45 protein-coding genes and 1 pseudogene are annotated in these 57,671 nt (G+C 46.0%); 11 read left to right on the top strand and 35 right to left on the bottom strand.

Annotated elements, in window-relative coordinates:
- Nucleotides 1-1,309, top strand: a 1,309-nt coding sequence (locus tag D829_RS0118405; RefSeq protein ID WP_036661412.1) for an IS4 family transposase, incomplete at its 5' end; no start/stop codon positions are given.
- 377 nt (nt 1,310-1,686) lie between these two features.
- On the opposite strand, the gene D829_RS0118410 is transcribed toward D829_RS0118405, so the two are convergent.
- From D829_RS0118410 to D829_RS0118445, 8 genes are all read right to left on the bottom strand, one after another.
- The gene (locus D829_RS0118410) at nt 1,687-2,580 is read right to left on the bottom strand and encodes a hypothetical protein (protein WP_017690393.1); all 894 of its coding nucleotides are present in this window, start codon (nt 2,578-2,580) and stop codon (nt 1,687-1,689) included.
- 266 nt (nt 2,581-2,846) lie between these two features.
- Nucleotides 2,847-3,578: a nuclease-related domain-containing protein gene (locus D829_RS31440; protein ID WP_017690394.1), complete on the bottom strand. Its 732-nt coding sequence runs from the start codon at nt 3,576-3,578 to the stop codon at nt 2,847-2,849.
- Between the two features lie 277 nt (nt 3,579-3,855).
- Complete coding sequence (locus tag D829_RS0118420) at nt 3,856-4,749, bottom strand: NAD(P)-dependent oxidoreductase (protein WP_017690395.1); 894 nt, start codon at nt 4,747-4,749, stop codon at nt 3,856-3,858.
- Between the two features lie 337 nt (nt 4,750-5,086).
- Nucleotides 5,087-5,491, bottom strand: coding sequence for a RidA family protein (locus D829_RS0118425; protein ID WP_017690396.1), 405 nt, complete (start codon nt 5,489-5,491; stop codon nt 5,087-5,089).
- Entirely contained in the window at nt 5,478-6,707 is a 1,230-nt protein-coding gene (locus tag D829_RS31445; protein WP_017690397.1) for an MFS transporter, read from the bottom strand. Before D829_RS31445 ends, D829_RS0118425 begins: the two co-directional genes overlap by 14 nt.
- A complete protein-coding gene (locus D829_RS0118435) occupies nt 6,704-7,576 on the bottom strand; it encodes an alpha/beta hydrolase (protein WP_017690398.1) in 873 nt (290 codons plus the stop codon). Before D829_RS0118435 ends, D829_RS31445 begins: the two co-directional genes overlap by 4 nt.
- On the bottom strand, nt 7,573-13,761 hold the full coding sequence (locus tag D829_RS31450) for a non-ribosomal peptide synthetase (RefSeq protein ID WP_017690399.1): 6,189 nt from the start codon (nt 13,759-13,761) through the stop codon (nt 7,573-7,575). The genes D829_RS0118435 and D829_RS31450 overlap by 4 nt, the downstream gene beginning before the upstream one ends.
- Nucleotides 13,761-16,937: a non-ribosomal peptide synthetase gene (locus D829_RS0118445; protein ID WP_017690400.1), complete on the bottom strand. Its 3,177-nt coding sequence runs from the start codon at nt 16,935-16,937 to the stop codon at nt 13,761-13,763. The genes D829_RS31450 and D829_RS0118445 overlap by 1 nt, the downstream gene beginning before the upstream one ends.
- Nucleotides 16,938-17,308: 371 nt before the next feature.
- Here D829_RS0118445 and D829_RS31455 point away from each other — a divergent pair, with 371 nt between their 5' ends.
- From D829_RS31455 to D829_RS0118460, 3 genes are read left to right on the top strand one after another with little or no spacing between them, the layout of a single operon-like run.
- Nucleotides 17,309-18,439 carry an endospore germination permease gene (locus D829_RS31455; RefSeq protein ID WP_017690401.1) on the top strand — a complete coding sequence of 377 codons (1,131 nt, stop codon included), beginning with the start codon at nt 17,309-17,311 and terminating at the stop codon, nt 18,437-18,439.
- Complete coding sequence (locus tag D829_RS0118455) at nt 18,402-19,910, top strand: spore germination protein (protein ID WP_017690402.1); 1,509 nt, start codon at nt 18,402-18,404, stop codon at nt 19,908-19,910. The genes D829_RS31455 and D829_RS0118455 overlap by 38 nt, the downstream gene beginning before the upstream one ends.
- Nucleotides 19,907-21,070, top strand: coding sequence for a Ger(x)C family spore germination protein (locus D829_RS0118460; RefSeq protein WP_017690403.1), 1,164 nt, complete (start codon nt 19,907-19,909; stop codon nt 21,068-21,070). The genes D829_RS0118455 and D829_RS0118460 overlap by 4 nt, the downstream gene beginning before the upstream one ends.
- Before the next feature lie 257 nt (nt 21,071-21,327).
- On the opposite strand, the gene D829_RS0118470 is transcribed toward D829_RS0118460, so the two are convergent.
- A complete protein-coding gene (locus tag D829_RS0118470; protein ID WP_017690405.1) occupies nt 21,328-21,540 on the bottom strand; it encodes a hypothetical protein in 213 nt (70 codons plus the stop codon).
- 345 nt (nt 21,541-21,885) lie between these two features.
- On the opposite strand from D829_RS0118470, the gene D829_RS0118480 reads away from it, so the two are divergent.
- On the top strand, nt 21,886-22,419 hold the full coding sequence (locus D829_RS0118480; protein WP_017690406.1) for a hypothetical protein: 534 nt from the start codon (nt 21,886-21,888) through the stop codon (nt 22,417-22,419).
- A 216-nt stretch (nt 22,420-22,635) separates the two neighbouring features.
- On the opposite strand, the gene D829_RS0118485 is transcribed toward D829_RS0118480, so the two are convergent.
- From D829_RS0118485 to D829_RS32520, 19 genes are all read right to left on the bottom strand, one after another.
- Nucleotides 22,636-22,917, bottom strand: a complete 282-nt coding sequence (locus tag D829_RS0118485) for a hypothetical protein (protein ID WP_017690407.1) — start codon at nt 22,915-22,917, stop codon at nt 22,636-22,638.
- A 168-nt stretch (nt 22,918-23,085) separates the two neighbouring features.
- Nucleotides 23,086-23,655, bottom strand: a complete 570-nt coding sequence (locus D829_RS0118490; RefSeq protein WP_017690408.1) for a hypothetical protein — start codon at nt 23,653-23,655, stop codon at nt 23,086-23,088.
- 399 nt (nt 23,656-24,054) lie between these two features.
- Nucleotides 24,055-25,158, bottom strand: coding sequence for a toxic anion resistance protein (locus tag D829_RS0118500; protein ID WP_017690410.1), 1,104 nt, complete (start codon nt 25,156-25,158; stop codon nt 24,055-24,057).
- A 15-nt stretch (nt 25,159-25,173) separates the two neighbouring features.
- Nucleotides 25,174-25,902 carry a hypothetical protein gene (locus D829_RS0118505; RefSeq protein ID WP_017690411.1) on the bottom strand — a complete coding sequence of 243 codons (729 nt, stop codon included), beginning with the start codon at nt 25,900-25,902 and terminating at the stop codon, nt 25,174-25,176.
- A gap of 153 nt (nt 25,903-26,055) precedes the next feature.
- Nucleotides 26,056-27,096 (bottom strand): ATP-grasp domain-containing protein, encoded by a 1,041-nt coding sequence (locus tag D829_RS0118510; protein WP_017690412.1) that lies wholly within the window; start codon nt 27,094-27,096, stop codon nt 26,056-26,058.
- Nucleotides 27,093-27,920, bottom strand: a complete 828-nt coding sequence (locus tag D829_RS0118515; RefSeq protein ID WP_017690413.1) for an HAD family hydrolase — start codon at nt 27,918-27,920, stop codon at nt 27,093-27,095. Before D829_RS0118515 ends, D829_RS0118510 begins: the two co-directional genes overlap by 4 nt.
- Complete coding sequence (locus D829_RS0118520) at nt 27,917-29,068, bottom strand: cysteine protease StiP family protein (protein WP_017690414.1); 1,152 nt, start codon at nt 29,066-29,068, stop codon at nt 27,917-27,919. The genes D829_RS0118515 and D829_RS0118520 overlap by 4 nt, the downstream gene beginning before the upstream one ends.
- 10 nt (nt 29,069-29,078) lie before the next feature.
- On the bottom strand, nt 29,079-30,347 hold the full coding sequence (locus D829_RS0118525) for a phosphoribosyltransferase family protein (protein WP_026081274.1): 1,269 nt from the start codon (nt 30,345-30,347) through the stop codon (nt 29,079-29,081).
- A gap of 67 nt (nt 30,348-30,414) precedes the next feature.
- Nucleotides 30,415-31,629, bottom strand: a complete 1,215-nt coding sequence (locus D829_RS0118530; protein ID WP_026081275.1) for an HpcH/HpaI aldolase/citrate lyase family protein — start codon at nt 31,627-31,629, stop codon at nt 30,415-30,417.
- Between the two features lie 124 nt (nt 31,630-31,753).
- A complete protein-coding gene (locus D829_RS0118535; protein WP_017690417.1) occupies nt 31,754-32,488 on the bottom strand; it encodes a TerC family protein in 735 nt (244 codons plus the stop codon).
- Between the two features lie 29 nt (nt 32,489-32,517).
- Nucleotides 32,518-33,762 (bottom strand): TerD family protein, encoded by a 1,245-nt coding sequence (locus tag D829_RS0118540; protein ID WP_017690418.1) that lies wholly within the window; start codon nt 33,760-33,762, stop codon nt 32,518-32,520.
- 21 nt (nt 33,763-33,783) lie between these two features.
- Nucleotides 33,784-34,365 carry a TerD family protein gene (locus tag D829_RS0118545; protein ID WP_017690419.1) on the bottom strand — a complete coding sequence of 194 codons (582 nt, stop codon included), beginning with the start codon at nt 34,363-34,365 and terminating at the stop codon, nt 33,784-33,786.
- A 107-nt stretch (nt 34,366-34,472) separates the two neighbouring features.
- Entirely contained in the window at nt 34,473-35,048 is a 576-nt protein-coding gene (locus tag D829_RS0118550; RefSeq protein ID WP_017690420.1) for a TerD family protein, read from the bottom strand.
- A gap of 61 nt (nt 35,049-35,109) precedes the next feature.
- Complete coding sequence (locus tag D829_RS0118555) at nt 35,110-35,703, bottom strand: TerD family protein (RefSeq protein WP_017690421.1); 594 nt, start codon at nt 35,701-35,703, stop codon at nt 35,110-35,112.
- Between the two features lie 38 nt (nt 35,704-35,741).
- Nucleotides 35,742-36,188, bottom strand: a complete 447-nt coding sequence (locus D829_RS0118560; RefSeq protein ID WP_017690422.1) for a tellurite resistance TerB family protein — start codon at nt 36,186-36,188, stop codon at nt 35,742-35,744.
- A gap of 374 nt (nt 36,189-36,562) precedes the next feature.
- Nucleotides 36,563-39,838 (bottom strand): hypothetical protein, encoded by a 3,276-nt coding sequence (locus D829_RS0118565; RefSeq protein WP_017690423.1) that lies wholly within the window; start codon nt 39,836-39,838, stop codon nt 36,563-36,565.
- Nucleotides 39,839-39,844: 6 nt separating this feature from the next.
- Nucleotides 39,845-40,525: a hypothetical protein gene (locus D829_RS0118570; protein ID WP_026081276.1), complete on the bottom strand. Its 681-nt coding sequence runs from the start codon at nt 40,523-40,525 to the stop codon at nt 39,845-39,847.
- Nucleotides 40,526-40,550: 25 nt separating this feature from the next.
- Nucleotides 40,551-41,975, bottom strand: coding sequence for a hypothetical protein (locus D829_RS0118575; RefSeq protein ID WP_017690425.1), 1,425 nt, complete (start codon nt 41,973-41,975; stop codon nt 40,551-40,553).
- The gene (locus D829_RS32520; protein WP_017690426.1) at nt 41,960-43,315 is read right to left on the bottom strand and encodes a DUF2399 domain-containing protein; all 1,356 of its coding nucleotides are present in this window, start codon (nt 43,313-43,315) and stop codon (nt 41,960-41,962) included. Before D829_RS32520 ends, D829_RS0118575 begins: the two co-directional genes overlap by 16 nt.
- A gap of 206 nt (nt 43,316-43,521) precedes the next feature.
- On the opposite strand from D829_RS32520, the gene D829_RS0118585 reads away from it, so the two are divergent.
- Nucleotides 43,522-44,541, top strand: a complete 1,020-nt coding sequence (locus tag D829_RS0118585; RefSeq protein WP_017690427.1) for a hypothetical protein — start codon at nt 43,522-43,524, stop codon at nt 44,539-44,541.
- A gap of 96 nt (nt 44,542-44,637) precedes the next feature.
- Here the strand turns inward: D829_RS0118585 and D829_RS0118590 are convergent, their stop codons facing one another.
- A complete protein-coding gene (locus D829_RS0118590) occupies nt 44,638-45,939 on the bottom strand; it encodes a galactokinase family protein (protein WP_017690428.1) in 1,302 nt (433 codons plus the stop codon).
- Between the two features lie 276 nt (nt 45,940-46,215).
- Here D829_RS0118590 and D829_RS0118595 point away from each other — a divergent pair, with 276 nt between their 5' ends.
- Genes D829_RS0118595 through D829_RS0118610 form a run of 4 tightly spaced genes read left to right on the top strand, consistent with a single transcriptional unit; the run spans nt 46,216 to nt 49,874 of the window.
- Nucleotides 46,216-47,472 carry an MFS transporter gene (locus D829_RS0118595; RefSeq protein WP_017690429.1) on the top strand — a complete coding sequence of 419 codons (1,257 nt, stop codon included), beginning with the start codon at nt 46,216-46,218 and terminating at the stop codon, nt 47,470-47,472.
- 59 nt (nt 47,473-47,531) lie between these two features.
- The gene (locus D829_RS0118600; RefSeq protein ID WP_017690430.1) at nt 47,532-48,458 is read left to right on the top strand and encodes a DUF2268 domain-containing protein; all 927 of its coding nucleotides are present in this window, start codon (nt 47,532-47,534) and stop codon (nt 48,456-48,458) included.
- On the top strand, nt 48,433-49,203 hold the full coding sequence (locus tag D829_RS0118605; protein ID WP_017690431.1) for a MerR family transcriptional regulator: 771 nt from the start codon (nt 48,433-48,435) through the stop codon (nt 49,201-49,203). Before D829_RS0118600 ends, D829_RS0118605 begins: the two co-directional genes overlap by 26 nt.
- On the top strand, nt 49,203-49,874 hold the full coding sequence (locus D829_RS0118610) for a metal-dependent hydrolase (protein ID WP_017690432.1): 672 nt from the start codon (nt 49,203-49,205) through the stop codon (nt 49,872-49,874). Before D829_RS0118605 ends, D829_RS0118610 begins: the two co-directional genes overlap by 1 nt.
- A gap of 99 nt (nt 49,875-49,973) precedes the next feature.
- Here D829_RS0118610 and D829_RS32525 read toward each other — a convergent pair.
- Nucleotides 49,974-52,417: pseudogene (locus D829_RS32525) on the bottom strand (DEAD/DEAH box helicase family protein).
- The gene (locus D829_RS0118620) at nt 52,401-52,709 is read right to left on the bottom strand and encodes a nucleoside triphosphate pyrophosphohydrolase (RefSeq protein ID WP_017690434.1); all 309 of its coding nucleotides are present in this window, start codon (nt 52,707-52,709) and stop codon (nt 52,401-52,403) included. The pseudogene D829_RS32525 and the gene D829_RS0118620 overlap by 17 nt, the downstream one beginning before the upstream one ends.
- 837 nt (nt 52,710-53,546) lie before the next feature.
- On the opposite strand from D829_RS0118620, the gene D829_RS0118630 reads away from it, so the two are divergent.
- A complete protein-coding gene (locus tag D829_RS0118630; RefSeq protein ID WP_017690436.1) occupies nt 53,547-54,602 on the top strand; it encodes a matrixin family metalloprotease in 1,056 nt (351 codons plus the stop codon).
- A gap of 24 nt (nt 54,603-54,626) precedes the next feature.
- Here the strand turns inward: D829_RS0118630 and D829_RS31475 are convergent, their stop codons facing one another.
- The 4 genes from D829_RS31475 to D829_RS0118645 form a co-directional block, all read right to left on the bottom strand.
- Nucleotides 54,627-54,986: a hypothetical protein gene (locus tag D829_RS31475; protein ID WP_017690437.1), complete on the bottom strand. Its 360-nt coding sequence runs from the start codon at nt 54,984-54,986 to the stop codon at nt 54,627-54,629.
- Between the two features lie 742 nt (nt 54,987-55,728).
- Entirely contained in the window at nt 55,729-56,013 is a 285-nt protein-coding gene (locus tag D829_RS34080; RefSeq protein WP_051154015.1) for a hypothetical protein, read from the bottom strand.
- Between the two features lie 13 nt (nt 56,014-56,026).
- On the bottom strand, nt 56,027-57,187 hold the full coding sequence (locus D829_RS31480) for a DEAD/DEAH box helicase family protein (RefSeq protein WP_051154017.1): 1,161 nt from the start codon (nt 57,185-57,187) through the stop codon (nt 56,027-56,029).
- The gene (locus tag D829_RS0118645; protein ID WP_017690438.1) at nt 57,171-57,497 is read right to left on the bottom strand and encodes a nucleoside triphosphate pyrophosphohydrolase; all 327 of its coding nucleotides are present in this window, start codon (nt 57,495-57,497) and stop codon (nt 57,171-57,173) included. The genes D829_RS31480 and D829_RS0118645 overlap by 17 nt, the downstream gene beginning before the upstream one ends.
- Nucleotides 57,498-57,671 lie beyond the last annotated feature (174 nt).

The following is a 57,671-nucleotide window of genomic DNA, read 5'->3' on the forward strand; positions in this document are numbered from 1 at the left end:
CATGTCCACAACACGATTAACTTCCTCTTTACTCCAACCAAATTTTCAATTCTTTCGAAATATGCGCATCCGATGTGGAAGAACGTTAAATCGGTTCATCCGAACGATGCAGACGTTGTTTAGTCATCCAGAGGCATCCATTGCTGAAGCCAGTAAGAATGCAGCGGAAGCGAAAGCCATCTACCGTTTATTACAGAATCCGCAGTTGACCGAGGAAAACGTGCTGGAATCGTATCGGACAGAGACGCTACGTCAGATGAAACAAACGGAAGAGTCCGTGTTTTTGTGCGTCCAGGATACCACTGAAATTAAATACGGTAATCGAGAAAAAACGCCAGGACTTGGCGCCTACAATCGCAAGCAAACCAAAGGCTTGCTTGCGCATTCCGCATTGGTGCTTACCCCGTCCGGCCTCCCGCTTGGCCTCTTACATCAAAAAATTTGGGCACGGGATCTGGCGCTCAAAGCGGAACGGAAGGTCAGCCGCCCTTACGAACAGAAGGAAAGCTACAAGTGGACTGAGGCCGCAAAAGCCAGTGTGCTCGGCCTCCCAGCAGATATGAAGCTCATTCACATAGGGGACCGGGAAGCCGATTTCTTTGAATTTTTATACCACTTGCATGTTGATGAACAGTCCTATGTCGTAAGATCCATGCAAAATCGGATCACCGAAGCAGAAGGACTTTTCATGCAGGACGAAGTGCGTAAACAGCCTTCCTCCGGGCAGATTACCGTTTCCCTCCCGCGAGATACGCGAAGTAGTGAAGCCGCTCGGGATACGACGCTGGAGATTCGTTTTCTGACGGATACGGTACATGTACCGGCACACCTGAAACAAAAAGGGGCTGCGTATTCGCCTCTTCCCTGCACCCTGATTCATGCGTTGGAAACCACACCGCTGGAAGGCGAAACACCGATTGAATGGTTTCTGCTCACGAATCTTACCGTGGCTACGGTAGACGATGCTCGTGAAAAAGTGGCATGGTACGTCCAACGTTGGAAAATTGAGCGGTTCCATTACATTTTAAAAAGTGGTTGCGAGATCGAAAAATTACAGGAGCGTGACGGTGAACGATTGCGTAAACTCATCCTGTTCTATTCCATAATCGCTGTACAACTCCAACAGATGACCTATCTCGTTCGGCAAAAGCCTGACGCTCCATGTACTTCGTTCATGGGTGACGAGGAATGGAAGGTTCTTTACCGTGTGGCCAACAAAACGAAAACACTCCCGTCCAAACCACCTACCCTGCGAGAAAGTGTGATCGCACTCGCCAAACTCGGTGGCTTTTTTGGGACGCAAAAGTGATGGCGATCCAGGAGCGAAGGTTCTTTGGAGGGGCCTTCAGGCCTTCCGTACCATCTTGGATAACTATCTTTATTTACTGTAAATTATTCCCTTCGTTGTGGGTCAAGCTTAGATCTATACCTTGTTTCAGTTGATAGTCATAGTTCATGATGTATCTGTATTTTTGGGCATCCACTATTTTAATGGTTGTACATTAAGTACACGGCTGAAACACAGGGGGGGAGATTATCCTAGAGGGAATGCGTGCTGTTCATTCACGCATTCCCCTCTAGACAGGTTCGTTGTGTTTTTCGGGGAAACATGATTCTTTTTGCAGCCCAATGTGCTGAAGTTAGATGCTGATCGAGAAGAATCGCCATATGCTCAGATGCCTCCAACTAGTGAGTTCCGTATGTCTGTTCCATGCGTTCTTCCTCATTGGTAGACAACAGAACATTAAGCAACCCCATGGCATTATTGGCATCGCTCCTCGCCGTCTTGTACATCTCAGCAAACGCCGCTTCATCCTGCTCCGGGTCCATCGCAGCAAGCTTGCCCCACGACGTGCGGGCTTTGTCGTATAACGTACTCAACGTAATGTCACGCGGATGTTGTGCAACAGGCGCCATGGATTCAAATTTCGCTGTGACCCTGAAGAAATCCATCGAATCCTGGAACTGTGTACTGCTATAATCCTTATTTTTCATCGCATCTTCGGTAATCAGCAGACCTTCACGAGCGATAAACAGCGTTTTCACCATGGCACGTTCCAGATTGGTGGCTTCTTCCCAAGTTACATAAGATTCATCAGGTGCTTGTACCGTTGTGAAAAAAGGAAAGGCATCATCAATCAACCGCTGCGAATCGGAATGAATCGGCACCCCTGCATTCATGTCCACAACGGCATCACTATAGTTGGCCACATTAATATTTTTGGAACCTTCTTCACTAACCCGACGTACTGGATGATCATTCAGAGGGATACGGATATAACCAAGTTTATCCGCATACTGCTGCTTCAACTCTTCCAGTGTGGAGTCCTTTCCAATCTTGCCATCGTCGGCTGTAGAAGATTCTTCTGTGGTTGAACCTGTCTGCTCACTCCCATTCGAACCGGTTGCTGCGGTTTCTGTTACAGCAGCATTCGAGCTGCTTGTTTCTGATGAAGCAACTTCTGTACCGGAAGCAGAGTCCGGCGATGACGTCTCTTTCGCTCCACCACCACAAGCTGTCAGAATCGCTGCCAAACCAAGCATAACTGTGAACGTCTTTATCGTATAATTCCATTTCATCGTATAATCTTCCCCTTATCGTATGTATATTCCTGAGAACCATTAACCTCTGCTCCAAGACTTGAACACCTACTTACAAAAATATCCTTTCATATAACATGCTTGATTCACACAATTGGACATGGTCTACATTCTATCATAAGTTAAAAATCGGTTGTATACGACGATATACCTGTGTCTAAAGCCTTTTACTACTCGCACATTAACTCTCAGACCAACACAAAAACACTGCCGCCCGTATGGACAACAGTGTTCATGAAGCGTAATTATTTGATCCCTTTAGCCTTCTCCATATGCTCTGACCGAATCTGAGGATCGGTGGAATTGACCGAAGATAACAGAGCGTAGATCGCCTGTATATCCTTCTCTTGAAATACGGTTTCGGGAACCTCTGTCTCAAGTCGTTCTGTCTTGCGTTGAATCGTTTCCACCAATTCATGATCGTAGATGATCAGTTCATCCGAATTCACATACCTCACAGCAGGATCAACACTGATGCGGCAACGGTTGGTGAAGGTCACCATGGAGACAAGGCGTACTCTTTTGTAGTCTCCGAGGTGTGCATGGATGGCTTCCACATGTGCACGATGCTGCATGAGTGGATTGTACATTTTGACCCGGCTGCTACTGACCGACCAATTGGCCTCTCTTCTTCCGCCGCGAATCTCACCTGTGGTCAAATTTCGTGTTTCGATCACAAAGATTGCCCGAGGGCCGATCACAACATGATCAATCTGCGAATAACCGGAACGTGACTTCGGATTGGTAACGAGCAGGTCGTTCAGCACTTTATATTGACTTGGGAGACCAATCAGCTGATCTGCTGTACTAGGCTCCTCCGGCTGGCGTGTCCAATCCCCTTCCGCCTTTTTCTTGCGCTTACTACGGACCATACGCGGGGGAATGGTTGTCGTCGATGGTAACGCTGAAGCGGAGGCTGTAATCTGGTTCGCAAGCTCTGGTTGTGTCTTGAACAGAGACAGGATTTTCTTGAACATGGGCAAGCTCCGTTCTATTATAGTGTGGGTTACGGGTGACCATTACAGGAGGAATAACATCCTTTGACACATTCATTATGTAAACTTCTATTACTTATGTCGGATAAAGCGGGGTAAAAATAAAGGGAAAATGATCAAAATCTCTCCATTATGCAAAGTACATATGAACATTTAACCAATTTCGTGACTTTAGACGCATAAACAAACCGCAAAATTGAAAAAAACAGCGTAACCCTTTCCTGAATAGAAAAAGAATACGCTGCTGTTCTCTTGGATGTTAAGCCTGAAGATAATAGGTGTAGAGCACCTGTGTACCCTTCTCTTCCAGACCATTATTCGCTATTTCCTGATACAGGGATTCGGCCAGAGCCAGCCCAGGCGTTTTCATGCCCATCGCTTTTGCAGACTCCAGTGCAATTCCCATGTCTTTGATAAAATGTTTCACATAGAATCCAGGCTCATAATCGCCTGCGATCATGCGCGGACCGAGATTGCTGAGCGACCAGCTTCCGGCTGCACCGGTAGCTATGCTCTTCAGCACGGTCTCCGCGTCCAGACCAGACGTCTTGGCATAAGCGAGTGCTTCGCATACGCCCATCATGCCAGAGGCAATGGCAATCTGGTTGCACATTTTGGTATGCTGCCCGGCTCCTGCCTTGCCTTGCAGCACAATGTTGGTGCCCATCTGCTCAAACAGCGGACGCACGGCTCCAAAGGCCTCCGAACTACCACCAACCATAATGGACAGCTTCGCGTTCTGCGCTCCGATATCACCGCCCGATACAGGCGCGTCCAGTGCATGCAGTCCTTTGGCTTCCGCAGCTTCAAAGATCCGTGCAGCCAGTAGCGGACTGGAGGTCGTCATATCAATCAGGTACGAGCCTGGTTTCGCGTTCGTTACGAGACCATCTTCACCAAGATATATCTCCTCTACATCCTTCGGATAACCCACCATCGTAATGATGACATCACACTCGGCTGCCAGCTTGCCTGGTGTATCATGCCATACGGCACCTTCCTTCACCAGCGTCTCCGCCTTGGCAGCCGTACGCGTATAGACATGCAGCGGATAACCCGCCCGCTGGATATGTCCTGCCATGCTTTTGCCCATCACGCCTGTACCGATAAAGCCCACTTTCGTCTCCCCAGGTGCAATCTTCGTATTGGTCATCGTAAGTTTCCTCCTTATTTCTCTCTGATCTGATTCGATGAATGCTTGTCTCTTAGATAGGTATATCTGTATGTTAAAGCTTTCGCAATGAGACGTCTATCCTTTATCTCGAAAATTGAAGTGGTCAGACTTTTGGCATTGAACGTATTGAACGCATTGAACGCATTGAACAGGTTTCAACGGCCTGAAACGTGGAAGCAGCATGATTGAACTGTCCCCTGAATAACTAAAAACCGCCTGTATGGGCGGTCTTTGTGTTTAACCGAGTAGATCTCTTAGCCATTGAACCATCTCAAATTTACACGAATTGTGTAGAGGATTAAGTTAATTGTATCTGCTAATCCCCAACCGCAATCGCTTCAATCTCGATGAATATCTCCTCCTGGATGAGCTTCCGAACCTCAACTGCAGAACTCGCGGGCGGATTCACCATATTAATATACTGGTCTCGAATCTCCCGTACAGTTGCCATCTGACCAATATCTGTTAAGAAAAAGGTTAATTTCACCACATCAGCAAAGCTGACCTCGGCCGCCTCCAATGCAAAATGGATATTTTCGAAGACCTGCCTTGTTTGCGCAGCCAGATCCCCTGCGCCAACCAATTGGCCTTCTCTGTTCAAAGGAACCTGTCCAGATATATAGATGGTCCGAGCACTTCGCGATTCGACCACATGGGTATACCCGAAGGTCGGGGGCATGGTTTCCGGGTTTTTAAATTGGATTCGTTCATTGGCTGACATTGGCTTCGCTCCTTTCGAATTCTCTTGCACGCAGACGTCTTTGTTGAAGCTCATACAAGCCGCATGCCACCACAAGAGGCACAAGCAGCATCCCCATCAATAGATAGCTGCGCGATATACCGACCGACTTGGTCAGCGGTTCTGTGATCATTGGGGAAAAAAACTGTCCCATGAAGGAAAAGAGCGCCATCGTACCGATCGCACGCCCTTTGAGCACAGTCGGGACCACGGAAAGCAACCAGGCATTCAAGTTGGGCAAAACTGTACCAAGTCCTAAGCCGATCATCACAAGCGCGATAATCATGACATAGTACCCGGTCGCAAAAGACAACAGGACATAGGCTACAACAACAAGTGAGAGTGCAAGCATCGTGATCCGCTCAAACGATAGCCTTTTTCGGAGCCGATGATATTGTGAGGACACGATCCCCCAACTCAACCCTACCATAGCCAGTAGTCCTCCTGCTTTCATGCTGTTTCCATCCGAAAATGACTGTACGTAGAACGGAAGATACACTGGTACCATGAAGTACACGACCATATTTATAAACGCAATAATACATACAAACGCTGTTTGGGCTTTCGGCATCGCCGCCTTCATCACCATTTGTGAAACTTCATCGGTTTGAGATCGGTTCGTTTTTGTCTCCGTAATGAGCCAGATCGCAGTAGGCAGGATCAGGAGCGAAATGGTGTAGATCAAGAATGGCAAGCGCCAGTTGAAGTCTGCAAGCACACCACTCAGAGAAACAAATATCACGTTACCAAAAGCCATAAATAGCGACTGTCGACCCATGGAGGTAGCAAGTTTGGACTCATGTGCGTAGTCGCCGATGAGCGCGGTCGCACTCGTTGTGAGCGCCGCCACTGATATTCCCAAAATAAAGCGGCTAATCAGAATCAAAGATAATGATGTCAGGAAAAATCCTGAAATGCCCGAAATTCCGTACAAAAGTAACGCTGCAATTAATACCCTCTTTCGGCCCCAACGGTCGATTACGAATCCCGTTAGGGGACCGAAGATGCCCGCCGAAAGGGCGGGAATCGTCATGGATATCCGGACCAGAAAATCACCATTCGAAGTATCTCCGAAGTAGTTGGCCATCTGTGGTAGGCTTGGTGCGATTGCCGTTGTCCCGATGATCGTGATCATGCTGGCCAGCAGGAGGGTCAAATCACGTAGGGCAATCCGAAAACCCGTGATCTTTGTCTTCATCGGACGTTCGCAATAAAGCTCGTGATGAGCTCTGCAAGCTTCTCGGGCTCGTCGAACTGCACCGCATGCCCGGTCTCCAGCATTTCCATCTGGATGACCGGTGACTTCACCCGCTCTTGCACAAGTTGTTTCACAGCCTCGTTATCCACTAAGCGCTCCTTGTTGCCAAAGACTACTAACATCGGTAGTTTTTCGATCTCGGATAACGCGAGATGTGACCAATCCGCTAGTTCGGACCAGACCTTATACGTGCTTTCCGTGACCTTCCACAGACGAAGCTCGTCATTCGAGACAAATTCATGCCAATCCGCCCGATCCGTAAAATCAGTTGGCTGAAGCGGAACAGGCATGAACGCATGAGTCGGTTCCGGGTCCAAATCGAATGCCTTAACGACTTCGAACATGGCATGCTTAGTCAGTCTCAGAACGTCGCCGTAACGCTCCTGAAATGCAAAGCCCGGAGCGATCATAAGGAAGGATGAGAGAATACCTTCCTTTTCCAGAACCGATGCAACGATTGCAGCCACCTGTGCACCAAAGCACCAGCCTGCCAAATGAATGCGGGTATAGGAACTCTCAAACGAACGAATAAATGAAACCATATCCTCTATCTCCCGCTCTTTGGACGGGAGGTGACCTCGATTAACAGAGTTCAGGCCAGAACCACGGCGATCAACTGCAATGAATGAAATCTGCGATCTTGAGTTCACCCCTTCGCCTAGCGGTGCTTGCCACGCTGAATGGCTAATGCCACCGTGCAAAAGAATGATCACATCATCTCCTTTAGGTTGACCCCAAAGTCGGTAATGAGTCTTATAGCCATCCGACTGTATGTGCGACTGAATTACCGTTTCTTGAAATTGAATCATTTTGTCATCTCCTCTTCGATCATCAATGATTGGGGGTTTTCCTGGATGCTAAATTCAACCCGAGCCTCGGCATCTTCGATCATTCGAGTATAGACAGCTTCATATGTCTGGCCGATGATCTCCAAATACCGCTTCGATAATTTCCGACCGTCCGCGTTCAGCGTCAGGACGAGCCTGTTATCCAGATCATGGCCCATGTTGGCCAGCAGAAGGAAATCGGTATGCTCAAACCACTGGACGCCCAGCAATGCAGGATCGGAGTAATGCTTGAAATGCGTGTAGTTGAATATTGTCTCAAACAACCGCTCTTGCCCCAGGTCCTCTTGGATGCTTGAGAGAGGATAGCGTCTATACGGAAGGCATCGGCGTTCCGTCTCGAACGTCTCCCGGATGAAATTTCTCCATGTTTGGGAGTTAATCTCTTGCCGGAACGGCAAAAAGTTTAGAAACATCCCCAGAACATTTTCTCCTTCTTCTTCTTCCAGTCTGCCGTTTGCAAACACACCTGTCAGCACATCCTTCTCTCCACACCATTGACTCATGACCGCCAGATGTCCGGCAAGCAGCACATGCTTTATTGGAACACCCAAATGCTTTGCCAAATGGTGAAGACTCTCTTGCACCTTGGAATCAAAACACACCTGAGCCTCGCTCCATCTCTCCCCCTGTTCGTCGTATTGAGGCTGAAACAACGAATTGTAGCGGAAATCGCCCAACTCCTTCGACCAGAATGCCCTCAATTCCTCTGAGGTCTGGCTCTCTTGTTCGATCTTTACATAGTCCCGATATTTCAGTGTCGGAAGCTCAGACCGTTGTCCTTGACTGAATGAAATCGCCTCACGGTATATCTTGATCAGTAGCTCAATGAACAACGACAGGCTCCAGCCGTCAATTACAGCGTGATGGAAACTCAGCGTCAACTTGAAATCTTCCAAACCGCAGCGGTGTGCGTAAAATCTAAATCCCGTCTTGGAAAGGTCAAACCTTTTCCCTTTTTCCATCTCAAACCATGTACGAAAGGATTCAGCTTGCTCTTCTTCAGACAAGAAACTGAGGTCCGCAACTTCAAGCTGGGGCTGAACCGAAGCGTATACCAATTGCATCGGGACGGAGTAGCCCTCGAATGCAAAAGAAGTACGGAATGTATCGTGTTCCAGCAGGAGCTTCTCCAGGCAATCCCGAAGCACCGATTCATGAAAAGGAAGGTCTAAATGATACGCAAAGACATCGTGATAGACGGATTGTTCAAGGTCAATCTGATTTTTGTTAATCATGTACAATTGCATAGCAGTAACCGGGTATGCATCTACCACATCAGGAGGGAACACGTTATCCTTATCCTTCATAGGTACCAGCTCAAACGGAGTCATTCGAGCGCTCTGCTTCTCAGACCCATGCATGAATTCGCTGTGTTTAGCCAGTTGCTGAATGGTTGTTTTTTCAAAGATATCCTGAAGGCTCAGCCTGATGCCCATCCGTTTGACCTTGGCAACCACACGGATCGCGATGATCGAATCCATTCCGAGCCTCATAAAGTCATCATCCATGGAGATGTCATCCATGCCCAGTGCCGTTGACACAATTTCAGCGATCTTCTCTTCAAGGATGGTCCGCGGTGCGATGTGGGTCTTGAGCCCTTTCATCAACTCGGCAGCATCGTCTTGCTTGTCACTGACTCTTTCTCTGCGACCAGCCACTTCAGCCAGACCGGAAACTTCTTGATCAGACATCGCATCAGTAGCAACTTCGAGGAACAGTCCCAAGTATTGACGGACGAGTTCGTGATCCACATGGGCAACATCGTAGTTGACCGTTAAGCGTAGTTGACCCGAGAAATGATCTTGATGCGCGTGCACGACGACAGGAATATTAGTCTGCTCAAAGTAACGAGCATTCGAGATTTTAACAGAGCTGTCTTCCTTCTCTTCATATACGTGAAAATCCGTATAGTTGAATGCGACGTCAAACAACTCTTTATGCCCGCTCCGTTTCAGAATTTCAGCAAGCGGGTATCGACGATATTGCATCGTCTCCTGCTCCAATTCAAACACTCGCTGAAAGATTGACGGCCAAGTATCAGGCGACAACTCTGTCATCAGCGGGATCGTATTGAGGAAGAGTCCTGCTGCCTCTTCTGCTCCCTGCATTTCGGGACGGCCGTTCACCACAAGACCCGTCACAACATGGCGATCTCCGACCAAGCGACTCAGGACATGGAGATGTACGGCAAGGAGTATGCTCTTGATCGGCAGGTTGAGTTCACGAGCAACATTCCGGAACTCCGATCTCTGATGTTCGGGGATCACCAACTCAAGCGATGCGACGGCACCGGGTTTTCGATTCACATGTTGTTCTGATTTAATAAAAATCATTGACGACGATCCACCCGAGACGTTCGACATCCAGAAGCTCCTATGCGCCGGATCACTCAAGGACTGTTGATCAAGGACAACATAATTGCTGTATAGCAGTTGTTCCTTCTTCAACGCAATACCTGCTCTCTCCACCCCTTTCAAGAGCTCCGCATAAGCATTACAGAAATCGCTGAGGATCAAGGCCACACTCCACCCATCCAGAATCGCATGGTGGAAAGACAGGCCAAGATTGAAGAACCGATCCGACCGGATGTGAATCTTGATCCGGTAGAGTGGTGCCTGGGTAAAATCAAATCCCCGTTTCTTCTCGTCTTCCATCCAACGGTGGATGGCTTCATCCTGATCAGACTCAGCCAGACTACGGATGTCTGCCATTTCAACCGGCGGCTCCACTTCGGAGTGGATAAGTTGAAGTGGCACAATGAATGTATCGAGATCAAAAGCCGACCGTAACTGCGGACGGTTAATTGCAACTGCTCGGAGCGCCTCCAAAACCAATTCACTATGTATCGGCGCTTCGATGTCATAGGCAAAGATGTCGTGATAAACCGGTGATTCTTCATGAAGCATCGAATGATAGATCATCCCTGACTGAAGCGTTGCGAGCGGCCACGCATCTTCGATCTCAGTACCAAGCTGTTCTCGGCAGGCTTGGTCCACGAGTTGGAAGGGGTTAATAACCTCTTCCACCCTTTGCTCTGCCGTTGTCAGCTTTTTCGCAAGCTGATAAATGGTCGGATTTGCAAAAATCTCATGGATTTCCACCTGATATCCTAATTCCCGCAATTTCGCAGCCACTCGTATGCTCAGAATCGAATCTCCCCCCAGACGAAAGAAGTTCGTTTTAATGCCGATCTGTTCTTGGCCCAGCACATCTTGCCAGATCTGAAGCAACAAACGTTCCTGCCCTGAGGAAGGCTGGATGATTACCTCGGTCAGATCAAGATCTGCGAACGGATCTGGAAGCACCTTCCGATCCAGTTTCCCGTTCGCCGTTGTTACCAGTTGAGGAACTTGGACGAAGACCCGCGGCACCATAAACTCTGGTAGTTGATCGGCGACCCACTCCTTGCCCTTTTGTGAGTCAAATTCGTTGGCTACCACGTACGCGCACAGCATCTTTGTACCATTTGCTTCATGTACCACAACAGCCGCGTCTCTCACGCCGGGGATGAGACGCACAACAGCCTCGATCTCACCAAGTTCGATACGGAACCCTCTCAGCTTGACTTGGTTATCGATACGGGTCAGATACTGAATCTGACCGTCTGGAAGATAACAAGCCAAATCACCCGTCTTGTAGAGTCTCGCTCCAGATTCTGCCGAGAACGGGTCAGGAACGAACGCTTTCTCCGTCAGTTCATCCCGATTGTGGTATCCTTTTGCCAAGGCGACCCCTCCGATGTACAGTTCACCTGGGGCTTTAATAGGCTGAATCTGCATATACGGGTCCAACACATAGAGCCGAACGTTATGGATTGGCTTACCGATTGGTACTACATTCCCAGGATAATCGAGGGTACAGGACCAATTAGATACATCGATGGCTGCTTCGGTAGGACCATAAAGGTTGTGCAGTTCGCAAGTCAGCGTCTCAAAGAACTTCTTGACCGCCGTATACGGCAACGCCTCCCCACTGCAGAAGACAAGGCGAAGTGAGCCGCAATGATCTGCCAGATTGTCTTCTTCAAGGAAGACATTCAGCATAGACGGAACAAAGTGCATGACGCTAACCCGCTTCTCTTGGATGATTTGTTTGAGATAATCCGGATCGCGATGCCCACCTGGTTCCGCCATCACAATACGTGCCCCAAACATCAGCGGCCAGAAGAACTCCCAGATAGATACGTCAAAACTGAATGGCGTCTTTTGCAAAATGTGATCTTTGTCTGTCAACTGGTATTCACTCTGCATCCAATATAGCCTGTTAAACAGTGCCTCGTGCCGGTTGACGACACCTTTCGGACGGCCCGTTGATCCCGATGTGTAGATCATGTAGCAGGATGAATCTGGACTCAAATGACGCTCCATATTAGACTCGTCGAAACTGGATAACTCCAGTTCAGCCAACACGACGGCCTCCGTATCGAATTCCGCCAACGCCTCCAGGTGCTGCTCTTGTGTGAAAATGAGCGGAACACCAGCGTCTTGGATCATATACCGAATTCGATCGGCAGGATACTCCGAATCAATCGGAACATACGCGAGGCCCGCCTTCATAATTGAAACCAGGGCGACGACCATCTCAATAGATCGATCCATATAAACGCCGATAAACTCCCCTTTTGCTCCCTGATTGCTTAGAAGGAATCGGGCCACCCGATTGGTCAGACCGTTCAACTCACTATATGTTAACAAGCGGTCCTTGAACTCGACTGCAATCGCCTGGGGCGTCTGTTCCGCTTGCGCCTCGATCATGTCGATGACACTGGTTCTCGGGTACTCAACCTGAGTATCGTTCCACACATCGAGGATCAGATGTTTCTCTTCATCTGGGATGATTGACACTTGAGAAACCTTTCCATCCAGGTCTATAGCCAATTGGCCCAGCAAATGTGAATAATGATTCATCATCCGTTCTATCGAGTTGGCATCGAAAAGATCTGTATTGTACTCGACCTCAAACTCGAAATCCGCCCCCACATCACTGACATAGAGAAGCAGGTCAAATTTAGACCCCGTGCGCTTGCATGAAACTGGTGAGCAGACGATTCCGTCACCGAGTTTTAACGCTGGCTTCTTCCCTAGTGATGTCATCATCGTCTGAAACACAGGATTGTAGCTCGGGTCCCGCTCCATGTTGAGACTTTCCAGCACCTTCGGATAAGGCGCATCTTGGTGCTGCAGCATCTCAAGCGACCGATCAGATACTTGCATAACCAGATCCCGGAACGTCATATCCCCGTCCAACGACAAAGCGATAGCAGCAGTATTGACGAAACAGCCCACCGTGCCGAAGTGATCGTAATCATCACGGTTGAGAACAGTTGTTCCGATGGTAATCGCATTTTGGCTGCTGTACCGATTAATTAGAATGGCATATGCAGACAACATGACTGCAAACTCAGTCGTGCCTGCTGCTTGAGATGTCTTGTCGATCAGAGCCGAAACTTTATTTTTAGAAAGCTTGACTGTATACGTCGAGCCTCGAAACGTTTGCTGAGCAGGGCGAATTCGATCCACCGGGAGATTAAGCAAATCTGTTCTACCCTGCAATACATTCTTCCAGTATTCGACTTTCTCTTGGAACATCCCTTGCTCATAATCCTGACGCAGTTGGGATACATAATCTTGATAAGAGGCTACTGGTTGCTGAGCAGCAAGCTCACCAGAACGGCACAGGGCGATGTAGTTCTGACCAATCTCTCCTAAAATAACGCCCATACTCCAACCGTCTATTACGATATGGTGTGCTGTGATGCCGAGGACATATTCGTCTTTAGTTATCCTTACAATAATTGCTCGAATTAACGGACCGATTGCGAGATCGAACGGCCGACTATATGTATCGGTTATCCTCCTCTCTGCCTGCTCCCGAGCCTTTTCGGCACTCAGGTGTTGCAGATCGACAACTTCCACAAACTCGGGCATGTTATCGTGAACAATAGCACTCAGTCCATCTACCGTCTCCACAAATGTCGTGCGCAGAGATTCATGACGTTCGACCAAACGATGGAAACACCGAACCAATAATTGTACTTCAAGATGACCCTTTAACTGGAATACAAGCGGCTCATTGTAAGCCGGGCCGCTTTCTCTGCACATGCGTTCAAGCAACCAAAGAGTCTCTTGTGTATAGGAAACCTTCATCAATTCGATCCTCCAATCGGTAATTCGAAGCTCTTCTGTTGATCTCTTGCATTCGTCCGTGTCTCAACAGCTGCTGCAATGTCCTCAATACGCCGCAGCTTAAACATATCCGTTGGTGTCAAGTATATTCCCTCACGTTTGCACAGCGCCAAGATCTTCAGGGCCGCAAGGGAATCACCACCCAGCTCAAAGAAGTCGTGTTGGATACCTACTTCCGGGAGATCCAGTACATCGGACCATATGCCCGCCATCAACTCCTCAGTCAAGTTTCGCGGTGCAACGTAATCCGTCTCTTCTCCTTGGGCCAAAAGACTCGGCTGCGGATACTGGCGGCGGTCCACTTTACCGTTTGGCATCAGCGGCAGCGCATTAAGATAAACATAGAAGGATGGCACCATATATTCCGGCAACTGTCCGTTCAGGAACAGACGCAGTTCCTGAACCTGAGGATGCTCCCCTTTGCAGACGACATAGGCAACGAGCAACGGATGACCTGGCTTGTCTTCACGCAAAAGGACAACAGCTTGTTGTATAGCTTCATGACGCTGAAGCACCGATTCGATCTCTCCCAATTCGATGCGCAACCCATGAAGTTTGACTTGATCATCCATACGGCCCAAAAATTCAAGAGCACCCCCCGGTAGCATGCGAACAAGGTCACCCGATTTGTAGAACCGTTCCCCTTCTGCAAATGGATGAACAAGGAATCGCTCCGATGTCAGCTCGGGACGATGGAGATAACCCATCGCAAGACCTGCACCCCCGATATATAATTCACCCGCAACTCCCTGCGGAACCGGCTGTAAGTACTCATCCAGCACATAGACCTGCACATTGGCGATTGGACGTCCAATCGGTACAACATGCCCGCTGCCCCCTGGGTCTGCCACCCAATAGGTTGAATCAATGCAGCACTCTGTCGGGCCATAGAGATTGATCAGATCTACATTCGGCAAGATTGTGTACAGACGTTCTTGTAATTGGCGCGTCAACTGCTCTCCCCCGACAAACACGCGTGACAATGTCGTGCAATGAGCAAAGCCTTCCTGCTCTATAAGCATGTTCAACATCGTGGGCACCACCTGCAAGATGGACACGCAATGCTCCTGCATTTCCTGTACAAGAGTTGCCGGGTCCAGATGCGTTCCCGGCTTGGGGAACACCAGTTGAGCACCTGCAAGCAACGGAGCGTAAAACTCCCACACGGAGGCATCGAAGGAAAATGCCGTTTTTTGCAGTACACGATCTGACGCACCCAGCGGAAATTCGGCTTGCATCCAGTGCATGTGATTGCAGATGGCCGCATGCCCCATCACAATGCCCTTTGCCTGACCTGTAGAGCCTGATGTGTAGATGACGTAAGCGGGTTGTTCCCCAGTTATCTGCAAATTGAGGTTATCCCATGTCTCCTTTACCAAGTTGGCCCTATCCTTATTATCAAGCAGAATTACCTCCACTGATTGACCTACAAAACGATCGGCCAAGTCTTGCTGTGTCAACAATACCTCTGTTCGTGAATCCTGCAACATATACGTAATACGATCCATTGGATAAGCAGTATCGATCGGCAAATACGCCCCTCCCGCTTTGAGTACGGCAAGCATCCCGATAATCATATCCATGGAGCGTTCGCAAGCGATCCCTACGACACTGCCAGAGGCAATGCCATTCGTTCGCAGATCATACGCCAAACAGTTCGCCCTGTTATTCAACTGTTCATAGGTGAGGGACCACTCTCCAGACAGGACCGCGATGTGATCGGGATTTTTCACCACTTGAGCTTCAAAGAGTTCGTGCAAAGCCTGATGATGCGGGAATTGTACACTCGTTTCATTCCAACCCACCAGCAACTGCTCCTGTTCCTCCTGACTGACAAGCTTGACACAGGCTATGGGTGACTCAGGTTTCTTCAACACTTGTGCGAGCAATCGTTGGAAGTACCCGCTCAGACGCTCCACATCGCTATCAGACAAAATATTCGCATCGTAGTGGAATTCTATTGTGAACCTGCCATCCGCTAGCTTAATTCCGGACAGGCGTAAGTCGAACAGATCAGAGCAGACTGATTGCCGCAAAACGGTCAACATCCACTCACCGGTTGTGTGCGTTTTCTGCAGGTCTGAAAAGTCATATCCAAAGGGCAGATAGGACACATCAGAACCTGCTTTCAACCCTTCCCAAGAAAAGCTGCCTTGCCACTCACGGCTCTCTTCGGCAGACATGTTCACCATCCCCAGCACAGAACGAAAAGAATCCCCCCGGTCAAATCGGCCTTCCAGTGGCACATATATTGCCGGAGAGCCGGTCATTTCCTCGTCACTTCGCTCGTCATACGCGACACCAACCACTACAGACTCTCCCGTCAAAAGAGCCAGCAGCGATTGCCAAGCAGCCATAAGAACAATAGATTCTTCTGTCCCTTCCAGCATGGCCAGTTTAGTCATTTCATCCACTGTTTCCGAAGGCACCTCCCAAATCAACGTGCGCGCTGAAAAGGGATTACCGTCCCGTGCCAAGTTCGCAAAGGGCAAATGAGTCTCAAAGGCCGAAATAAAATCCCTGGTAGCCCAGAAATTTCGCCCCTCCCTGGACGCCTCCATTTCAAATGATTCGTCATTTCTATCGCTTAACATAACCTTGGGAAAAAGCTCTTCCCCAGTTCCAGTCACAGCATGGCCTGTATGCTTATCGTACGTCCAGGCCAACTCTTTAAAGAACGGCTGAAGAGCATTTTCAATCAGCATCGTTGGTATAGCGATCATCAACACATGCTTGTCCGATGAGAGCTTGACCAATTCTGCTTGGAGCCATAGTCTTTTTCCCTGCTTAAAAGCTTTTTCGGAGAATTGGGTAAACAAATGATCCAGATATAACCGCTGTTCATCGGCAGAATGAAACTGCCAACCCGACTCTCTTTCCCCCCACTCAAAATAAATACTCCCCTCTGTTACTTGTACTGGACGCGTTGAATATGGGGATGACTGGAACGTGCTTTTTAAGGCATCATGCCGGGCCACCATTTCATGTAACGTTGCTTGAAGCACCATAGGATCCACATCCCCATTCAGCAACATCATCGCTCGTGTGAGAAACGCTTCGTGTTGGCCAGACTGCCACAATTTCCATATTCTTTCTTGTTGTGGAGAAAGCCGATACTTTTCAATCTTCTTCAACATCCTTACCTTCCTCCATTCCTCAGCAGGTATCGAAACCCGATGAGTATCCTTGTTCCAATCTCTGAATCACTTCAAAAATTCATCCAGCTCATTTTTTTTACAAATAAATACATAAAATTATTACTATTTTTATACATTTATGTTTGATAATTACTTTAACACACTCACATTGTCGAAGTAAGGAAATTTTTGTCACTATATCTCTGTTTACTGTCCTTTTTTTCTTTTAATTCTCCAAAAAACACTTTTTAGATCTTGCAACCACCTTGGAGCCTAGTCATCGCTTATATAGAAAAGAAGAAAAACAGGAATCAAAAAACCATATCCTGCACACTCTAACGGAAACTACCTTGAGCGGAAGGTGAACTGCCATGAGCCAGGAAAAAGGTCAAATCACCATTTGGTTATCCTTTTCCATCATTTTATTAAGCGCCGGGCTTGTCTGCCACGTGTTGTCCATTCCGGCCATTCTTGAAGTGGCGGGTCGGGACGGATGGTTATCTGTCATGGCCGCTGCCCCGTTATTCATGTTCTTTCTATGTATGATGTTCATCATTATCCGGCGTGTGCGTGGACAGCGTTTAACCGATTGGATTACCCGAGAGTTTGGCATCATTCCCTCGTGGATTTTCCGAATTACGGCCTCCATTTTGCTGCTTTCCCTAGGCACACATACATTATATGAAACAACAAACTGGACCGTATCCACCTATCTGCCATTTACGCCTACCTATGTATTGGCTGGAGGTGGCGCGCTGGTCGCAGCATGGTCCGCAGCCAAGGGTATTCGCTCTATTGCCATGACTTCAAGTATTCTGCTACCACTCGTTATTCTGCTCGGATACTTCGTCATGTCGGCCAATATGAAATATAAGGATTACAGCCAGTTGTTCCCCATGCTGGAATACGGTATGGGTCCGGTTATACGAGGCATGATTTATTCGCTCGCCGGACTAATGGAGATCTGGATTCTCATGTTGTTCCAGCATGAGATTAAAAGCAAGCTTCGCTGGTGGCATATCCTGTTACTCGGTATTTTCATGGTCAGCATGGCGATCGGGCCTACGATGGGGGCCATTGTGGAATTTGGCCCGGAAGAAGCAGCCAAACAGCGCAACAGTCCTTATGAACAATGGAAGCTTGTGAACATCGGCAAGCTGTTACAGCACGTGGATTTCCTCTCCATCTATCAATGGCTTAGCGGTTCCTTCGCTCGCGTGGCCATTTCGATGTATCTCATCGTGGACCTGCTGGATATCCGCAGACCGAAGAAGCGTTATATCGCTATCCTCTGTGTGACCTTAATCATGTGCATTTTTGCTATCCAGTGGTGGCGTATTGATTATGTGGATTATTATGTGAATCATATTCAATTTCCCGTCATGCTGGCTTATGTGGCGATCATAACTGTCCTGTTAACACTAGCCGCTCTCATTCACAAAAAGGATAAGGAGGCATCTGCTCATGGCAAACCCGCCCCAAACGACAGCAACTCATCCTGAATCAATTGAGCCGTTCCGTATAAATGAACACCATTTGAATACCTTTTTTGCCGGGTCCGATGATGTCATTATCGATAGCCATATACTTGGCGATTCCCAGATAAAGCTGATTGTAACCTATTGCAGTGGCATGGTTGACACTCAGGCCATCTATGACATTATCCTGCCGGAATTGAAGAGAACCTACGAAATCACCCATTTTGTCCGCATTTCTGACATTGAAAAAAACATCAACCTTCAGTGGGATATTGTTGACCTTCAGGACCCTGCATACGGAACCGAACTGATGCCCCTTCGTGTATTCGAGGGGCATATGCTAATCTGTCTTCCCTCGCTTCAGGCGATGTGGAGTATCGATATTTCCAACATTCCTACACGCACACCGGAGGAATCTACTACGGAAGTGTCCATCCGTGGAGCAAGAGACGGTTTCATTGAACCACTTGCGGTCAATATCGCTTTGATTCGCACGCGACTCCGAACCGCCCAACTGGCTTGTAATATCGAACTGATTGGCTCACGTTCGGCCACCAAGGTGGCACTGATGTATATCAAGAACATTGCCAACACGGACTTGATTGACGATGTGAAGCATCGCCTGCGCACCATCCAGACAGAGCGCATCATGACGGCGAATGAACTTGAAGAAATGTTATCCCCTGCCAAAGTCACCTTGTTTCCGTTAACAGACTACACCGGGAGACCTGACTTCGCAGCCGAATGCTTGCTTAATGGTCGCTTCATTCTGATTGTAGACGGTAATCCAAGTGTGATTATCGGACCGGTTAATCTGTTTCTGTTACTCAAATCACCCGAAGATGCCAGCTTTCCTTTTCTACCTGTGAATGTTGGTCGCGTGCTGAGGTATATCGGTCTGTTCATTACTATTTTCATGCCCGGATTCTATATTGCACTTACTTCCTTCCATATGGACCAGATTCCGTTTCCATTGTTGGCAACGATATCTGTTGGACGAATGGGATTGCCGATGGAATCTGGCGTGGAAATGTTTCTCATCATGCTTCTAATGGAACTGTTCAGGGAAGCCGGGGTTCGTTTGCCAAGTGCGATCGGTCAGACCTTGACGGTGGTCGGCGGTCTGATTATCGGAGACTCGGCCATCCGGGCCGGCATGGTCTCACCGCTGATGATTGTGGTCATTGCCGTAACTGTGGTTGCCGGGGCTACCATCGTTAACCAGGTCATGACGAGTTCCATCCTGATCCTTCGTTTCTTTTGTTTTGTCTTGGGAGCAACGCTTGGCATCTACGGGTTCATTCTGTCAATGATCCTCTTTCTCATCTACCTGACCGATCTCAAATCGTTCGGCATCCCGTACCTGACCCCAATAACTCCGCTGCATTTCAAGCAGGCTATCGCCACCTTATTCAAAATGCCTACGGGTATAGGCAAACGTCGGCCTGTCCAACTTGAGACGCAGGAACCACGCAAGGAAGGTGACGGACGGTGAACGCTTTATTGCGCCGCTGTTTGCTGGGATGGCTAAGTCTGACGTTATGCGTTATGACAACCGGCTGCTGGAGTTCGTACGAGATTCAGCAAGTAGACTATGCCAAGGCGATCGGGGTTGATTTTAAAGACGGTATGTATCATATTTATGTGCAGACATTGGATTTTGCAAGTATTGCGAAAAGTGAAAGTTCAAGCAAAAATGAGGAGGCCCCACCGATCTGGGTCGGTCATGCGGAAGGAAAAACAATGAGTCTGGCATTGAACGAATTGTGGCGGGCCTCGCAATTACACATTGCCTGGGGGCATGTGACGGCGATTGTGCTTGCTGAAAGTGTCCTGAACAACAAACACATCAAGGACGTGTTCGACATGCTGGGGCGTTTCCCGGAGGCACGTTATACAACTTGGGTATATGGCACACGTGACTCTTTGTTGGATATTCTGAGTACAGCGTCCATCTATAACCTGTCACCGCTGGACAGCGTTCTTCATAATCCTTTGCCCAGCTACATGGAGAATTCCCTTTTTGCCCCCGTGCTCAGTTTTGAATTGATTTCCGCACATAATGATCAGGCAACTACAACGTATCTGCCGGCCATAGCGCTCAATAAAGATTTGTGGCTTCAGAACAAAAAAAAACATGAATTGTTCCTTATTGAGGGAGCCTTTTTTGAAAGGTCTGGAAAGAAATTCGAATTTTTGCCCCGGAGCGAGCTGCCCGGCTATCACTGGTTAATTAATAACATGCGCCGTGCACCATTGTTGATTCAAAAGGACAATGTGATCTATGGAGCCCTCAGTGTGGGCTTGCCGACCATCAAGATTAAACCCGTCATTCGTGGAGATAACGTAACGTTCCGTATTGACGCCAAATATTTAACCGCATTGTATGAATATCTGATTCCTATGTCATACGATGAAATGACGCGGGTTAGTGAAGCAAGGCTGAAGGAGCAGATCATGCAAACGTACCGTAACGGTCTGGAGCGTGGTGTCGACGTGTACGGTCTGCAAGAGAAATTGTATCGTAAAGACCCGAAGCTGTGGCACAAGTTATCCGGTAACGGGGAGAAATTAATTCTAACCGAGGATTCAATCGAGGAACTCAACATTCACCTTATCGTCCCATATACGGGGAAATATAAGAGGAAAGTGTAGCTGCAGCCATCCCGCTGGCCGTGAGAAAACGGACTTGGGGATGGCTTTTTTGATGTAGAGACATTTTAAAAACTCGGAGATGGCTTCGAACTCAAGCAAGCACGGGAAACGGAGCCGCAAAAGACATGCCTATTCCAAAAACGGCCATAGGCCAAATCAATAAAGTAAGCCCATATAAAGTTAAAACTAGAACCAGGTAGTAGTATAACTTCTCATTCTTTCTCTTGCTCATATGTCCTCCCAAGGCTGCTTATCAACTATTTTCCATTGTTCATGTAATAATCCATCACACGAATACGCGTGGTCAAGATCAAAATTTGCGGCAGCAAGACCACCACGACAAAAACAAGTACAATTAACCACAGATGTGCGGCAAAATTCTCTGCACCAAACGATGGCTTGGGCCGCTCAATGAAGTACCACCAGCACGGGATAGCAACAAACCATGTCAGTCCTGTCGAGATGAACATGTCTTTTACATCGCTCCATAGAAAGCAGAACAGCGCGACGAACAAGATTGGAACTGTCCAGGAATCTAATCGCGCTCCCTAGCTTTGGAAAACAAAGATAATGGCAGGATACATGAGATTGATGATCCAGCGCCAAATCGGATTGTTGTAGATAAACATAATACCTCCTAGGTTTGCAAGTAAACGCGATTAACTAAGAGGACTAGGCTTTTCGTCGATCTTCACGGTCTGCCTCTTCCATCTTTCTTATATATTGTTTTAATTGTTCTTTGTGCGCTCTATTAAGCATGATTTTGGATATTATAGCTCATACTACCTTCAGGAAATTATCGAAGGAGTGACAACATGAGGTTAAAAAGTATCATCGCCGTTGGAGCCGTGTTAACTTGCTCATCTCTGTTATGGGGCTGTGGTAATAGCACTGCAAATGATGCATCCCGGCAACAGAATAACACGGTCCGATCAGAGAGCTGGGGCGACCCCAAACGGTTGGAAGCATCCCATCTGGAAGCGTTGGAACGGATGGAAAAAGATCATATTCATCGTATGGTTTCGCTGAATGCAAGTACAGACGGAGATCAAGTGATGACCACGCTTGAACGATCCACCCAGAAGTTGGAGGAAATGAGACCTCTCGCAGAAATGCTGCAATATGAAGGGCATCCAACGCTATTACAGCGAATTCAGGAGATGGCAGGAGATATTCAAAACTCCAAAACCGTAGTAGCAAAGATGAAAAACATGCCTCAGGATGGGAAAATTAAGATTCAGTCTGAAAATTCCGATTCTCTGCATCACATCAGCAGTTTTCGTGAGTATCATCAGTACATGCAGGGGAAGATTCAGATGTTGAACAACGATACCTCAGCCTCCAATTAACATGATGGATTAGTTGAACCTTAAATAACGTCTATCTATATAAGTGCATAAACAGAAAAAACAAAACATCGTTAGAGCGGCGGGCTGCTTGCCTTTCCAATCTAACGATTTCTTATCTATGAATATGAACGATTTCTGTAGCCTGCTGCTGCAACTGCTAGCATCTATGTAATCTGGTATAAATAAAGCGTCTATATTAGAAAAACTTCATGCACTTCACTCCACCCACAAAGATACAATTATAAATAACGCAAATCCCACTATGGGTGTCAATGCTCCTATAGCGATCATGAGCCACAGCGTAGCTGGTCTACTGTTCTTCCAAGACGAGATGATGCTCGCCATGAGTTGGCTCCACCATGTTGCATATCGAAGTCGTCGGATTGTACGCTTCAGCACCATCTGCCGCTCATTCGGATTCTCTATTTCTCTTAGCAAACCTTTTAACTCATCAAATAAACGTTCCTCTTCCTGCTCCACAGCTGTAGGTGTAGTCATTGCTTTCCCTCCTGTTTCCAATCCTTATCTAATTAACACGCCAATCCCCTTCAAAGTTTGAATTTCCATAGAAATAGATGACAAAAAAACAGACCTGGACATGTCATGCCCGGACCTGTTTAATCATCTAGTGTACGGTGTTCATATACACCGGGTCCTTTCATGCTCCTACCATCTCTTGTGCTGATAGTCTCCGAGACTATTGCCGTTAATATCCCCAAGTCTTTCCAGGGTATCCTTATAGATGCGAATAAGAGATTGTACTTTCCGAAAATCAGGATCTTCCGGTCCGATGCCTTCCATGAACATTCTCTGAATGATCTCTTGAAAAAAATCCACTCTTGCATGCATCTGTTGTTGCTCCAGCTCAAGAACCTCTTCGAAACTGTGATTTTCTATGTAACTCATGAGACCCTCATCATCCTGGTATGACCGATCATCGATTCGATGATTTACTTCGAATTCTTCCGGATCATCCGGTTGAAGATTGACCGTCGTTCGCAACCGCGATAACACAATCTTCTCTTTGGCAAGCATGACGTGAAAATCCTTGTTCTTCAGCAAGTCTGCAACGATTAGGCTGCACATCTCCCGATTTTCGATAAGAATGCCATCAAATGGGTGTAATGTCCAATTACCCGTTGACCAAAACAGATTAAAATTAAAAAACTGACTGCCGTATTTGTACTGAATGTTAATCTTAGTCTCATCAATAATCTCGAATGAAAATTCCAGCATGTTAAGTAATCTCCTTCACACACTTCCAAAGTTTACCTTCATTCTATCAAACGCTCAATAAAAAATACAGGAGTTTAATGGTCATTCAACTCCGCAATCGACTCAGCCTTCTCGCTACTTGCAACAACGATTAATACAAAGGCAATACTGGCAATAATGAGAGATAGCATCCCTTGGCCCCTTTCATTATGAAGCTTTAACATAACCTATTGTATGCAACAAGATCCCGTGTATGCCCAGTATTGCCTCTTAAAAAAATGAATAGACCTACATCGATCTAGACCTTGAGGATTTCTATGAATTCAAGCTATAAATACAAAAAAAGAGACGCGCCAGCGCCTCTTTACATCAAACCTATGAAACAAACATAAAACTCAAACATAGAACCCAAACGTAGAACTAATCCAAATAAGAGCTTAACGAGTTGGCATCCGGTTGGTTTTTAGCTTGAATATTCCCCGCCTTAGGAGCCTCCAGCCCCAATCTTTCACTCATTCCTGCATTTAGTGCAGTCATCTTGGTTGTATAGTCATTGCAACTCTCGATAATGCGGCGATTGGACTGCTCAGACAGATCAAGGGCAGACATCAAATCTCCGATGGCCTGATTCACCGATTCCATGGACATGGCCGGTTTGGCTAACAAATCATTGGTCTTTTCTGTTGTCGTACGCAGCAATCTGGCATTTTCCTTGAACTGTTCTTCAATCGTTTTGTTGGTCGCTTCCACGGCGGAAATGACCTTCTCCTGATCATTCAAAGCCATGGCAATCATGGCAGATACCGTAATCAAATTTGCCGTTTTATCAATGGCATTGTTCACGGAATCGATTAGTTTATCATTATTATCATTAATAATATCCGTAGCTGCAATAGCTTGATTATACAACATGATCATTTCGGTCATGGATTGAGTGCGGGTAACCACCTTACGCAATCCGCGCTCCAAGTGAGCCTTGCGGCTCTCATTCTCAGGCTTGGCAATCTCTGCCTCGAACAAATCCTTCAACTGATTACCAAAAGCGATTTTGGTTTGCAGGTTATAAATCTCCTGAATGGAAGATCGTTTTAACTGACGCATACTCACAATGCTCTCTTCCAGATTGTCCTTCCCATCCCGTAATCCATTAATAATACTATCAATGTTGGTTCGGACAGACTGGTAACGATAGACATAATTCTTCAGTGGACTTTTGCGGAGTAACCGCCCTACAAAACTAACGTTTTTGCTCTGCTGTAAACTTTCACACTCATCTCTCAGCTTCAAGATCATCGTTGACACTTCCGCCCGATTACCGGACATGAGATCATTCACAGGTCGATCCAGCATTTTCAGCGTTTGACCCGCCTTTTCCTGTGTCTTCACACCCAGCTTGCCGATATCGTCCATTAACAGATCCAGTTGAACAGCATCAGTTTGCGATACCTTCTGAATTAATTGGGTTGCCTCCTGGTTAATCCGCTGCTGGTCATCCTGTTTTAATTGAATATATTCCGTTGCCATACCTAACCATGCCTCCTATAATTCGGAGCTATTATACCTTTGATGAATAAGCTCTGCTTTGTTCTGAAGCTCCAATAGATCTTTATGTTCGATTGTAGATACAATCTCTGAAATCTTGGAATCTACATCCTTCAGGCCATTTAACAACATCCTGCGATTAGTACGCTTGGCTTCTCCACTCAAACGGAGAAAAGGGTTAATAAAACCATTCAGATCTTTCAAAATCAATCTGCGCAGCGTATGGTTAATATCACCGTTGTTTAACTCTTTCAGTGCAGGAATGACTCGCTGTAATCTGGCAAAAAGGGCTAACGACTTCTCAACAATTTCATTGTCCAGTTCATTTTTTTGGCCCTCAGAGATCACCATATCTTCCAAAACTTCAAGATATTCAATGACTGGCCCAAAAACAGGATCTGAATCATCTTGATGTGGCGAACGTACGGCTTCGGATCGTCCAGCATTTTCTACACGTTCAGGGGTTGGGTTGATCTGCTGATTAGCAGATCGATGTCCCACAGCTTGTTCCCCTGCTCCGCCGTTCATTTCAACAACTCTTCTCTCCGAATCTGAACCAGATCTCTCAATGATTGGCGCACGTGTCCGTGTTGGAAGTATACCTCCGACCATCGTCGCCAAAGCCGGGATCGCCCATGATACAAATTCAGGAACAAAGGGACTGCTTACAGCCGCAAGGCCATATCCAATCAGCGCACCCAGTCCGATTTTTGTTATGCGTAACATCGTTTATCCTCCTGCCTGTAACAACACATGGTATACAATGAACAAATGAAGACTACACTTGATCACTTCGTTCCTGTGTAATTATCAAGATCATCTACATAATCGTATTGTAAGAAAACCAGTCAGAAGGTGTCAACGTTAGGAAAATGATCTTTAATGATTCTTAACCTTCTGCACATCCATAATCAGTGGTTGTTCCACATGACTTCCCATTATACCGTATTGCGGAGAAAGGGGGCCGACTTCATAACCCAGGGCCAGTTTCACAGCCAGATACGGGAAATTGACTCCCGAAAGACAGGACACATGTAATCCTCCGGACATTCTTGGATTAATCTCCAGCAGTTTCGGAATCTCTTTACGATATTTCATCTGGATGTTGAAGTTATATGGAATGCGATAAGCAGCAGCAACATCACTGGCGATTTTTAATAGTTCAGCATGCTCTTCAAGCCTTCTTAAACGTCCACCTGCTTTGCAGCGAGGAACAGCCGCGAGCAGACTCCCCTGACTGTCAGCCAAACAATCTATACTGTATTCATAACCTTCGAGTCGTTCCATCACCATAATATTTGGAAAGGATTCCACGGAAGAAAAGGCCCGGAATGCATCTTCAAAAGAGATACGGTTCTGAGTGTGCCCAAACAACTCTTCTAATGGATTGCGACTATTGTCAATCACTCTGAATCCCATTCCGCCTTCACCATTACATGGTTTGAAACACACCTCATGTCCAGCGCTGGAGAGTGCTTCATAAGCCTGTTTGAATTGTGATGCGTTGCTAACTGTGAAATAATCCGGGATACTCATGATTCCCAATTCACGTACAGATTCATAGAAACGGTCCTTCTCCATCAATTGCTCCAGCAGTTCTGTATCCTTGCAGACCAACACCTTGGTGCCGATCTCTTCGAAAAGGTGTACATACTTGCTGATATCCAGCATATGGAGACGTGGGATAAATATATTGATCTGATGTCTGCGGCAAAAATCAAGACAGAAATCAACATACTCTTTTCCCGTAACCTTTGGCTCTAACTCTGCGTGGTCGCATCCCTGAAGCGCCATGTTATTCGGATCGGAATGCGTGCCGTAGATCTCGAACTGCAAACCATCTTCGTTGTTTCGAATCAGATTCATATAGTGATACGCCACCGAAAACCAACGATTAAAATAAATACGGGTCTTGTTCATGAGACAGCATCTCCTATCGCAACATGGTGTGTAGAACGGACATATTCCAAGATCTCGTCGGCCGCAAATATACCGGATTGTTCGGTGAACTGGTAAGGGATCTTATCGGGATTCCTCAGCTTCTCCCGATAAAGTTCGCCATGCCGTGGGGCAATAGCATAATCTGCGAAGTCGAGTAGACAACGGTCCAGTAGAGAATCTCCTGAAGCTATAACAGGTACATCTCCGATCTGATGTCGAACATGTTCTACCGCAGCGCTCTTATTCACGCCAGAAGGAACAAGGTATAGCTTACGCCCTTGAATGGAGGCTTCCCATCCTAGCGCTCCCAAAGCGTGAATCTTCTCTGTAACTCGCTCTGTCGGCATACGGTCACGGTGAATCACGAAGGCATAAAACAACTCATCACATAGTCGCTCCCCTGCAACCCAGTCGCTGTTTAGCACATCGCCAAACATCTGCCTGACCTCAACTGCCGCTGCCGAATGCTGTTGAAGTTGAGAACGAACATAATCGTTCCAGGCCCGGTCCACTTCACCGTTAATTAGAATATTTCCACCATTGCTCGTTATCGCATAAGCCGGAATGACATCCTGCTGAAAAATCCGAATGCGCTGGTACTGCTCCACTGTCCGTGTAGTTACAGGGATAAAAATAATATCTTCAGGGAGAGTCTTGAGCCGTTGCAACGCTTCGGCTGACATAAAGGCTGATAATTCACCACGAATCCATTCGGCTGGAACCAGCCCCGAATCATCCTCGGAAACACCCATTGAACGTCGGGAATAGATCAGGGTCTGATCCAGATCACTTGCATAAATCATTCGCCGCCCCCCTTTACCGATCGAATAATACCGCAACATGAATAACTCAATCTAGGGAACACTTCAACCGGGACACCCCGGTCTTGCGCAAGCAGCATAATATGTTTCAAATTAGGATTGTTCGGGCGATCAATCAGAATCTTCCAAGGTACACGACGCAATAGTACCCGCGTAGTCTCTCCGATCCCCGGCTTGATCAGATTCACATCCTGGATATCAAATGCCTGTTGAATGGATTGAATATCCTCCATACCCTGCCAGGTCACTTCTGGGGGATGAGAAAGTGCTTCATCCGCTTGAAGAGATGCCTCCTGTTCAACCTTGGCAAAGTAATCGGATACCTTGTCCACAAACACATTGGACAGATCGGATGAAGCCCACTCTTTGTACCACTTGGCTCCATGGAAGTCATCCGGTCCGATGAGGTCATCCCGCAGTACGGTACGGCTCATCAGACCGGATACGGTCGAATTCAGACAAGCGCTTGGGATCAAATAATCCTCTCGGGTACCATAGGTAGCCGAGCATTGCCCCGGATCGGCCAACACGGCAAGATCATCATCCAATCGGATGCCATAACGTTCATTCAGGCTTTCACAAGCTTCCACCAGTACCTTGCGAATCGCTCCCTTGCCTGTCCAGCCATCAATGAATTGAATAGGTGCATGCAATCCATGCTGCTGCCAAATATATAGAATGGCGTTCTCATCAATCCCTTTTCCACGAATAATGGAAATACTGTAATGCGGCAGATCCACATTGTATTTCATGGAAATATAACGTTTGACCAAAATGCCAATTGGCGTTCCGGCACGAGCAAGTGAGACCAGAACGGTATCGAGTCCCCTCTTGCGCACGATCATCTCTGCTACCGCGGCTGCAGCCATAGCTACCTTCTCCGCCGATTGCGCTAATGTATCGTGGAACAACTCAATATATTCATCCGTAGGGTGATACTCCACGGGTAGCATTTCCGAATAATGCACACCCGACTGAATGGCGTGTTCACGCTCTCCGGTCTCTTTTTCCAACTGAATACTACTTAAATCCTTTAACAGAAATACTACATCGGACGGGTCATAACTGCCCAGTGGGTCAGGTGATTTAACCTTATGCTTCAGCATACTCTCAATTGTAGGTACGTTCATAGCTGTCTTCTCAGCCCTCCTGTGGAACACCGCAGTACACCACGTATATTTGCTTACATCCGAGTTGGGACAATACATCCAGCAGGGGCTGCATGCGTTCTTCAGACATATGTCTTTCCATCAAAACAAAAATCTCATCATATTGCCCAGGTAATACATTGTATATATAATTGCGAACAGTCGGATCTTCTGGCGAAGCATATCCTTCACCTGCAATAACCGCATATCCTGGGCGATTCACCGTATGGATTGGACTCCGAGTCGTGGACTGGTACATTACCCCGTCGCCCATCTCAGCTGCAATTCGCATCGGAATATGCATAAACTCCCCTGTACCCATGACAAGGGTACGCTGGCCCTTCCTTTTTTCTCGCAAAATGGCTGCGATCCTGGCAATGCCGGAACCCAGACCAACATTATGACTTGAATGAATTCCGAATCGTCCTGTATACCGAAGATACGGAGCCGACCAGTGATTCCCCTCGGAATCCGCAGATACAGCTGCCCATGGCTCCAGTTCACCTGCTACAGACACAACATGTATCAACGATGCGGATTCAGTGCCCGGCTTCTCTCCATAAGCATTGATCGCTGGTTCGCCCATCACCTGGATCTTTCCCTTTAATAAGCATAGTGGAGTGATCGTAATTCCAAGTTCGACTTCCAGTGCTGTGAATTTCTGCTCATCTGTTTCAGTGCGCCAATCCAGCAAAGACGCGATATAATATTGTTTGCGCGGATAGGTGCGCTGGATATCCCGAATAATGTTCAATGTGGTATTGCCCGTTGTGATTTCATCATCCACAAGAACAAGAGGCCCACCCTCTGCGAGTGATTCGGAGTCCAGAGCATAACAGCGATGAGACATCGCGTGAGAATGCTCCTCCTCGAATTGAATATCCGGCTCCATTTCAGGCAGGTACTCTCTTGTGGAATGAATATACGTTGCATGATCAGCGAACAGCTCGTACATACTTTGCCCCAGAGCGGTGGCTGTCTCAGCGAACCCGACGAATCGTACTTCTTCAGGCAAGGTCATTTTGGCATTCATTAAATACGCATACGACTCACGAGCTTGATCAGGATCAATCAAACCTTCGACCATTCGTTGTTTCCATTCTGCAATGCGTTCGTCCTCTCCGTGATTTAAATCTTCATATAGAAGAACTGCCAGGGCAGCCCCGCTTAATAAAGAGGTATAGGGATTGACCGCAATATGTTTGCCAAGCAACTTACTGACAAAAAGAAATGATCTCTTTTTATTTAAGCGAGCCGCCATCGAGAACAGATTCTCCAGAGGGATTTCAAACGGATTGTGAGTGGCCTCAATCGTGATATTGAACTGATCAAGAATAGGAAACGTACGTTTGTTCATGTTTGGGCAAGAGCCCGACGTAATGCTGCTGTTCATGTAACACCCCATATATTTGTGATCGGATTAAAATTCGTTTAGCCCAACTCAAGTGTGGCTTGATCTCGTTCATTTTGTTGGTATACGCGCTTTTGAAAACACCCAGGCTTCCATCATTACGGCCTATAATACCCTGTGCGTCCATGAATTCTTCATGCGTCACGACATACATCGCCTGAACAGGCTTGATCTGTGTTGGATGAATGATCGTTTTTCCCACAATGCCGTTCTCCTTATCCATCATGACCTCACGCATGAGTCCATCCATAGAGTTCGTGATATATTTCATTCTCAGGTCCCGGCCCGTCTTGCCGAGTGATTCTTCGAATGGCGTCTGCCTTAATTGGGGCTTGAATATGCGGTCTCTCTGGCTAAAATACTCCCATACCGGCCCGGATATTACATAACCATTGTCTGCGCGCCCATATAAATTGATGATATCGGATATGCAATCACGTATGGTTGCAATATCATATACGGTGAGTTCCGGACTTCGTCTCAGGCCGAACAGACTTGAGAAATCCGTTGCTCCGATTCGGATGTTCAGTATATATGGAGCATACTCGTCCACGATCTGTTTTAATTGGAGCAATGTATCCCAGCGTGTCTCCCGATAGATCACATCCGCAGTCTCCAAAATAGGCATGGCATACAGGAGTGGATGTGTGCTGTCTTTCTGCAGATTGTATTCGTGAACAAGCTGCATATAAGCACGTCCATTCGTACAGTCGAACTTTGGCAAAACCACACCTGTCAACAAGGTCATTCGCTCACCTAGTCCTTCAAAAAGATATTCCAACTGCTCCGGGGATCTCATTCGTACAAAAAGCAAGGGCAATTGGTTCGGTGATAACTTCCCGATCTCCATGTACTCTGTTAAAAGTGTAAGCTGCTGCGCCACACATTGTTCCGCAAATTCTACCTGCTCGTCACCTACTGCATCTTCCAGGTCAATAATGATGGTTGTGAGTCCTTCATGCTTACCGTTCATAATATCGTCCGCAATATGCGGACGGGTGGCTGGCATGTACAAAGCAGCCCCAACAGCGTATGCCAGTATTTCTTTGGAGGTTCGATGACTAAACGATACGGGTGAAGAAAAAAATAACGCTTCTTCCTCCTCAGAGTTCAAAAAACTAAAATATTTCAGGTTATTCTCCTCCTTGCACTTTCTGACTTCAAGTCAGTCTGCATGATGAAATGAATGCTGTCGGGGTATAAAAACCAATCCCTCCAAAAAGCGGAGGGATTGGTGGCAAATGTGACAAAAATGATCAGGCTTGACCTTTGTTCTCTTTTTTTCTTCTCGCTGAACCGAGGAGAATCGCTCCAGCAAATACAGCGATCAGTAATGAGAAGAAGATCACGTTTGAGATATGGAAACCAAAAGCACTTAACATCATTTTCACTGAAATAATAGCAATAAGGATAAACGCTGCTTTTTCCAGTTCAGGGAACTTGTCAATAAGTTTAAGGAAAATCTGCGCGACACCACGCATCATGAGCACCCCGATAATGCCTCCGAGGAAAAGGACCCAAATCTGCTCACTAATACCAAACGCCGCAATAACACTATCGATACTGAAGGCAATATCCATCAGTTCAACCATGAGCACGGTTTTCCAGAATGAATATTGCTTGCCTTCCTGATTCTCATCCTCCTGAGACTTGAATAGTCCTTTGTAAGCAATGTACAGGAGGTATAGAGCTCCGAGCACTTTGATCAGAGTGATCTTGACGAGGAATGTCCCCAGCCCGATCGCAATAAACCTGAAAATATAAGCTCCTAAGATACCATAGAATAACGCCCGCTTCTGCTGTTCCTTGGGCAAATGTTTAACCATAACAGCCAGTACCAGCGCGTTATCCGCAGACAGAAGCCCCTCCAGCAAGATTAAGCTACCAATAATCCCCCAGCTTACCGGGTCAGAGAGTGTGGCTACAATCTCGGTCCAAGAGAAGAAATGGCCATAGTTCTCACTAATGCTTTTAAAGAAATCACTAAACATGAAAAGGCAGCCTCCGCTAACTCAAATTGTTATTTACTGCCGGCAGTCCAGCTCATTCCCCACCCATGGGCTTCATCCAGGGCGCGGTGTCCATTGTAGAACTGGACAATTCTCTCGACACTGAACGTCTCATCATTCACGTTGCGGAACATGGCAATACCACACATTCCCAAGGAACTTCCATGTTCATTCATGCGGACGATAATATCAGGACCGTCTTTCTGGTTAATCGTTACAATTCCATCGGCCTGTGACCAATTTTTCACGCCTTCATAAATGTAAGTGAACACGAGGATACGCTTGATATGGGCAACACGTTCACCATTAATACGCAGATTCTCTCCGGTCTTCACTGACCCCGTCCGGTCGTCCCCGTCCAAAGCAATGTACGGATATCGGTTCAAGGACCCGAATGATTCTCCAAGAGCCTGTATGACCCCTTTACTGCCATCCATCATTTCAAAGAGGCAACCGAGATCCAGATCCACGCTCTTGTTTCGCCCGAACAACCCTCGGCTGTTCTGTTGATTCCAGTTGAGATTAATTAAAATCTCTCCGAGTCCGCCTGAATTTTTCTTCAGGTTAATCGTATCGCCCTTTTTCTTCAGCTCAATCTTGTTCAGGTTCAGTTCAATCTTGGGTTGAGGCGGCTGAGCAGGTGGAGCTGGAGGTTTCGGTGCTGGGGGCTGAGGTACAGGAGGAGCTGGTTGTGAAGATGAAGCATGATCCTCAACACTTACGCCAAAATTTCCACACAATGCATTCAGTCCGCCAGCAAAACCGGAGCCAACCGCATTAAACTTCCACTCTCCATTATGTCGATATAACTCGCCAATAACGATCGCCGTTTCCACGGTAAATCCACTAGCCAGATCATATCTCAATGCTTCCTGTCCGTTATTGGCATTCCCAAAGCGGATATAGGTATTCTGAACCTGACCAAAGCTTTGATTTCTGGATTCACCTTCATAGATGGTCAGACTGAACGCAATCTTCTCAATACGAGCAGGGATTTTGCTCAGATCAATATCAAATTGCTTTTTGTCCGATTGCTGCGGCGTATCCTTGTACGTAATAAATGCTGTTGTCGGCTGGTTATAAAAGATAAAATCTTCATCACCGGATACTTTGCCGCCAACACCAAGAAGAAATGCAGATGTATCGAGCTCAAGAGCTGAGGGGGAATCCCAGCCAATACCAACCGTAAGACGGGAAAGTCCGGGATTAGTTTTAGTCAGGTCCGTTTTTTGCCCTTTGACGACAGTTACAGCCATAACAGATTCACCTTTCTTCTCCTATTTGGCATCTAATCCGTAGTTTTGACATAGAGCTGCAAGTCCGCCGGCAAAACCACTTCCGATCGCCTGGAACTTCCAATCTGCACCCGAGCGGTAGAATTCACAGAAAATAACAGCCGTCTCCGTGGAGAAATCTTCGCCCAGATCATAACGCAGAACCTCTCGCTCGTTGGACGCATCTACAACGCGAACAAAAGCATTGGACACCTGGCCGAAATTCTGTGCGCGTGCTTCATAATCATAGATGGTTACGGTAATGCCGATTCGAGTAATATTTGCAGGGACTTTGCTGAAATCCACGATAATCTGCTCATCATCGCCTTCTCCCTCACCTGTACGGTTATCTCCCGTGTGAGTTAGTGAACCTGCACCACCCGTTGGGTTGTTGTAAAAGATAAAATCGTCTGTACCTTTGGCTTTGCCATCTTCATAAAGCAAAAATGCTGAAGCATCCAAGTCAAAATCGACCCCGCCGCTATATTTGTTGGTATCCCATCCAAGGCCCACCACAACTTTTGTCAAACCTGGATTGGTTTTGGTTAGATCGATACGCTGTCCTTTAGCTAAGCTAATTGTCATATATTCGTCCACCTTTCTTTATATAAGATACCTATAATAATGAAAAGGAAAACCGCCAAATTGACGGCTTCCCTCACTTCTATAGATCACCAATTCATAATTGTGTCCTATTGCAGACCGTAGTCGCGCGTAAGACCAACCAGACCGTCCTGATAACCGCTACCAATTGCGCTAAATTTCCATTCACCGCTATGACGGTACAATTCTCCAACAACAACACCTGTCTCGATGGAGAAATCTTCGCCCAGATCAAAACGGATCAGTTCTTCGGAATTAGCCTCATTTACGATACGTACATATGCGCGGGACACTTGTCCAAAGTTCTGGCTGCGTTCCTGCGCTTCATAGATTGTAATCGTAAAAGCAATTTTCTCGATATTGGCCGGAACGTTAGGCAGGTCGATGTTCACTTGCTCATCATCGCCATCTCCTTCACCCGTACGGTTATCACCCGTATGAACTACAGAACCATTCTCATTTTGCGGATTGTTGAAGAAAATAAAATTCTTTTCTCCATCAACCTTACCATCTGCATTCGTACAGAACACGGATACATCCAGGTCAAAATCCTTGCCGCCATCATACTTATTGGTATCCCAGCCCAAACCTACAGTGATTTTGGCCAAACCCGGATTCGTTTTAGTTAAGTCGATCTTCTGACCTTTGGATAGATTGATAGCCATTCGATTCATCTCCGCTTCACTATAAAATTAGATGCTAAATTGCATTTTGAGGAATCATTTACTACGTATAACGACGAGCGAGCTCATCGATATGTACCGCATGAGCACCTTCACCAATTGCAGAGAATTTCCACTCTGCACCGTGTCGATACATTTCGCCACAGATGAGGGCTGTCATGCCTGCATAACTATCGGATAGATTAAACTTGACCAACTCCTGAGAATTTTTCCCATCCAAAATGCGGATATATGCACGCTCAATCATGCCAAAATCCTGTTTGCGATTCACACAATCATAAATGTTTACAACGATAAGAATTCTATGAACATCGGCAGGTACGGAGGAGAGGTTGATTCTGATTTGCTCATCGTCTCCTTCACCCTCACCCGTTAGATTATCTCCTGAATGAACTACAGATCTACACAAACTCTGCTTGTTATGGAAACAGACCAGATTGGTTTCTTTCGCTAACTTGCCATTCTCATTCAACAGCAACGCGGAAGCATCACAATCGATATTCGCCTGTTTCTTTCTTCCAAAGAAACCTTTGGAGGCTACAGGGTCCCAACCCAAACCGGCGATGACTTGAGTTAATCCTGCTTTACCCTTGGTTAGATCGATCTTCTGTCCCTTGACCAAATTAATACCAGCCACTGATATTCACCTCCTTTCATCTTCAGATGCTAGGGTGGTTACAGACTGAATTCACCCGGGTTCAAGCCAAGAATCGTGCAAATTTCAGCTACGACTCTACGCTCTTGATCATCAAAGTTACCATCAGCAGCACCAATCGCACTACACACACCTACAATGACACGACCGACTTCCGGCTTGGACTTGAACTTGGCAATAGCCTTCAAGGCTTCCTGTTTCCCGATCTCGGGAGAAAACTCAAAATTATTAACATAATGATTGAAGCGTTCGATGACAACCGTCATATCAAATACTTTCAATTCCTGACTCAGATTTATGTATCCCGCCATCTTGTTCTTCTCTGAAGCATCGACGCTTCCATCAGCAAAAGCAACCAAGGCACAACCTGCCACTACAGCATCCATAAAATCTTTATTCTTGAATCGTTTAACCTGGTCCTCAAGGCCTTGTTTGGTTGAGTTAAGCCAGTTTCTGAATGAGCTCATTTCCATCCCCCGTTACTAGATTCATTTCTTTTAAAACTAGCAAAATCCAATGTTCATCTTTACATCCTAATTCATAGAAAAAAATAGTTAAATTATCCCTTAACTATACTCTATATTTTGTCATTTTTCTACATATAAAAACAAAAACCACTTCAATCCCCTTAAGTATGTTTTAAAGGGATATCAACTAGTATTTAAACGAAGTACATTTTATTACAAATTTCGACAAAAGCAATGAATAGCTTATGTTACGCATCGTTTTGGATATAGTTTCAAACAGGTTTCAAAAAAAATCGAAACTTTTCTGTGAGAATATGATTGAGATACAGCCTCTCGCCTAATCCAACCATGATCCACTAAGCCTATATTCCAGATCACGATCTATCCAATGAGAGTTCTTCCTGCTTTTTCACATGTATACCTGCTACTCTGCTTCGCGTAAGAATCGGATTATGGTGAACAACATACGCTTTTTTGAATCGATTCAGATAGGTATTCTCATGAGATTTGGGCGTCAGGATAATCAATTTCCGTGCCAGTTCCCGATGATACAGATCGAAGACCTTCAGCTTGCGTTGTTCATCCAATGCACTGTCGAACTCATCAAGCACGATAAAGCCTGGACTTGTCTGCAGGTTCCGCAACAACGCAAGTGCGAATAACAAAGAACTCAGAGATTCTTCTCCACCCGATACCCCTTTACCAACTCGTCCTCCGCGTGCCTTGAGACTCACATCCTCCATCGTGCCTCGATGTCCTTCCTTGCGTGCACGGATATACAGGTGAAAGTGAGTTCTCCCTTTTTTGTCCGCATATTGCTCCCAGTTGATTTCACCTTCGAACTGAAATAGCGCCATGTACGAACGAAATTGCTGTTGGATCTCAAGGACCCGCATCTGTATCGTTGTCTCTAATTGATCCTTTAATTGAATGGTCCGCTCTTCATCTTGTTCAAATAACAGTTTGGTCCGCTTGTATTCATCCTGAAGTCGCTCAAATTCCTCCTTCACTACCCTGTAGTTTTCAGGTGCCGCAGGATCAATGTTGGCTTCATTACGTGCATGATTATACTTCGTTTTGCCATTTTCATAGCCCATTCGAACCCGAGAAAGGGAAGGTACCTCACGTGATGACTGACCCGTCCCCTGATCTTCATCCATTTGCGAAATCTGAAGTTCCTCGAGAACCTGTTCCATGAGTAATGAAGAAACCCCTTTGAAATCCTCAATCTCCAGAATGATATTCACATGCTCAGCTTCTGCGGTAACAAACGACTCCCGACGATTCTCCATTTGTTTATTGATCCAATTCAGCTTATTCGTCTCGGATTCCAATTGGGCCTGCGTATCATTATCTTCACGCTTCAACCGCCGTAAGTTAGTGCTGATTGCATCCTGCTGGTCCTCATACTCCTTCATCTGATCTTGAATATCCCCAATCTGAGCTTTCAGATCAGCCAATCTGCGCTGGCTTACATTCAATTGTTCGTATTTCCCCTTCAAGTTACCGAGACGTACATAAAAGTCAGCCTCAAGTTGCAATACGCGAATTTCTTCCTCCAATTGTACAAGTTGTTTTATGATACCGGACTCCAGCTTCTTCATTTCCCGGATGCTTTGTTGTTCTGCCACCAGTAAGCTATTTTCCTCCATCAGCTTGTCTCTACGATGATTGCGTTCATGTTCACGCGTCATGAATGCCTCCGCACGCTTCATCATAGGCAGTATGGAGTTCAGTTCCTGTAACCTACCGGCCAGGCTGGTGATACGCTCACCAGTATGTTCTACCTTCTCCGTCAGCAATGTAATATTTTTATCCAACTCTTCCCTTCGGATTACAAGAGCCTGTTCACTCAAAATGTACCTTCGCTTCTCCTGCGGTCCTCGAATGCCCATGCTATCCAACAAAACACCTTCTGTGATTCTGGGCTCAACTTCCCGGAAAAATTGTTCTACCCACCACAGGGATTTCATTGCAAAAGGCAATACTTCCTCAGTCAAATCCGGCTTCACCCTTAAGTGCAAGGAAGGAATCTTCATCACTGATTTATCCGGAATGACACTCTTCAGTGGCACATGATACAGATCATTGGGAACACTGGCATATCGACCGTCAAAAAATATAGCATATTTAATCGGTTCAAGCCGTTCCTCTGATTGAAGCGGAGCCCCTTCGTCCATCTCTATGAGATCTCGTAACGAATATGCTTGAACCCCTCGTTTATCGAAATAGCTCAAGGACTGACGCTGACGGCTGGACCAATCCCGGTTGGATGCAAGACGATCACTTTCATCAAGAAATTCCTGGCGCTGATGAAGCAGATCACGTTTAAGATCCTTGTTCACATTCAACTGCTCTTCCAGCGCTGTCATTTCCTCCTGTACCGCATAACTTCCGGCATACCGCTGCAAATAATCTACATGCTCCTGTTCAGCCTTTCGATCTTGTTCAGCTTCCGTCTCCAGTAACGCAATTGCTTTGATATGTCGGGTAACTCTATCATCAGCAGTGCTTAACTTATTTTGTAACTGCTCATGCTCCAGACCAAGCTTCTCTAACTGTTTAACAACCTGATCCAACTGTTGCTGCACCTCATTCTCCGTCCGGGTAATCCGGAGCTGCTCCTGTTGGATTGCTGCCAGATCTGATTCCAAACGCTGGATAACCTCCACCGTTTGTGCCTGTTCAGCTTCTAGTTCCTCATGCCGGATAGAACGTTGCTGCAGTTCAACTGTCAGAGCCTGCATCTGTTGCTCGCTACCCGATTGCCTCAATAGAATTTCTGTTGTTTGAAGCCTGATATGGGCAAGCTGATCCTCCGAATGCTCCCGATCCCATTCCAGTTGTTCCAGTTGATCCTTGAGTTCCTTCTCTTCACGCTTGTAGTAATCCTCCAGTTGAAGCAGGGAGGAGGCATACAATTCCCCTCCCTCCAGAAGGCGTTTCCGGTTATCCTCATATCGATCCAAGCTAGACTTCTGTATATGCAGCCACTGTTTTTTGTTACTCACATTCGTTTCAGCCTGAAGCAACGTTTGGCGTGTCTCCTGCAGTTGTTCCACACTTTCTTCCCAGTTCCGCTGTACTGCATCTATGCCATGCATTGCTGCAAATATCCGAAATCGTTCCTCCGAATGCATGACCGCGAACTGATTAACCTCCTGCTGGTACCAGATCAAATAGAATAAATCAGGGTCAATTTTGTATTTGTACTCCAGATCTCTCTTATATGCCGTAAAATTATATTGCCGATCTCCTGAGCTATATCGGGTTTCGTGTAACCACTCTCCAGGGCGATCCCCAGAATATACAACATACTCCCTCTTGACAGGCTGCCCTGATCCGGGCTCCTGTGAAATATATATCGCAAATTCGATCCATTCAGGAGCGTCGATCTTCATGCTGCCTTCGTTGCGAAATAACAAGCGGATCTGTGCATTCCAGGTATGATCCGGTAACAGATTCCGGGATTTCAACCCTTCCAGTTCTACTTTTGATGAATACAAGACCGCTCCCATACAATACGTGATCGTCGATTTGCCTGCCCCGTTAGGTCCAGTGATCAATATATGTTCCTGCCTGCCCGACAAATCCATTACGGTATTGTCATAGTCACGAATTCCGGCGAACCACATTTTATAAGGTATCATCTCTTGTTATTCCGCTCCTTGCTGTTGAAGGTTATATCTTTTGAAAAATTTCATGACTTCTTCTTTATTTAACTGGTTCGATTGACTGAACTCGACTGTACGGCGCAAAAATGAATCGGAAAACATATGTACACCTATGGCTGTTAATTGATAAGCCTTTTCGGGTGAACGGGTATCATACTCCTCAAGGGCACCAATTTTCCGTAAAGGGTCCAGGTTCATGAGCAATCGCTGGTTGGCCTTGGTGGTTTCATGTCCAAATGCATCCAAGAGTTGGTCAAACAGTGTATACTCATGCTGCAATACTTCCTGTTGATAGAACATGAACAATAATATCGCCAGACTTTCCTTGGAAAGTGTGCTTCGAGCTGCCCTCGCAGAAACTCTCATCATGACAACAACCTGATCCCGATCCTCATCATAGATCAATTGAAAATAACGGCTTACGCCCTGATTCACTCGCTGTATAAACGAATAAAAGGCAGCCTCCTGACCTGTAATATTCAATTGTTTCTCAACCTCTCGGCGTGACAAGCCAAAGTTCCCTGCCCGAATTGTGGCAGACGAAGAAAACAACAGGTTCATAAACACCAGTTCTTCCTGCTCTGTAAGCATACCTTTGATCGCCTGCATCACATGAAGAGCGTTAACGTTGTCTACAGCTTCGGTTCCCTGCTCTTGGTTCATCTCTTCAGAAGAGAGATTTGTCGGCTCATCTGTCATCCTGATTCTCCTTTCGCAGCTTACGGCTGGTTATCCTTTGATTTCGATCATCAGGCTCGATCCAGTCCCATAACTTAGCATACTGTGGACCTGATGCGACGGCATTGATCTGTTCCATATCCAATGTTTTGTTACCGATCAGGGCAGAGATGGCAGTCAGCGCATTTATTGCGTCGCCCCATTCAGATGATGTCGCTTCGATGATAACCTGTTCTACAGGTGCTTCATCCACAGCAGCCATATATTGTTCAATGGCTTCTGTCTGAATCATGGATTTGGTCAATAACCACTCGGTATCTCCCATCAATTCACTTAGTTGCTCAAGTGATACTTCTTCTTCTACATACTGTAATTCAGCCGGATCAGACATATCTATAGGTTCAATAACTGGTTCATATGCCTCCAGATACTGCACTGCCTCACTCACAGCTACACCGGACAACGGCGAGGCAAATTTAACAGGGACCCATAAACCATCCATCGCTTCATCAGCATACTGGTTCTGTTCCATAAAACTAAGCAATTGGTACACATTAGGCGTGTCAGAATCCAATGGAGGATCATACATACTGACAATAAATTCACGTACTTTCTCGGGATGAATCGTAGACGACAACATCGTTTGCTGCATGGTTGTGAATTTCAAGTACTTGTTAATCATGCCTATACTCAAGTGGGTTCCTTCTGCTAATACGGCTGTTCCCTGCTGCATGAGATGACTTAAGACAAGACTGTCTTCTAGCGTCTGAAACTGATGAAGCCGCTCACTGAGCTTCTGCTCAAGCTCCCTCATAAGCTGATGTATAATTTCCAGTTGGGGTAGCGCATTGCGATCAGCCAGTAGTTCGAGCTCCCTTTCCTTCAGTAGTTGAAGTGCATGTTCGACATTACGGATCATGCTTGCAATTTTATTGCCCCCGGATATACCGTGATCGTCATAAGCCTCACTATGCTCAGCATCCCGTCTCGCTTGAAAAAGGGATCTGCCGATATCATCATGCATGTAATAGGCCAGGGAGTCATTCGCCAAGCGGATCAGGGCGTCCATCATTCGCTTGCCCACATCTCTCATCTTGATCTGACGAGTCTGCTTCGAAATCCAGTTATGCTTAACAAGCACAGCTACAATCTGTTCTACTTTCTTGGTTTCCGGTGGCTCAGCATCCTGATATTTATTTCGATAACGATAGTAGAGTGTACTTGCATTCTCAATGGGTTCATCCAGCCCCAGTGCAGCCTCATTGACCAACTGGATAATCCGTAAAAATCGTAAAATTTCGATGGGCGTCTGAAAAAAATTCTGTGACCCCAGATCACTAAGAACACCGGATAAGGAGGAAATATCCCGCATGGTCTGAAGAAGTTCAGGTGCTGAATCCTTATGCTGAAATATAGAGATTAAAGATTGATCCATCTGCTCCACTCCTCCCGCTTACCAAGCACCTGCTCCTGTTCTAAATGAGTAGTCGTAAGTAGTAAGTCCATATATGCTTTAAATGCAGCATGATCCTGATAAACCTGATGATCGTGAGCTATGAATTTCAACACCAGTTCATGACCAGCCAAAGCAGCGCTCATCTCACCAGTAATTAGAAGTCCATCTGCATCATAATCGCTCCATAGAATGGCTTGTTTAATTGACCTATCTTCTTCCAGTAAACGTTGAATGAATGTTCTGTGCGAGCTGCGCATATGTCCATCCACACAGACGATGAGTGAATTGGTTTGCTCTACGAAATCCGGTTCAGCAGCCATTCGGGTAAGCACAGCCCGGTTTTCCACCAGCCACAATATTTCAGCGTTTGTTTTGTAATGATCCTGGGCAATCGACAGATCCGTCAGCGCATGGACTGGTCCAGCTTTATAGGTAGACCACTGCCCCTCCAAGTCACCTGCAAAATACATTGGCGTTATTCTCCCAGGACTAATCATGCCTAACAATTCAGCAGATGTGCCTGAGTTATGCTCAAGCCATGACAGGAATTCCTCCCGATGTATATCAAATGCCTTAGAGCCCCCAATTGCTCCATAGTAGCGGGAACCGACTTCCTTCCAGTCAAAGACAGGAGCAGATAACGCAATCTCTGTAATCGCACGTATGAAATGCAACCCCTTTATTCTCTTTTCAAGATTCCAACGAGCAGGGAAGTGTTCGCTCTCCAGCAGTTTAGCGACGTTCCATTGAAGACTCACATTCAGCAAAAGTACAAGCTTGAAGAGTTCTGTTGCCCTTCCGGTTTGATTGTTTTTGTATAGTTCCATCAGATTACCTGCACGTAATTGATACTTCTCCAGTTCAGCAGATTGGACCTGTTGATCACATAATATCTGTCTCTCCATATCGTTAAAAAGACGATATCCCATCCGATAATGGGCACGCTCTACCGTCTTTCCATCTCGCTTCAATCGAATTTCTTTGATAACCCAGCCCTGTTGCATCAGATCAAATGCTTCTGCTTCATCCATGTCCACCCTCTTGCCCGGCGTCCATCCTTGCAGTATGGGCGGAGCCAGCGTATGTTCCGAATAGCCAGTTTCGCCCCTGCTCTCTGCAGTTTCTTCCGGGAAATCCAGAGCCAGAATAAGTGTACCTGTATGGCGGAATGTCCGAACCGTTTTGCGGATGATGTGAAGTTCATGAAGCGACGCTTCAACCTCAGATTCCGTCCGGGTTGGAACTGGTTTACTTAGCTCCTCGCCCTTCTTTAATATATAATTGGTTATGTAATTCAATATTGGCTCTGATCCTCTCATTGCTCGCTCCATCCTCGTTTACTAGATTATTCTCTATTGTATCAGCTATAAGCTGACCTGTATAAAACCTGATTTTGAATAAACTGGTTTCTTCTCCCTCGGGCGTAGTCGGCTCGCGTCCGCGTTACTATAGAATCGAATACAGATGTGGTAGACTCACTCTAACGGTCACTATCCACTTATTATGAAAGGAGAAATTACTATTCATGAAATTACTTATTGAAGAAGCACGTCCATTGTACGAAGCAAGCAACCGTTTCAAGCAACAAGCAAGCTGGCAATGGCTGAGTAGCTCTCATATTTTTGGTGTCCAGGACCCGGAAACGGGACAGATTGGCTACTGCACTGTGATGGGCAACGGAGGCGAGATGTATGGACTGGCTGTTTATCTGGGAACAGAAGGGCTCGACAACTTGTTTAATCTGCTGCAAGGAAACAACGTTGAAGATCCCGTTTTTACCCAACAATGCCTGCTGTTGTCCTTCGAAAACCGGGACGAGCTATCCAGTGAGGAGTACAAACAGCTAAAAGCGCTGGGTTTCTCTTACCGGGGACGTAATGCCTGGCCTACTTTTCATCGATATGAACCGGGATTCGTACCTGGCCCTGTTCGGGAAGCTAAAGACCTCCGGTTCTTTGCAACCTGCGTTGAGCAGGCCATTGAAGTAGCCTCATCCGTACAGTCAGACCCGGATCAGCTCTTTCATTCAGATCAGCAATTATTTCTCACACGTGTGCCAGAGCGATCCTCCGACGGGCAAGCATGGAACTGGAGCGACCAGTGGGTTGAGCCCGTTCCGCTCGTAGTAGAAGAAGAACCAGCACAGGCTGCACGGATTGACGAAATTAAACTCGCGCGCCTGCGCAGACTTCCGTGTCCGCCGGAATCATTCTGGGAATTCGGATTATTCTATCTACACACAGCCGTTGGTAATAAGGGGCGTCCCTATTTTCCGCAAATTCTCATCATCAGCGAGCCAGCCTCAGGCATGATCATCCACTCTGCTGTAGCAGAAAAAAAGCGAAGTTCGGAGCAATGTATTGAAGAACTCGTTGATCTTCTATTACAGCGAGAGTATAAACCGTCTCGTCTAATCCTCACGTTACCGAATATCGCACAAGTCCTGCTACCGTTGCTTACCTCCATTGATATTGATGTGTACACTGCGGACAGGCTGCCTATGGTCGAGGACGTTTTACAAGAACTTAATCAGTTCTTGCATTAATCGCTTCTAGCTTGAATGACAAATAGCGGTTATCCATCCTGAGCTAACCCAGGCCGATAACCGCTTTTTTATACATATGATCCGTTCTCTACGTTCCTATGGGTTCACACTATCCACCAATGCATTCAAGCATACTGCGCCTTGTGCACGCACATTAACGACAATAATTGGCGTGTCCAACATATCATGCATCCAGGACATATACTCTTCTACTTTTTCATTCGGAAGAATTGTAAGAATAACCCCTGCGAATCCGCCACCATGAATACGACAAGCGCCATCACCCAGGTTTTGCAGATAATTCTCAGTCAGTGCCAGCGCAATGCCAATCTCCTGTTCCTTCACAGCACCACTCTGATATACATTCTGCAACCACTTCCATGACGAGTTACCGGACGCCGTAATCAGTTTCAAGAAATCAGCAAAACGTCCATCACGCAACGCCTGAACCTGACCATCGACACGATTGTTTTCCTCCAGGAAATGAAGCGCACGTAGCACGGCACGATCCCCAGCCGCTTCACGAACCTTCTTGAGGTTGGCGTAGATTGCGTCAGCTGTAATTTCCCGAACATACTCACTGCCGAGCGCTTGAGCAACCGCTCTCATCTCATATGGCACAGCAGCGTAATCTTCCGTCAGATCAGCGTGGTTACCGCCCGTATTCACAATGACCAATGAGTAACCGTTTTGTTGGAAATCCCATTGAACAGGCTCGATAACCGGCTGTGCAGGATTTTCAAAATCAATGGCAATCAGTCCACCGTACGCACAAGCCATCTGATCCAGCAGACCGGAAGGTTTGTTCCAATAATGATTCTCCGCATACTGACCGATTTTGGCCAAGGTTACAACATCCAGTGCTCCGTCATTATAGAAATGATTCAAAATCGTACAGATCAGCATCTCGAATGACGCCGAGGAACTCACTCCTGATGCCGAGAACACGTTACTTGAGAGATACGCCTGGAAACCGCCTACCTTATATCCGAATTCTCCAAATCCCGCAGCCATACCACGAATCAATGCTGTTGTGCCATCGTCTTCCGTATTTGGCGTGAGATCCGTGAGATCGATTACATATTTCTTGTCATAACCTTCTGAGTAAAACGTAATAACCGAATCCGCAGTTGGTGCTGCCACTGCAATCGTATCCAACGTAATGCTGCCCGCCAGTACTTTACCATGGTTATGATCCGTGTGATTACCGCCAATCTCGCTGCGTCCTGCCGCGCTGAACAACTTGCTTCCCTCTTGCGCGCCAAAGTACTCTTCGAACGTTGCGTTCAGCTTCGTGTAACGTGCAGTCTGTTCCTCTACTTGTGATTGTCCATACATTTGGGCAAGCAACGCTTGGCCCTCCGTGGATTGGATCAGATTCAATGGTTGTGTCGTCATTAATAATCCTCCTATGGATATGCAGCTTTTATTTTTAGACTGTTGGTGAACATGGTTGTCGCGTCTGTTTCATACCTTATTCCTCTCCCATTATCTCAGCTTCGTAGCGGAAAAGGTAGGGTAGAATTGAAAGTTTGTAAGCGTTTTGTGAAGTTATTTAATGTAAAAATAGGATTGAAAACCATTTTGTAATAACTTAAATTTGGTTTAAGTGAAAACACATTATTTTCCAACCTCAATGTTGCTACGCTATACATCTTATTGGTGGAGGGAACGATGAAAATCAATTCGAACTATACCAAGTTATTCGGTGCATTTTCGCTTACATTTTTGGGTGATGGACTTACGCTTGCCGCGGTTCCTTGGCTCATATCAACACTTACAAGCGATACGTTGTATGCCTCTGTCACCATGACGGCACTTCGTTTACCCTGGCTACTATTCAGTCTGCCCGTGGGTGTTCTCATCGACCGATACTCACGCAAACATATGCTGATTGGGGCAGGCTTTGCGAGAATGATCCTTCTCCTTGTCCTGACATTGTGCATCTGGGGAGGATGGGTGAGCATCCCAATTCTGGCTCTGTTCATGTTTGGGATTGGCCTGAGCCGAGTCGTATTCGACAGTACGGTGCAGACGGTCATCCCTCAACTGGTAGATGAGAGTAAGTTGGAGAAAGCGAATGGGCAGTTCACCGCCGGACAGTTAATCACGAGTGATATTCTGGGCGTTGCTCTGGGAGGGTTCATCATCACCCTGCATATTGTTTTTCCTTTTGCCATAGACGCCGTAACGGCTGTTATTGCTCTGTTCTTTTTAATTAGTTTGAAGGGAAACTTCTATCCAGGGGATACGGAAGCAACCAAGAAGGAAGTTCGCCCAATGAAGAATTGGAAACGCGAGATGTGGTCCGGTATTCAATATGTCTATCATGATCGTTTTCTCCGCGGATTAGCCATTCTATCTGTCACCATTACGCTGATGTATTCGATTATCCTGGCTACTCAGATCTTTTTTGTACGAGATGTGCTTCAGTTGGATGCTTTTGCATTCGGTATTCTCATCTCCATTGCAACGATCGGCAGCATTGTAGGGAGCCAGGCTGTTGCTTATATGCGTAAGCGATGGAGTACAAAACAATTGATTATCTCCTCCATTTTGTGCATGGGAATCATCTACGGTGTGGTGGGTCTTACTACAAATGCATATATGGTAGGCGGACTGTACTTCTGTGCTGCATTTTTCATTATTGTCTACAATGTTACCCGTTCCTCCATCCTGCAACGTTCCGTTCCTAATGAGATGCTTGGCCGGGTCGGAAGTGTGTTTCGCTTTTTGTCCTTTGGGATCAGTGCCATCGGTACACTTCTCGGCGGATTATTGGTGCGGGTTAGTGAAACGACTCTTGATCGCGTATTCTCGCTGCAACTCCCTTATCTCTTGTTAAGCCTGATCTATCTCCTGTCTGCTCTGATATTCGCAATGAAGATGCAGAATCATTCAGAGAGCCAGCAGCGTAACATCAACGCTTGACTGTTACGTAAGGTCATACTTGATAATGATCTCAAGCTTACATGAAGGAGAGATTAAGGATGAAGATTACCGCGTTACGTTCAGATCAAATCTATGAGGAGATCATCCAGGCTGCACCCGATGAGAAATTGGAGTTATACCGCGAGCGAATGATGAGTCCACTCATGAACAAATGGAACATTCAACAGATTCCTTTTCGATCAAGCGAACCTAATGGCTTCGATGTAATTATGATGAATAACTTTATGAATATCGCTCCCGCAGATATCACACCTGAGATTAACGAATCGTTAGCAGCGATCTCGTCTGAAACATTTTGGCAACAGTGTCATGAAGCTGTTTGTACGAGTCTATCCACCTTTACAGATCACGGGATTGAGCTATCGGTCTCCGAATATCTATATACGATTTTATTAGGCGACAAGAACAGTCCTTCACTCACCATGAACGAAGGCATCAGCGGAGATGGTGGAATCCCGGGTTATATTATTGCGAACCTGATCCCCAATGGGTATACTCTACCTCGTATGCAATCCGTGTTAGCCCATGAATGCAATCATAATGTGAGATATCAATATATCCAGTGGAGTCCACAGATTACGCTTGGGGAGATGGTGGTTAGCGAGGGGTTGGCCGAGAGCTTTGCAACATCCCTGTATGGAGAAGAGTTGCTAGGCCCATGGGTAGCCAAAACGGAACTGGAGACTTTGAATAACGTTATCAAGCCAAAAATGAAAGACCAGCTGCATGTCACCGGTTTTGACCAGATCAATCCGTATTTATACGGCGATGAACTTGCAAGATTGCAAAACTTCACGCCCGTAGGTATGCCCTATGCGGCTGGCTATGCCTGCGGTTATCACTTAATCCAATATTATCTGAACAAAACAGGTACACCGATCACCCAAGCAACCATCACTCCGGCAAGTGTTATCCTTGCTGAAACAAAGGAATTTTGGAATGAAGACACCCTATTTCTCCATTAAAGATATCATTCAGATTACAGGCATCACCAAACGCGCATTACATTATTACGATAAAACGGATCTATTGAAACCGAGTAAAGTCGAGGACAATGGTTATCGGTATTACGATCAAGAGGCACTGGGAAATTTGCAGATGATTCTGTTGTTCAAAGAAATGAATTTCTCCTTGAAAGACATTGCAGCCATGATGCAACTTTCGAAAGGTGAACAAAAAGATATCCTAAGAGAGCATCGCAGTACACTCGTTCAAAGAAAACAAAAGCTCGAAACCATCATCGACCAATTGGACGAGTATGTGGATGGGACGGATATCTCTCATCTTAATCTATTTGACGACTCTTCCATTCTGCCCATCCAAGAACAATATGAATCCGAGGCGAAGTTTGTATATGGAGATACCGAGAAATATCAGGAATTCGAAGCTAATGTGAGCGAGCTGTCTGCGGAAGAACAAGAAAAAGCCTACCAGCAGTTCTCGGTCAACATGGAGCAGGTATTTCATGCGTTGGCGAGACATCAGGATCTGTCTCCTGCTTCTGGTGAGGTACAAGCGTTAGTGTGTGAATGGAAGAGTTGTCTGGAGCAGTTTATGGTCTGTGATATTGAGATTCTGAGATGTATTGCTGAAGCCTATACGACGGATCGTCGCTATGCGGGTTATTTTGATCAGTTTGGTGATGAGGATTTTTTGAGGTTTTTGTATCAAGCGATTATGGTTTATGTGGAGGGTTGGGAGGTAACTTGATGCAAATGTTTCTTCATATGGCTATACACTTGATTACGGGCGGAACGATTCTATTACTTTTTCTAAATAAGCGGTTATCTCTTACTAAAGACTATATAATTACTATTGTTTTGGGTTGTATTATTGCTATCACTCCTGACATCACTAAGTACTTTGGTGATATATTGTTACATTCTCTTGCTATGGTTCCCTTAATTGGAGCTGCATATGGCTGGATCATCTATAAAACCTTAAACGTTCGGTTCTTCTGGGCATGGATAAGTACGATCGCCACATTATTCATCGGGCATCTTCTTATAGACCTTCTCGGTAATGGAATCAATTTGTTCTATCCTTTTACGAACCAAGAACAGAATTTCGCGATCTTGGGATCAAATAATGAACTCATCATTTCTGCGTTGTTAGCCATTGCCACTGTGATCACATTAATTTATAAAAAAGTTAAACCCATTGCAATAGTTTCATTAGTACTAGCAGCTTCATTTGTTGTAAGCTTAGGAATTTCCAATGCAATAATAAACTACTCTTTGCAACAACGTTACTCCGTCAATGACCCGCAATATATTATTGTCTATCCAGATAACACCCCATATCACTGGAACTATTACGTAAGAATTGATGAACTCACTATTATTTCCGGCAAGGGAAATTATTTCACAGTGACAAAATAACCGCACAATTATTAATGAACATCTCAAGACTCAATTTGAAGGTCTAAATGTAATAAAAAAGCTGTAGCGGTCCAAATTGGAATCGCCACAGCTTCTTCTCTACTTCCCTGTCCCCCGCTCGAAATATACGTGCAACCGATACAAACAAGTCTCTTTCGTCCAGCGATACAGCAACGCCTTTTCCTCCGCATCCCGCACCTGAAAATTCAGCGAAAACAGGCCATCCTCGAATCGCGTCATACTGCCCTTCGCCCCGCTCCACATTGACATCGGCATGTCGATAATCAGTTTCTCAATCCGTGTTGCCGTCTTCTCATTCCATTCCCATAGCGCAAGTTTGCCTTTGTCCGAAAAGTCTTTCCGTTTCCGGTATTCCTTCTCCGTCAGGTACGTATGGAAGAACCTTGCCATCTCTCCTGGTGTGATCGGGTCCATCCAGCGCGCTTCGCCTCACTCCAGCATGTATAGCAGCACGATCATTTTGTAGCTTTTGTTCATGAGTGTCTTCTCCACATCACGCAGCCACGCCTCATGCCGAACGTACACCTCTCCCTCAGCCGGGGACAGCAGCTCCGCCCAATAAAGAAATCCAACATAGGAGCCAAATTCGTTCCGGTACCCGATACTCTTCGAACGTCCCATTAGGTGCAGCTCCAGATACGTCGGAATACGCCCTAGTTCTCGCTTCACACTCAGAAAATCCTGATGAAGCTTCTCACGGCGCGGTAACCGTTTGCGGCTTAACTCCTGAAGCAAATTCACCACTCGTGTCTCCAGATGAACGCCGCAGTTGTCTGGAACTTCAGGTACAGCCGAATCCATCACTTTTCCGCTTCGTTCCTCGTCACCGCGTACATCCAGCAGACTCAGCTTCACATCCGCATTCCGGTAGTTTCCGATCAGGTCGATGATGACACAATGTGATTTGCCCTCCGCCAGCCGAAGACCACGGCCCACCTGCTGGGTGAACACGGTGAGCGACTCGGTTGGACGCACGAACAATAGCGTATCCACACGTGGAATATCCGTCCCTTCGTTGAACAGATCCACCGTCAGCACAATCTCCAGTTCACCTGTATCAAGCTGCCGGATAGCTTCCTCCCGCGACATCTCCGATGTGCGCGAATGCAGACTGAGTACCTTCACGCCCTGACTGCGAAAATACGCAGCCAAATAATCAGCCTGCCGGATCGAAGAGCAAAAGCCAATCGTTCTCGTCTGCTTGTGCCGCCGCCAGGCCGCATAAATTGTCTCCACATGCTCCTCTTGTAACTGAACAGCCATGAGCTGTTCTTCATCATACTTTGTCCCGATCCAGCGGATCTGCGAATAGTCCGTATCGTCGAATACTCCGTAATATTGAAATGGCGCCAGCCAACCTCGCCGGATAGCTTCAATAAAATGCATCTGGTACGCCACATTCCCATCACAGAGCGCATACACATCTTTGCCATCCAGTCGATCCGGGGTCGCCGTGATGCCCAGCAGGAACTTCGGCTGAAAATGCTCAATCACCGACATATACGTCTTCGCCGCCGCATGATGGAATTCGTCCACCACGATCAGATCAAATGCATCCATCGCAAACTCATCCCGGTGCTTCTGCATACTCAGCGTAAAGATCGAAGCATACACACAATCCGCCGCCCCATCCTTGTACTGTCCGTTATAGATCCCATGACTGCGCTCCGGCATGATCCGTTGAAAAGACTTCTTCGCCTGGAACAGAATCTCTTCCCGATGCGCCACAAACAACACCCGCTGGAACCTCTGGGCAAAGAAACCCGCCAGATACGTTTTGCCAAGCCCGGTCGCCATGACGACCATCGCCTTGTCGTACTGCTCCTCCATCGTGCCATGAAGTGCTTCGAGGGTATCCAACTGCGCTAAGCGCGGTTGAATCGGCACCAGCGACAGCTCGGCGGTTTCTTCCTCTTTGTCCTCTGGCAGACCCGTCCCAAACTCCGCTTCTTCCATCTCCGTGATGCGCTGGATCATCTCCGGGTTCTTCTGGTGATATTTGCGATACTCTTCCTCATACAGTTCAATCGAATCCGGGTTCACGGGCAATGTTGTCTCGTGGTAGAAGCTCTGCATGAACTTGTCCAAAGCTGATTGGAACGTATACGGCTCCGCTTCCGCATTCATCGCGAGATTCCATTCATACCCCGTTTTCAGCGCCGTGAACGAAAAGTTCGAAGAGCCGACGATCAGCAGCCTTCCCCGTTGTCGTGATCGAACAGATACGCTTTCGGGTGAAAAGAAGTGCCCATACTTCGCCACAGCCGTGTCTCGATTCGTGGATCAACCTTACACAGCGCCCGCAATCCTTCTGGCTGTGTTATGTACAGATAATCTCCTGCGAGCATCCGTACTTCTGCCCCACGCTCAGCCGCCCGCTTTAAGTGCGGGGCCAGCAGTTTCACCCCGGACTGCATAATAAAGGACGTCATAATATAAATCCCGGATGCATGCTGCATCCGGGCAATCAGTTCGTCTGCCAAGTTATCTGTAATGAGTTTAACGTTAAGCTTCGTCGACATCGATCAGATACACCCGCTCCTGGAATCCACCGCGCGCCTCGGCTTTGTCCGCCCGTAGCTTATCCAACTGCGCCGCATTCGCTCCATGCACCTTCGCCAGCGCCCGGATCACTTCGAGCATGTCGGCCAGTTCTTCTAGCGCTTCCTGATCGCTCCCTGCACTCATGTATTCTTCCGATTCCTCTTGCAGCTTTGTTCTTAGTTCTTGCTTATATTCCTCCAGGTCCAGAATCCGTGTAGGGTTCATTGTATGAAAGTATCTTCTCAAGGTACTCATCAATTTGCCAGCCATGTGCGATAGCGGCCTCTAGGATCGTAATGCACTCTGGAATAATTTCTTCCGGATGGTCTAATAGAAACGTAATATATTCTTCAAGCACTTCCTTATCCCCCATTAAAATATGGACCGCATATCGATTAGCTTTAGCGAAATTCCGGAAGTCATTTACTACTTCAAGCCCTCCTGCGTCAAGTCTGTTAACCCAACCCAGTTCCTAGTATTTGTCAATACATTCTAGTAATTCCTGATACCGTTCTAACTTTTACAGGGCTAGACCTTTCAATAAGTGAGATTTTCCGAAGTAATAAACAAGTGGCCTATTGATTGTGAGACGCTTTTTCTTGTTTTTGGCTTCTAGGAATTGAGCCTGCTTGTATACTTCGTTTGTGCAAGAATATAAGTGGTCAGATATATGTACTACTCGTTCCATTTGTTCAGTCCGATATACCAACTCAAGCGTTTGCACTAGATAATCTAAGTTAGTTATGTCTTGGATTTGTAAATTCACTCACGAAAAATACCTATTCATTCTATTTTTAACCCATTATATACCTAATATTTTCCAATGTTCAATGAAATTTGATTTATCTAAAAACCTTATAAAACGACAAATTCAGGAAGAAATACAATGTCGATATTTGATTTATATTGTCTAAAAAATTACCTAAAGGATCATTTTAATCTTTATGGATTAATTTGTATTGAATTTCAAGTATATCCCAAATATAGTTGGTTTATAAACAAGCAAAGGAGGATAGTTTTTAAAAGATGTAAGGTTCTAGCAAACGCAATAAAAAATTTCATTGAATACAACTTTATAATTTAAATAATACTTAGGAGGAATTATTTTTGAAGAAAAAAATTTTATCAATACTACTTGTATCATCTCTTACTATGTCATTTGCTAGTTCAGTGTTTGCTGCAGATACACCAAAGTTAGGTTATAAATGGAGCAGTAAGAATATTACGTATCAGAATGATGGATCAAATACAGTCTTTAAACGTCTATGGACTACTGGAGCAAAAGAATGGAATGATGCCACAGTAGTTAACTTTTCGTCTGGAACCAATTCTAATTTTACAGCAGGAAATAAGACGGTTGCTAATGCTACATGGGATGGAATTATGGAACCTGTCTATAATGCTAACAAGACTTTTAAATCTGTTAAAGTTTGGGTGAATGATTTCTATACTTCACAGTTCGAGTACATCAGTACAGATAATGCAATTCAAAGTATTGCAACGCATGAATTAGGTCATGCTTTAGGTTTGGCACATGCACCAGAAAGAACATTATCCGTAATGGTTCCAGCAACTTTTTTATCAGATGGGAAGTTTGCTCGTCTTCAATATTTCCCGGGAATTGGAGATGAAAACTCCGTAAACAGTATTTACAACAACAATAGTTTAACGTCAGAACAATCCATTTTGAACGAAAATGACTTTGTAGAAGGCAAAGAACTAGTTAATCTTGATGTATCGTGGAGCAAGTGGTATCTCAATCTAAAAGATCTTACAAGGGATGCTGATCTGGTTGTTAAGGCAAAAGTAACAGCCCAAAACGGTACAGTTGTAACGGGTGAGAATTTTTATGATTATAAGCAAAAGTCCGAAATAAACATCCAAAAAGTTCTAAAGGGTGATTCTGCTTTACTCAACCAAAAAGTCACACTCTATCAAATGGGTGGTGAAGATAAAAATGTTGTAGTCAAATATCATGGAACAACTCCTCTTGTTGAAAATGATAGTGTAATTCTCTATTTAAAGAAAATTGGCGACAATGAGTATATTCCAATCAATGAGGATGTGAGTATTTTTAAAGTGGGAACTAATGAGCAGCTTATAAATTTACAAAGTCTTAAGATCATCTCTGAATTGACACTTATAGAGGAATCTACACATTAAAATGATGGAATGAATACAGCGGCCTTAATTGGCCGCTGTATTCATTCCATCCATCTTTACTGCTCTATAGTAAGTCTCATTATCTTTTACTGCAATATAATCGTCTGTCTCTACATTTTTTACTTTAAATAATTTTGTCCCTTTTTTATACTTGTTGGAGAACAGATTCGGTAATTTATTACTTTCATTTGTAGAGTATTTTTTAATTGTTCCAATTTCGATTTCCACATCAGTTGTAGTAACAGTTTCAGTTGTCACCTTGTAAATCCCATTCTCCCAAGTTACGACATCAAATGCCCAACTTTGAAGTTCATTATGACCTGAGTTTGAGCATGCCACAAGTAACAACATTGAAGTCAGAATGAATACAAAAGTCCTTCTCATAAAAAAACCTCCCACTACAAAATGTTGTTATCTCATAATCCGGAAAATTCGAACAGCAAGAATTTAAAGCGCAAATATGTACATAATATTACCAATAATGTTTTTTATTGTCCACACTATGCTGTGTAATTCATCATGAAATTCTGTAAATTATCATTTATGTCAGAAGTATGGTCGTAGGAAAGTTAAAAAAAACTTGGAAGAAGCGCCTGCGAAGCGGCGGTAGCCCGTAACCAGATGTCATATACTTTACCTAAATCCATCTAAAAAACGTTCTGTCTTTGATTACGATAAGCTCTACATGTAAAAAGTATTTGCTGAATTCATCAGAATACTTTGATTATGCTGAAATGCGATAGTATAAATAAAGATCTGCAACTTCAGGAACAAAATTATAGATTTCATCCTTAGAAACTTTAAATTAGAAATTCGTTAATCAGATTATATTTTTGCCTTTCCGGCAATCCGTACAAGTTCTAATCGCTCTTCATTTGTATTAAAGTAAGCTAACCTGTTCGTTGGTTTACTGGAACAGATTAAATATCACGCTCTAAAGTCCACTATTTTAAACAGTGAAACGGAGATTTTATCTTCAGAGATTTGTGCTTTTATCTCATCACATTAGCTCTGACATTATATTAACTAGGTAACAATCTAATCTGCAATGACACAATGTTCTTGTCCTCAGCTTGGGACAAGAACTTGGTTCCTTAAATCAAAAAAAGCCGCTGTAATAGCGACTTTAAATGGAACAATGTTCTTGTCCCTTGATATAAGTCGGGAGGCGTCCAAGTTCTTGTTTGACGCCCAGAAAATCCTGATGCAATTTCTCGCGGCGTGGCATCCGCTTGCGGCTTAACTCCTGAAGCAGATTCACCACTCGGGTATCCAAATGAATGCCATCCAGCAGGCTAAGCTTCACATCTGCATTGCGGTAATTCCCGATCAGGTCGATGATAACACAGTGTGACTTTCCTTCGGCTGTATAGATCGTTTCCACATGTTCCTCTTGAAGTTGGACGTTCATGAGCTGTTCTTCATCATACTTCGTGCCGATCCAGCGAATCTGCGAATAATCCGTGTCGTCGAATACCCCATAATATTGAAATGGCGCCAGCCGGGGTCGCCGTAACGCCCAGCAAGAACTTAGGCTGAAAATGCTCAATCACCGACATATACGTCTTCGCCGCCGCATGATGGAATTCGTCCACCACGATCAGATCAAAGGCATCCAACGCAAAACCATCCCGGTGCTTCTGCATACTCAGCGTAAAGATCGAAGCGTAAACACAGTCCGCTGCCCCATCCTTATACTGCCCGTTATAGATCCCATGACTTCGCTCCGGTATGATCCGTTGAAAAGACTTCTTCGCCTGGAACAGAATCTCTTCCCGATGCGCCACAAATAACACCCGCTTGAACCGCTGCGCGAAGAAACCCGCCAGATACGTTTTGCCAAGCCCTGTCGCCATGACGACCATTGCCTTGTCGTACTGTTCCTCCATCGTGCCATGAAGTGCTTCGAGGGCATCCAATTGCGCAAAGCGCGGCTGGATCGGGGCAAGCGACAGCTCGGCGGCGGTTTCTTCCTCTTTGTCCTCAGGTAGACCTGTGCCAAATTCCGCTTCTTCCATCTCCGTGATCCGCTGGATCATCTCCGGGTTCTTCTGGTGATACTTTCGGTACTCTTCCTCATACAGCGCAATCGAATCTGGGTTCACCGGCAAGGTTGTCTCGTGGTAGAAGCTCTGCATGAATTTATCCAAAGCCGACTGGAACGTATACGGCTCCGCCTCCGCATTCATCGCCAGATTCCATTCATATCCCGTCCTCAGCGCAGTGAACGAAAAGTTCGATGAACCGACAATCAGCAGTCCTTCCCCGTCGTCATGATCGAACAGATACGCTTTCGGGTGAAAAGAAGTGCCCATACTTCGCCACAGCCGTGTCTCAATTCGGGGATCAACCTCACACAGCGCCCGCAATCCTTCTGGCTGTGTTATGTACAGATAATCTCCCGCGAGCATCCGCACCTCGGCCCCACGTTCTGCCGCCCGCTTCAAGTGAGGGGAAAGTAGTTTCACCCCAGACTGCATAATAAATGACGTCATAATATAAATCCCGGACGCATGCTGCATCCGGGTAATGAGTTCATCTGCCAAGTTATCTGTAATGAGTTTAACGTTAAGCTTCGTCGACATCGATCAGATACACCCGTTCCTGGAATCCACCACGCTCCTCAGCTTTGTCTGCTCGAAGCTTATCCAGCTGGGCCGCATTCGCACCATGCGCCTCCGCCAGCGCCCGGATGACCTCCAGCATGTCGGCTAGTTCTTCCAATGCTTCCTGATCGCTTACTGCACTCATGTATTCTTCCGATTCTTCTTGCAGCTTTGTTCTTAATTCTTGCTTATATTCCTCCGGATCCAGAATGCGTGTGCGGCATTCCTTGCCACTGGAAGTGATAATATGCGGAATCTTGTCCCGCACCAATTTGTTGTATTTAGGCATGTGGTATAACATCCTTTCTGCTGTGAGGGCCTTCGGGCTATGCGCCAGAATCTCCCTTTTTGCCATTATACCATTTGCTATGGGGAGGGATGGGTGGATTTTATAAAGTGGTTGGGATGGAATGAGGAGATAAAAATAACCCATGACTACTCGTATTCGAGTTGAAATGGGCAT

It is taken from the genome of Paenibacillus sp. PAMC 26794, assembly GCF_000316035.1.
Lineage (GTDB): Bacteria > Bacillota > Bacilli > Paenibacillales > Paenibacillaceae > Paenibacillus.

Bases quoted from the DNA above. Each gene is read 5' to 3' on its own strand.
- D829_RS0118410 (WP_017690393.1), bottom strand. From the start codon at position 2,580: ATGAAATGGAATTATACGATAAAGACGTTCACAGTTATGCTTGGTTTG.
- D829_RS31440 (WP_017690394.1), bottom strand. From the start codon at position 3,578: ATGTTCAAGAAAATCCTGTCTCTGTTCAAGACACAACCAGAGCTTGCG.
- D829_RS0118420 (WP_017690395.1), bottom strand. From the start codon at position 4,749: ATGACCAATACGAAGATTGCACCTGGGGAGACGAAAGTGGGCTTTATC.
- D829_RS0118425 (WP_017690396.1), bottom strand. From the start codon at position 5,491: ATGTCAGCCAATGAACGAATCCAATTTAAAAACCCGGAAACCATGCCC.
- D829_RS31445 (WP_017690397.1), bottom strand. From the start codon at position 6,707: ATGAAGACAAAGATCACGGGTTTTCGGATTGCCCTACGTGATTTGACC.
- D829_RS0118435 (WP_017690398.1), bottom strand. From the start codon at position 7,576: ATGATTCAATTTCAAGAAACGGTAATTCAGTCGCACATACAGTCGGAT.
- D829_RS31450 (WP_017690399.1), bottom strand. From the start codon at position 13,761: ATGAAGGTTTCCTATACACAAGAGACTCTTTGGTTGCTTGAACGCATG.
- D829_RS0118445 (WP_017690400.1), bottom strand. From the start codon at position 16,937: ATGTTGAAGAAGATTGAAAAGTATCGGCTTTCTCCACAACAAGAAAGA.
- D829_RS31455 (WP_017690401.1), top strand. From the start codon at position 17,309: ATGAGCCAGGAAAAAGGTCAAATCACCATTTGGTTATCCTTTTCCATC.
- D829_RS0118455 (WP_017690402.1), top strand. From the start codon at position 18,402: ATGGCAAACCCGCCCCAAACGACAGCAACTCATCCTGAATCAATTGAG.
- D829_RS0118470 (WP_017690405.1), bottom strand. From the start codon at position 21,540: ATGTTCATCTCGACAGGACTGACATGGTTTGTTGCTATCCCGTGCTGG.
- D829_RS0118480 (WP_017690406.1), top strand. From the start codon at position 21,886: ATGAGGTTAAAAAGTATCATCGCCGTTGGAGCCGTGTTAACTTGCTCA.
- D829_RS0118485 (WP_017690407.1), bottom strand. From the start codon at position 22,917: ATGACTACACCTACAGCTGTGGAGCAGGAAGAGGAACGTTTATTTGAT.
- D829_RS0118490 (WP_017690408.1), bottom strand. From the start codon at position 23,655: ATGCTGGAATTTTCATTCGAGATTATTGATGAGACTAAGATTAACATT.
- D829_RS0118500 (WP_017690410.1), bottom strand. From the start codon at position 25,158: ATGGCAACGGAATATATTCAATTAAAACAGGATGACCAGCAGCGGATT.
- D829_RS0118505 (WP_017690411.1), bottom strand. From the start codon at position 25,902: ATGTTACGCATAACAAAAATCGGACTGGGTGCGCTGATTGGATATGGC.
- D829_RS0118510 (WP_017690412.1), bottom strand. From the start codon at position 27,096: ATGAACAAGACCCGTATTTATTTTAATCGTTGGTTTTCGGTGGCGTAT.
- D829_RS0118515 (WP_017690413.1), bottom strand. From the start codon at position 27,920: ATGATTTATGCAAGTGATCTGGATCAGACCCTGATCTATTCCCGACGT.
- D829_RS0118520 (WP_017690414.1), bottom strand. From the start codon at position 29,068: ATGAACGTACCTACAATTGAGAGTATGCTGAAGCATAAGGTTAAATCA.
- D829_RS0118525 (WP_026081274.1), bottom strand. From the start codon at position 30,347: ATGGCGGCTCGCTTAAATAAAAAGAGATCATTTCTTTTTGTCAGTAAG.
- D829_RS0118535 (WP_017690417.1), bottom strand. From the start codon at position 32,488: ATGTTTAGTGATTTCTTTAAAAGCATTAGTGAGAACTATGGCCATTTC.
- D829_RS0118540 (WP_017690418.1), bottom strand. From the start codon at position 33,762: ATGGCTGTAACTGTCGTCAAAGGGCAAAAAACGGACCTGACTAAAACT.
- D829_RS0118545 (WP_017690419.1), bottom strand. From the start codon at position 34,365: ATGACAATTAGCTTAGCTAAAGGACAGCGTATCGATCTAACCAAAACC.
- D829_RS0118550 (WP_017690420.1), bottom strand. From the start codon at position 35,048: ATGGCTATCAATCTATCCAAAGGTCAGAAGATCGACTTAACTAAAACG.
- D829_RS0118560 (WP_017690422.1), bottom strand. From the start codon at position 36,188: ATGAGCTCATTCAGAAACTGGCTTAACTCAACCAAACAAGGCCTTGAG.
- D829_RS0118565 (WP_017690423.1), bottom strand. From the start codon at position 39,838: ATGATACCTTATAAAATGTGGTTCGCCGGAATTCGTGACTATGACAAT.
- D829_RS0118570 (WP_026081276.1), bottom strand. From the start codon at position 40,525: ATGAACCAAGAGCAGGGAACCGAAGCTGTAGACAACGTTAACGCTCTT.
- D829_RS0118575 (WP_017690425.1), bottom strand. From the start codon at position 41,975: ATGGATCAATCTTTAATCTCTATATTTCAGCATAAGGATTCAGCACCT.
- D829_RS32520 (WP_017690426.1), bottom strand. From the start codon at position 43,315: ATGAGAGGATCAGAGCCAATATTGAATTACATAACCAATTATATATTA.
- D829_RS0118585 (WP_017690427.1), top strand. From the start codon at position 43,522: ATGAAATTACTTATTGAAGAAGCACGTCCATTGTACGAAGCAAGCAAC.
- D829_RS0118590 (WP_017690428.1), bottom strand. From the start codon at position 45,939: ATGACGACACAACCATTGAATCTGATCCAATCCACGGAGGGCCAAGCG.
- D829_RS0118595 (WP_017690429.1), top strand. From the start codon at position 46,216: ATGAAAATCAATTCGAACTATACCAAGTTATTCGGTGCATTTTCGCTT.
- D829_RS0118600 (WP_017690430.1), top strand. From the start codon at position 47,532: ATGAAGATTACCGCGTTACGTTCAGATCAAATCTATGAGGAGATCATC.
- D829_RS0118605 (WP_017690431.1), top strand. From the start codon at position 48,433: ATGAAGACACCCTATTTCTCCATTAAAGATATCATTCAGATTACAGGC.
- D829_RS0118610 (WP_017690432.1), top strand. From the start codon at position 49,203: ATGCAAATGTTTCTTCATATGGCTATACACTTGATTACGGGCGGAACG.
- D829_RS0118620 (WP_017690434.1), bottom strand. From the start codon at position 52,709: ATGGCTGGCAAATTGATGAGTACCTTGAGAAGATACTTTCATACAATG.
- D829_RS31475 (WP_017690437.1), bottom strand. From the start codon at position 54,986: ATGAGAAGGACTTTTGTATTCATTCTGACTTCAATGTTGTTACTTGTG.
- D829_RS34080 (WP_051154015.1), bottom strand. From the start codon at position 56,013: ATGAACGTCCAACTTCAAGAGGAACATGTGGAAACGATCTATACAGCC.
- D829_RS31480 (WP_051154017.1), bottom strand. From the start codon at position 57,187: ATGTCGACGAAGCTTAACGTTAAACTCATTACAGATAACTTGGCAGAT.
- D829_RS0118645 (WP_017690438.1), bottom strand. From the start codon at position 57,497: ATGCCTAAATACAACAAATTGGTGCGGGACAAGATTCCGCATATTATC.